The organism is Citrobacter sp. Igbk 17, assembly GCF_028069775.1.
GTDB lineage: Bacteria > Pseudomonadota > Gammaproteobacteria > Enterobacterales > Enterobacteriaceae > Citrobacter.
Genome location: NZ_JANEWI010000005.1, coordinates 113954 through 171624, shown reverse-complemented (window position 1 = coordinate 171624; position 57671 = coordinate 113954). Strand labels below are relative to the sequence as shown.

Annotated in this window: 49 protein-coding genes and 1 pseudogene (1 of these 50 cut by a window edge); 23 read left to right on the top strand and 27 right to left on the bottom strand. The window is 52.3% G+C overall.

Annotated elements, in window-relative coordinates; translation table 11 throughout:
- Window positions 1-54 precede the first annotated feature (54 nt).
- The 8 genes from prmA to acuI form a co-directional block, all read right to left on the bottom strand.
- Window positions 55-936, bottom strand: coding sequence for a 50S ribosomal protein L11 methyltransferase (gene prmA / locus NNO08_RS05185; protein WP_271449003.1), 882 nt, complete (start codon window positions 934-936; stop codon window positions 55-57).
- Window positions 937-947: 11 nt separating this feature from the next.
- The gene (gene panF / locus NNO08_RS05180) at window positions 948-2399 is read right to left on the bottom strand and encodes a sodium/pantothenate symporter (protein WP_271441676.1); all 1452 of its coding nucleotides are present in this window, start codon (window positions 2397-2399) and stop codon (window positions 948-950) included.
- Window positions 2389-2631, bottom strand: coding sequence for a YhdT family protein (locus NNO08_RS05175; protein WP_016154721.1), 243 nt, complete (start codon window positions 2629-2631; stop codon window positions 2389-2391). The genes panF and NNO08_RS05175 overlap by 11 nt, the downstream gene beginning before the upstream one ends.
- A 107-nt stretch (window positions 2632-2738) precedes the next feature.
- The gene (accC, locus tag NNO08_RS05170; RefSeq protein WP_003828838.1) at window positions 2739-4088 is read right to left on the bottom strand and encodes an acetyl-CoA carboxylase biotin carboxylase subunit; all 1350 of its coding nucleotides are present in this window, start codon (window positions 4086-4088) and stop codon (window positions 2739-2741) included.
- Between the two features lie 10 nt (window positions 4089-4098).
- Window positions 4099-4569, bottom strand: a complete 471-nt coding sequence (gene accB, locus NNO08_RS05165; RefSeq protein WP_005121378.1) for an acetyl-CoA carboxylase biotin carboxyl carrier protein — start codon at window positions 4567-4569, stop codon at window positions 4099-4101.
- Between the two features lie 392 nt (window positions 4570-4961).
- On the bottom strand, window positions 4962-5561 hold the full coding sequence (gene msrQ, locus NNO08_RS05160; RefSeq protein ID WP_271456295.1) for a protein-methionine-sulfoxide reductase heme-binding subunit MsrQ: 600 nt from the start codon (window positions 5559-5561) through the stop codon (window positions 4962-4964).
- Complete coding sequence (msrP, locus tag NNO08_RS05155) at window positions 5562-6566, bottom strand: protein-methionine-sulfoxide reductase catalytic subunit MsrP (protein WP_271456294.1); 1005 nt, start codon at window positions 6564-6566, stop codon at window positions 5562-5564.
- A gap of 119 nt (window positions 6567-6685) precedes the next feature.
- Window positions 6686-7660, bottom strand: a complete 975-nt coding sequence (gene acuI / locus NNO08_RS05150) for an acrylyl-CoA reductase (NADPH) (RefSeq protein ID WP_271456293.1) — start codon at window positions 7658-7660, stop codon at window positions 6686-6688.
- Between the two features lie 225 nt (window positions 7661-7885).
- Here acuI and csrD point away from each other — a divergent pair, with 225 nt between their 5' ends.
- The 8 genes from csrD (at window position 7886) to tldD (ending at window position 20331) form a co-directional block, all read left to right on the top strand.
- Window positions 7886-9826, top strand: a complete 1941-nt coding sequence (csrD, locus tag NNO08_RS05145) for an RNase E specificity factor CsrD (RefSeq protein ID WP_271456292.1) — start codon at window positions 7886-7888, stop codon at window positions 9824-9826.
- A 306-nt stretch (window positions 9827-10132) separates the two neighbouring features.
- Window positions 10133-11176 (top strand): rod shape-determining protein MreB, encoded by a 1044-nt coding sequence (mreB, locus tag NNO08_RS05140; RefSeq protein WP_000913396.1) that lies wholly within the window; start codon window positions 10133-10135, stop codon window positions 11174-11176.
- A gap of 63 nt (window positions 11177-11239) precedes the next feature.
- On the top strand, window positions 11240-12262 hold the full coding sequence (mreC, locus tag NNO08_RS05135) for a rod shape-determining protein MreC (RefSeq protein WP_271455251.1): 1023 nt from the start codon (window positions 11240-11242) through the stop codon (window positions 12260-12262).
- Window positions 12263-12751 (top strand): rod shape-determining protein MreD, encoded by a 489-nt coding sequence (mreD, locus tag NNO08_RS05130; RefSeq protein WP_137382460.1) that lies wholly within the window; start codon window positions 12263-12265, stop codon window positions 12749-12751.
- A gap of 7 nt (window positions 12752-12758) precedes the next feature.
- Entirely contained in the window at window positions 12759-13352 is a 594-nt protein-coding gene (locus NNO08_RS05125) for a Maf family protein (RefSeq protein WP_137382459.1), read from the top strand.
- Complete coding sequence (gene rng, locus NNO08_RS05120) at window positions 13342-14811, top strand: ribonuclease G (RefSeq protein ID WP_003828822.1); 1470 nt, start codon at window positions 13342-13344, stop codon at window positions 14809-14811. Before NNO08_RS05125 ends, rng begins: the two co-directional genes overlap by 11 nt.
- 111 nt (window positions 14812-14922) lie before the next feature.
- Complete coding sequence (yhdP, locus tag NNO08_RS05115) at window positions 14923-18723, top strand: AsmA2 domain-containing protein YhdP (protein ID WP_271456291.1); 3801 nt, start codon at window positions 14923-14925, stop codon at window positions 18721-18723.
- Window positions 18724-18885: 162 nt separating this feature from the next.
- Entirely contained in the window at window positions 18886-20331 is a 1446-nt protein-coding gene (gene tldD, locus NNO08_RS05110) for a metalloprotease TldD (protein WP_271456290.1), read from the top strand.
- 85 nt (window positions 20332-20416) lie between these two features.
- On the opposite strand, the gene aaeR is transcribed toward tldD, so the two are convergent.
- Window positions 20417-21346: an HTH-type transcriptional activator AaeR gene (gene aaeR, locus NNO08_RS05105; RefSeq protein WP_137360149.1), complete on the bottom strand. Its 930-nt coding sequence runs from the start codon at window positions 21344-21346 to the stop codon at window positions 20417-20419.
- A 184-nt stretch (window positions 21347-21530) separates the two neighbouring features.
- On the opposite strand from aaeR, the gene aaeX reads away from it, so the two are divergent.
- Genes aaeX through aaeB form a run of 3 tightly spaced genes read left to right on the top strand, consistent with a single transcriptional unit; the run spans window position 21531 to window position 24650 of the window.
- Complete coding sequence (gene aaeX / locus NNO08_RS05100; protein WP_000051841.1) at window positions 21531-21734, top strand: p-hydroxybenzoic acid efflux pump operon protein AaeX; 204 nt, start codon at window positions 21531-21533, stop codon at window positions 21732-21734.
- A 7-nt stretch (window positions 21735-21741) separates the two neighbouring features.
- Window positions 21742-22674, top strand: a complete 933-nt coding sequence (gene aaeA, locus NNO08_RS05095; RefSeq protein ID WP_271449011.1) for a p-hydroxybenzoic acid efflux pump subunit AaeA — start codon at window positions 21742-21744, stop codon at window positions 22672-22674.
- A gap of 5 nt (window positions 22675-22679) precedes the next feature.
- Window positions 22680-24650, top strand: a complete 1971-nt coding sequence (gene aaeB / locus NNO08_RS05090; protein ID WP_271456289.1) for a p-hydroxybenzoic acid efflux pump subunit AaeB — start codon at window positions 22680-22682, stop codon at window positions 24648-24650.
- A gap of 40 nt (window positions 24651-24690) precedes the next feature.
- On the opposite strand, the gene NNO08_RS05085 is transcribed toward aaeB, so the two are convergent.
- The 3 genes from NNO08_RS05085 to xapA are packed head-to-tail and all read right to left on the bottom strand — an operon-like array spanning window position 24691 to window position 27741.
- Window positions 24691-25593, bottom strand: a complete 903-nt coding sequence (locus NNO08_RS05085) for a LysR family transcriptional regulator (protein WP_271441667.1) — start codon at window positions 25591-25593, stop codon at window positions 24691-24693.
- A gap of 58 nt (window positions 25594-25651) precedes the next feature.
- Window positions 25652-26857 carry an MFS transporter TsgA gene (gene tsgA, locus NNO08_RS05080; RefSeq protein WP_271441666.1) on the bottom strand — a complete coding sequence of 402 codons (1206 nt, stop codon included), beginning with the start codon at window positions 26855-26857 and terminating at the stop codon, window positions 25652-25654.
- 50 nt (window positions 26858-26907) lie between these two features.
- The gene (xapA, locus tag NNO08_RS05075) at window positions 26908-27741 is read right to left on the bottom strand and encodes a xanthosine phosphorylase (RefSeq protein ID WP_271456288.1); all 834 of its coding nucleotides are present in this window, start codon (window positions 27739-27741) and stop codon (window positions 26908-26910) included.
- Window positions 27742-28160: 419 nt separating this feature from the next.
- Between xapA and NNO08_RS05070 the strand changes: the two genes are divergently transcribed.
- On the top strand, window positions 28161-28445 hold the full coding sequence (locus NNO08_RS05070; protein WP_271456287.1) for a barstar family protein: 285 nt from the start codon (window positions 28161-28163) through the stop codon (window positions 28443-28445).
- A gap of 49 nt (window positions 28446-28494) precedes the next feature.
- On the opposite strand, the gene yhcN is transcribed toward NNO08_RS05070, so the two are convergent.
- Window positions 28495-28761 carry a peroxide/acid stress response protein YhcN gene (gene yhcN / locus NNO08_RS05065; protein WP_005121357.1) on the bottom strand — a complete coding sequence of 89 codons (267 nt, stop codon included), beginning with the start codon at window positions 28759-28761 and terminating at the stop codon, window positions 28495-28497.
- A 378-nt stretch (window positions 28762-29139) separates the two neighbouring features.
- Complete coding sequence (gene argR, locus NNO08_RS05060) at window positions 29140-29610, bottom strand: transcriptional regulator ArgR (RefSeq protein WP_003025162.1); 471 nt, start codon at window positions 29608-29610, stop codon at window positions 29140-29142.
- A 436-nt stretch (window positions 29611-30046) separates the two neighbouring features.
- Between argR and mdh the strand changes: the two genes are divergently transcribed.
- Complete coding sequence (gene mdh, locus NNO08_RS05055; protein ID WP_040234161.1) at window positions 30047-30982, top strand: malate dehydrogenase; 936 nt, start codon at window positions 30047-30049, stop codon at window positions 30980-30982.
- Window positions 30983-31133: 151 nt separating this feature from the next.
- Here the strand turns inward: mdh and degS are convergent, their stop codons facing one another.
- The 3 genes from degS to zapG all read right to left on the bottom strand — a co-directional run bounded on the left by degS (window position 31134) and on the right by zapG (window position 34225).
- Entirely contained in the window at window positions 31134-32201 is a 1068-nt protein-coding gene (degS, locus tag NNO08_RS05050) for an outer membrane-stress sensor serine endopeptidase DegS (RefSeq protein ID WP_005121354.1), read from the bottom strand.
- A gap of 89 nt (window positions 32202-32290) precedes the next feature.
- Window positions 32291-33658: a serine endoprotease DegQ gene (degQ, locus tag NNO08_RS05045; RefSeq protein ID WP_271449014.1), complete on the bottom strand. Its 1368-nt coding sequence runs from the start codon at window positions 33656-33658 to the stop codon at window positions 32291-32293.
- Between the two features lie 168 nt (window positions 33659-33826).
- Window positions 33827-34225 carry a Z-ring associated protein ZapG gene (gene zapG / locus NNO08_RS05040; protein ID WP_005121352.1) on the bottom strand — a complete coding sequence of 133 codons (399 nt, stop codon included), beginning with the start codon at window positions 34223-34225 and terminating at the stop codon, window positions 33827-33829.
- Window positions 34226-34417: 192 nt separating this feature from the next.
- On the opposite strand from zapG, the gene zapE reads away from it, so the two are divergent.
- From zapE to sspB, 5 genes are all read left to right on the top strand, one after another.
- The gene (zapE, locus tag NNO08_RS05035; RefSeq protein ID WP_271456286.1) at window positions 34418-35545 is read left to right on the top strand and encodes a cell division protein ZapE; all 1128 of its coding nucleotides are present in this window, start codon (window positions 34418-34420) and stop codon (window positions 35543-35545) included.
- Between the two features lie 218 nt (window positions 35546-35763).
- A complete protein-coding gene (gene rplM, locus NNO08_RS05030) occupies window positions 35764-36192 on the top strand; it encodes a 50S ribosomal protein L13 (protein WP_003025141.1) in 429 nt (142 codons plus the stop codon).
- 15 nt (window positions 36193-36207) lie between these two features.
- On the top strand, window positions 36208-36600 hold the full coding sequence (rpsI, locus tag NNO08_RS05025; RefSeq protein WP_003025138.1) for a 30S ribosomal protein S9: 393 nt from the start codon (window positions 36208-36210) through the stop codon (window positions 36598-36600).
- Between the two features lie 315 nt (window positions 36601-36915).
- Window positions 36916-37554: a stringent starvation protein SspA gene (sspA, locus tag NNO08_RS05020; protein ID WP_048213444.1), complete on the top strand. Its 639-nt coding sequence runs from the start codon at window positions 36916-36918 to the stop codon at window positions 37552-37554.
- Window positions 37555-37559: 5 nt separating this feature from the next.
- The gene (gene sspB, locus NNO08_RS05015) at window positions 37560-38063 is read left to right on the top strand and encodes a ClpXP protease specificity-enhancing factor (RefSeq protein WP_271441663.1); all 504 of its coding nucleotides are present in this window, start codon (window positions 37560-37562) and stop codon (window positions 38061-38063) included.
- 44 nt (window positions 38064-38107) lie between these two features.
- Here sspB and dcuC read toward each other — a convergent pair whose 3' ends face one another.
- A complete protein-coding gene (gene dcuC / locus NNO08_RS05010; RefSeq protein ID WP_271456285.1) occupies window positions 38108-39475 on the bottom strand; it encodes an anaerobic C4-dicarboxylate transporter DcuC in 1368 nt (455 codons plus the stop codon).
- 281 nt (window positions 39476-39756) lie between these two features.
- On the opposite strand from dcuC, the pseudogene NNO08_RS05005 reads away from it, so the two are divergent.
- A pseudogene (locus tag NNO08_RS05005) lies at window positions 39757-39831 on the top strand (hypothetical protein); the annotation flags it as partial.
- 79 nt (window positions 39832-39910) lie between these two features.
- Here NNO08_RS05005 and NNO08_RS05000 read toward each other — a convergent pair.
- The 4 genes from NNO08_RS05000 to gltB form a co-directional block, all read right to left on the bottom strand.
- Window positions 39911-41191: a cytosine deaminase gene (locus NNO08_RS05000; protein WP_271456284.1), complete on the bottom strand. Its 1281-nt coding sequence runs from the start codon at window positions 41189-41191 to the stop codon at window positions 39911-39913.
- Window positions 41181-42431 (bottom strand): cytosine permease, encoded by a 1251-nt coding sequence (codB, locus tag NNO08_RS04995; RefSeq protein ID WP_271456283.1) that lies wholly within the window; start codon window positions 42429-42431, stop codon window positions 41181-41183. The genes NNO08_RS05000 and codB overlap by 11 nt, the downstream gene beginning before the upstream one ends.
- 247 nt (window positions 42432-42678) lie before the next feature.
- Window positions 42679-44097 (bottom strand): glutamate synthase small subunit, encoded by a 1419-nt coding sequence (locus tag NNO08_RS04990; RefSeq protein ID WP_271454091.1) that lies wholly within the window; start codon window positions 44095-44097, stop codon window positions 42679-42681.
- Between the two features lie 12 nt (window positions 44098-44109).
- The gene (gene gltB, locus NNO08_RS04985; protein ID WP_271456297.1) at window positions 44110-48570 is read right to left on the bottom strand and encodes a glutamate synthase large subunit; all 4461 of its coding nucleotides are present in this window, start codon (window positions 48568-48570) and stop codon (window positions 44110-44112) included.
- A 686-nt stretch (window positions 48571-49256) separates the two neighbouring features.
- On the opposite strand from gltB, the gene NNO08_RS04980 reads away from it, so the two are divergent.
- From NNO08_RS04980 to mtgA, 4 genes are all read left to right on the top strand, one after another.
- Complete coding sequence (locus NNO08_RS04980; RefSeq protein ID WP_271454116.1) at window positions 49257-50186, top strand: TIGR01212 family radical SAM protein; 930 nt, start codon at window positions 49257-49259, stop codon at window positions 50184-50186.
- Window positions 50187-50386: 200 nt separating this feature from the next.
- Window positions 50387-52723 carry an aerobic respiration two-component sensor histidine kinase ArcB gene (gene arcB, locus NNO08_RS04975; protein ID WP_271456282.1) on the top strand — a complete coding sequence of 779 codons (2337 nt, stop codon included), beginning with the start codon at window positions 50387-50389 and terminating at the stop codon, window positions 52721-52723.
- Between the two features lie 229 nt (window positions 52724-52952).
- On the top strand, window positions 52953-53606 hold the full coding sequence (elbB, locus tag NNO08_RS04970; protein WP_271449020.1) for an isoprenoid biosynthesis glyoxalase ElbB: 654 nt from the start codon (window positions 52953-52955) through the stop codon (window positions 53604-53606).
- Window positions 53603-54322, top strand: coding sequence for a monofunctional biosynthetic peptidoglycan transglycosylase (gene mtgA, locus NNO08_RS04965; RefSeq protein WP_271456281.1), 720 nt, complete (start codon window positions 53603-53605; stop codon window positions 54320-54322). The genes elbB and mtgA overlap by 4 nt, the downstream gene beginning before the upstream one ends.
- Window positions 54323-54420: 98 nt before the next feature.
- Here the strand turns inward: mtgA and npr are convergent, their stop codons facing one another.
- The 5 genes from npr to rpoN all read right to left on the bottom strand — a co-directional run.
- On the bottom strand, window positions 54421-54693 hold the full coding sequence (npr, locus tag NNO08_RS04960; protein ID WP_003828770.1) for a PTS phosphocarrier protein NPr: 273 nt from the start codon (window positions 54691-54693) through the stop codon (window positions 54421-54423).
- Window positions 54690-55544 (bottom strand): RNase adapter RapZ, encoded by an 855-nt coding sequence (rapZ, locus tag NNO08_RS04955; protein WP_048213428.1) that lies wholly within the window; start codon window positions 55542-55544, stop codon window positions 54690-54692. Before rapZ ends, npr begins: the two co-directional genes overlap by 4 nt.
- A gap of 45 nt (window positions 55545-55589) precedes the next feature.
- Entirely contained in the window at window positions 55590-56081 is a 492-nt protein-coding gene (gene ptsN / locus NNO08_RS04950) for a PTS IIA-like nitrogen regulatory protein PtsN (protein ID WP_048213427.1), read from the bottom strand.
- An 83-nt stretch (window positions 56082-56164) separates the two neighbouring features.
- The gene (gene hpf, locus NNO08_RS04945; RefSeq protein ID WP_005121327.1) at window positions 56165-56452 is read right to left on the bottom strand and encodes a ribosome hibernation promoting factor; all 288 of its coding nucleotides are present in this window, start codon (window positions 56450-56452) and stop codon (window positions 56165-56167) included.
- Window positions 56453-56474: 22 nt separating this feature from the next.
- On the bottom strand, window positions 56475-57671 hold the 3' portion of the coding sequence (rpoN, locus tag NNO08_RS04940; RefSeq protein ID WP_271440747.1) for an RNA polymerase factor sigma-54. It continues 237 nt past the right edge of the window; only the last 1197 of its 1434 coding nucleotides appear in the window; the start codon falls outside the window, past its right edge; its stop codon occupies window positions 56475-56477.

Sequence of the window (57671 nt, the reverse complement as noted above, 5' to 3'; positions counted from 1 at the left end):
GGGGAGGTACAAAAAAAGGGAAAACGTGGCCTACAGAGAGGCCACGGGAAAGGACTATTTTTTCTTGCCGGTAATACGACACCACTCTTCTTTTTCGATGACGGGATCGAGCGTAAAGAGATCGGCATAGGCTTCGCAGACACTGTCAGCCTGGCTGGCCAGTATCCCGGAAAGCCCCAGCAAACCGCCTTCAACGGGCAGGACGCTGATTAACGGCGCCAGTTCACGCAATGGGCCTGCCAGGATGTTGGCGACCACGACGTCGGCCTTCATCGCTTCTGGCTGGTCTTTCGGCAGGTATAACTCCAGGCGGTCAGATACGCCATTACGCTGGGCGTTATCGCGGCTTGCCTGAATGGCCTGCGGATCGATATCGACGCCAATCGCTTTTGCTGCTCCGAGTTTCAGTGCTGCAATTGCCAGGATGCCGGAGCCGCAGCCAAAGTCGATCACTGTTTTACCGTTGAGGTCGAGACCATCGAGCCACTGCAGGCACAAAGAGGTCGTTGGATGAGTGCCTGTGCCAAACGCCAGACCAGGGTCCAGCATCACATTGACGGCGTTCTCATCCGGAACATCGCGCCAGCTCGGGCAAATCCACAGACGTTCACCAAAGCGCATAGGGTGGAAATTGTCCATCCATTCGCGTTCCCAGTCTTTATCTTCAAGCTGTTCGATTTTATGCACGAAGCCTTCGCCCAGCAGCGGGTGCTGTTCCAGAATAGCAACCACTTCTTTCATGTCGGTTTCGGCATCGAACAGACCAATTACATCGGTATCGCCCCACAGGCGAGTTTCGCCCGGCAGGGGCTCGAACACAGGTGTATCATGCGTATCCTGGAAAGTGATGGAAACAGCGCCTGCTTCCATCAGTGCATCGCTTAACTCTTCTGCGTTAGCACCCGTTGTGTTCAGTTTCAGTTGGATCCATGGCATGGCAAAACTCTTTATTTATCAGTAGTCAATATGGCGGCTTGCGGGGCGGTAGAACCGAAACGGTTTCCGACCAGGAAAGCCAGCAAACTTATCAGCAACGAGGGCACAATCGGATGGAAGCCCAGGTACTGAACGTTAAAAGTAGCGAGTACGGCATACAACACGCCGCCGACAATCATGGCGCTCAATGCGCCTGCGGCGTTCGCCCGCTCCCAGTACAGGCCCAGCACCAGTGGCCACAGGAAGACCGCTTCTAACCCGCCAAACGCCAGCAGGTTGAGCCAGATAATCATCTCTGGTGGTTTCCAGGCGGCCAGCAGCAGTAATGCACCCAGCAGCAAGGTAATCACAGCGGACATGCGCTTCAGACGCGTTTCATTTTTCAGCTGTTCCGGGCGAATGTTCAGATAAAGATCTTTAATGATCGTAGCGGAACTTTGCAGCAATTGGGCATTGATCGTTGACATGATCGCGGCCATCGGCGCGGCCAGGAAGATCCCGGCGGCAAACGGCGGTAACACTTTTACCATCAGCGTCGGGATCACCAGATCCGGTACCGTCAGGTCAGGGATCACCGCACGTCCCAACGCACCCGCCAGATGCATGCCAAACATCAGGATTGCCACCACGATAGTGCCGATGATAATCCCACGGTGTACCGCTTTACTGTCTTTATAGGAGATGCAGCGTACCGCCGTATGCGGCAGTCCAATCACGCCAAAGCACACCAGCACCCAGAACGATGTCATAAATGTGGGTGACAAAATGTCATCAGCGCCTTGTGGTGATACCAGTTTAGGATCGATGGTTTGCAGGGTTTCAACCGCATGGCTAAGGCCACCGGCAGCATGGACGACGCCTACCAGCAGGACTATCGTGCCAATCAGCATCACCATGCCCTGCATCGTGTCATTCAGTACGCTGGCGCGGAATCCGCCAAACGCCGTGTAGAGCGCAATACTGACGCCAAAGATCAGCAGGCCAGTTTCGTACGGAATGCCCGCGGCCGTTTCCAGCAAACGTGCGCCGCCGATGAACTGTACCGTCATCGCCCCAACGAAGGCGACCAGCAGGCTAAGGCTCGCCAGCCAGACCAGTAACCGGCTTTGATAGCGGGCAAACAGCATATCGTTGAGGGTTACGGCATTATAGCGTCGCGCCAGAATAGCGAATTTCTTACCGAGAATACCCAGCGAAAGCCAAACGGCAGGTAGCTGGATCATCGCCAGCAACACCCAGCCCAGCCCGTATTTGTATGCCGCACCGGGACCACCAATAAAGGAGCTTGCGCTAATGTAGGTTGCGGTTAGCGTCATGGCCAATACGACCCCGCCCATCGAGCGGCTGCCGAGGAAATATTCATTCAGGAAAGTGCCGGTCGTACGTTTTCTCATGGCGTAAACAGAGAGACCGAACACCACCAGAAGATAGGCAACCAGCGGCAAAATCACTTCAAGCTGCATCGTCATCCTCCAGCGGAATGTCGCGATAGATAAACTTCACCATCGCCCAGCACAGTACTATGAAAACCAGCGGCGTAAGCAGGCAGGCCATTTCGAACCAGTGCGGTAAGCCGGTAAAACCCAGCGTTGAATCTGGTAAGTAAGCGGCCACTAACCATGTAGCAAGATATAAAAGGGTCAGCCACAGCGCCCAGCGCGCCTCTTTATGGGCCTGAACAAAACGAGCGTCCATTTTTTGTCCCTTGTGGATAAAGAAAGCGGGGATTGTACCCTATGGCACGTATGGGAGGGGAGAAAAACAAAAGGCCGGAATTTCCGGCCTTTTCGGTTAACGCGTGCTTACTTTTCCTGAAGTCCGAGTTTTTTCTCCAGGTAGTGGATGTTGGTTCCACCGTGCTGGAAGTGCTCGTCATTCATGATGCGGATCTGCAGATCAACGTTGGTTTTGATACCGTCGATGATCAGTTCCTGCAATGCGTTTTTCATACGGGCAATTGCCACGTCGCGGTTTTCACCGTAGCAAATCAGCTTACCGATCATTGAGTCATAGTACGGAGGTACAGTGTAGCCTGCGTAAATATGAGATTCCCAGCGTACACCAAAGCCACCCGGTGCGTGGAAACGCGTGATTTTGCCCGGGCTTGGCAGGAAGGTGTTCGGGTCTTCGGCGTTGATACGGCATTCTACCGCATGGCCTTTAACCACAACTTCGTCCTGCTTGATGGACAGCGGTTGGCCAGCAGCGATACGCAACTGTTCTTTGATCAGGTCAACGCCAGTGATCATCTCAGTGACCGGGTGTTCAACCTGAATACGGGTGTTCATTTCAATGAAGTAGAACTCACCGTTTTCGAACAGGAACTCGAAAGTACCTGCCCCGCGATAGCCGATATCAACACACGCTTTGGCACAACGCTCGCCGATGTAGCGACGCAGTTCCGGGGTGATACCCGGCGCAGGTGCTTCTTCGACGACTTTCTGGTGACGGCGCTGCATGGAGCAGTCACGTTCAGCCAGATAAATCGCGTTACCCTGACCGTCAGCCAGCACCTGAATTTCGATGTGGCGTGGGTTTTCCAGGTATTTCTCCATGTAGACCATGTCGTTGTTGAAAGCTGCTTTCGCTTCCGCTTTGGTCATGGAGATGGATTGCGCCAATTCAGCATCGCTGCGCACGACGCGCATACCGCGTCCGCCGCCGCCGCCGGAGGCTTTGATGATTACCGGATAGCCGATGCGTTTGGCATGAGCGCGGTTAGCGTCCATGTCGTCGCCCAGCGGGCCGTCAGAACCTGGAACGGTCGGTACGCCAGCTTTCTTCATCGCAGTAATCGCGGACACTTTGTCACCCATCAGACGGATGGTGTCAGCTTTCGGGCCGATGAAGATAAAACCAGAACGTTCGACCTGTTCAGCGAAGTTGGCGTTCTCTGAGAGGAAGCCATAGCCCGGGTGGATTGCCACTGCGCCGGTGATTTCAGCAGCACTAATGATTGCCGGGATGTTCAGATAGCTTTTAACGGACGGAGCCGGGCCAATACAGACCGTCTCATCCGCCAGCAATACGTGTTTTAAATCGCGATCCGCGCTTGAGTGCACAGCGACAGTCTTGATGCCCAGTTCTTTACAGGCACGAAGAATACGCAAGGCAATCTCGCCGCGGTTAGCGATGACAATTTTATCCAACATGTTCGCCTCGTTATTCGATGACGACCAGCGGCTCGTCAAATTCTACCGGTTGACCACTTTCTACCAGAATCGCTTTCACTACGCCGGATTTGTCGGCTTCGATCTGGTTCATCATTTTCATGGCTTCAACGATGCACAGGGTATCGCCCGCATTGACTTTCTGGCCGATTTCGATGAACGCTTTCGCGTCTGGGCTCGGGGTGCGGTAGAACGTACCAACCATTGGGGAGCGTACGATGTGACCACTGATTTCCGCTGCTGCCGGCGCTTCCATACTTGGAGTGGCAGTCTGTGCAACAGCGTTAGACAGAGCTGGCTGCTGCATCACTGGTGCAGCATAAGCCTGTTGCATCATTGGAAAACTTGCAGCTGGCGCTGCACGGCTGATGCGTACAGACTCTTCGCCTTCAGAAATTTCCAGTTCGGAGATGCCTGATTCTTCAACCAGCTCGATCAGTTTTTTAATCTTACGAATATCCATGAGTGGGTTCCGTACTCTTTGTTTAGTGAGATTGTGACAGGCGTTTTACCGCCGTCTGTATAGCATTTTTATAACAGTGAGTGACAAGATGCCACGCATCTCAGGCGTTGCACTGCGTGCTGCGGCCATTATATGAGATTGCCAGACTTGTTAGTCATTGTGCGGCTATCTTCTGCCATTTTCGGGTAAAAGACAAAATATACCTTCAATATGCGATTGTCACCCTTTCTGCGCTGTAAAAACGCTACCGGGGAGAGCAAAGGCGCACATTATAACTATTTCGTAGCAATTGGCAGCTAAATACTGGTCTTATCAGGGAAGATAATCAACCGCTGGCATGTAAAGAATATGGGTTCGTCCGTGTTTTGCAACGTACTGCACATAACGTGAAACTACCGCCACCACTGGCGAAACTTCTTGTAGCGGCTGGCTAACAGCGCCGCTGCAAGTGCAGCATAAATAATCGGTTGCGGGGAGATAATTTTTACCGACCACAAATAATGTATGGGTGCCAGGATCGCCACAAGATAGACGAAGTTGTGCAGATACTGCCAATATTTACCCAGTTTTCGCTGGGCTGCCTGTGTAGAGGTTAAGGCGAGGGAGAATAATATGACCCAGCTGACAATGCCCAGCATCAAATAAGGTCGAGTCGTCAGTTCCCGCCCCAGCAATGCCAGGTTATTAATGCCTAATTCCAGTAGCGCATAGCTGGTTAAATGTAACGTTGCCCAAGCGAAACACCATAGCCCTAACAGGCGGCGAGTGCGTATCAATAATGGCTGTTTAGCGTAGCGCGCCAACGGTGCGACCAGCAAGGTAGCCAGTAAGAATTTCAGCGCTGTCCGACCGGTAAAGTGCTGAATGTCTTTGACCGGATCGGCGCTCAGTCCCCCATGATTTACCGCCCAAAATAGCCAGAGAAACGGTAAAAGTCCGGCAAGATGCAGGCAAACTTTCAGCCAGGTAATCTGTTTTGCAGTCAGGCGCACTTAAAAATTCTCCCGCAGATCGAGACCTCGGTACAGAGCAGCAACGTCCTTTGCATAGCCATTAAACAGCAGTGTGGGCTGGCGCTGTACATCCAGTATACCGCCCGCGCCGATGAAGCGTTCAGTCGCTTGTGACCAGCGGGGATGATCGACATGAGGATTCACATTGGCATAAAAACCATATTCATCGGACGCAGCCATATTCCAGGTGGTTGGCGGGCGTTCACGCGTCAGTTTAATACTGACGATCGACTTAATGCCTTTAAACCCGTATTTCCATGGCACCGTTAAGCGTATAGGGGCACCATTTTGTGGCGGAAGTGCCTTGCCATACACGCCCACGGTAAGCAGCGTGAGCGGATGCATGGCCTCATCCAGACGTAGCCCTTCAACATAAGGATATTTTAACCCACCGCCAATAAAGCGATCTTTCTGTCCCGGCATCTCTTCGGGGGCGTAGCGTGTTTCGAACGCGACATATTTTGCATTGCTGGTGGGTTCAACCAGCGCTAACAGTTTATGTAAAGGAAAACCAATCCACGGTACGACCATCGACCAGGCTTCAACGCAGCGCATTCGATATATACGTTCTTCCAGTGGGAAGCGGGTGGTTAAGTCATCATGATCGAGCGTCAACGGTTTAGCGACTTCACCGCTGATTTTCAGCGTCCAGGGATCGGTTTTCAAACTGCCGGCATTGGCTGCAGGATCGGCTTTGTCGAGGCCGAACTCGTAGAAGTTGTTATAGCCAGAAACCTTATCTTCTGGTGTTAAAGGAAGCGTATTTTGCCAGACTGCCGGCTTGCTGAAATCAAGGGGTTTACCGGCAGGTGCGGGCGGACGGTCATTGCCTTTAAACCAGCTCAGAAGATCGGCCTCGGCAGAAAAGGGCAAAGACAATGCGGCGGCGCTGATACCCAGCGCTTTCAACACCTGGCGGCGCTGCATAAAAAAAGCCGACTCGGCTGTTACATCGGCTTCAGTGAATGGACGTATTTTCTTCATAGCGGACTCCCGACATACGCGCAAAGGCTCATACTGGCGCGCAGTTACTATGGCAGGGAGTCCGTCAATGTGCAGAGAAATTTAGTTAATTAAATGTAAATTTGTATCTGCGAATTGTTTTATTTCACCTTCACCAGCGTGCGGCCCTGCACCTGGTTATTGATGATGGCATCGGCGAACTTCGGTGCATCGGCAAGCGTGATTTCTGTCGCTGCCTGGGCATAGAACGACTCTGGCAGGTCGTTAACCAGACGTTGCCAGGCCTGTGCACGACGAGCCGGAGGCGTCATCACGGAATCGACGCCCTGTAAGCGCACGTTGCGCAGAATAAACGGCATTACCGTGGTGGGTAGCGCAAAACCGCCAGCCAGTCCACAGGCGGCAACACAACCGCCATAGTTCATCTGCGCCAGTACTTTTGCCAGCACTTTGTCGCCAACGGTATCAATGGCACCTGCCCACAGTTGCTTTTCCAGCGGACGAGATTCAGCAAACTCATCACGACCCAGAATGCGGTTGGCACCCAGGCTTTTCAGGTAATCGTGGGTGCTTTCGCGGCCCGATACTGCCGCAACCTGGTAACCCAGTTTGTGCAGCAGCGCAACGGCAGTACTGCCTACGCCACCGCTGGCACCGGTGACGACGATTTCGCCGTCTTGCGGGCGGATACCAGCATCTTCAAGCGCCATGACGCACAGCATCGCGGTAAAACCGGCGGTGCCAATGACCATGGCTTTGCGACCGTCCAGTCCTTTTGGCAGCGCAACCAGCCAATCGCCTTTAACACGCGCGCGTTCGGCCAGCCCACCCCAATGATTCTCACCCACGCCCCATCCGGTCAGTAAGACTTCCTGGCCTGCATGAAAACGAGGATCTTCACTTGCGCGTACGGTACCGGCGAAATCGATACCAGGAATCATCGGAAAATTGCGGATAATTTTACCCTTGCCGGTGATGGCGAGGGCATCTTTATAGTTCAGGCTCGACCAGTGAACATCCACCGTCACATCGCCTTCAGGTAGCTGATTTTCGTCGAGGGGTTGAACGGATGCGAGGGTTTTTCCGTCCTGCTGTTCTAAGATCAAAGCCTGCATAACCTGTCCTCAATTCATATAGTGGATTGGAAAATTATCTGTGAAGACTATACTCGCTAATTAAAACATGATGCCGATTCTGCGCAATAAATTGCCAGATATACCTGATTTGGTAGTATGCCCACATTGTTTGTGTAAATTGACGGATTTCGCGTTCAGTTTTGCATTTTCGTGTCGCTTTTTCACTTTCACACCTGATTCATCACTGTCGGAGTTAACACAAGGATGCGATTAACGACGAAATTTTCAGCCTTTGTCACGCTGCTTACCGGGTTAACGATTTTCGTGACGCTGATAGGTTGCTCGCTGAGTTTCTATAACGCTATTCAATATAAGTTCACCACCCGCGTCCATGCCGTCGCGACGGCGATCGATACCCATCTGGTCACCCGGGATGTCGTGTCCTTAACGCCGCAAATTGATGAATTGATGATTTCGGTTGATATCGTCCGTATTGAATTGCTTCAGGGTGACAGCGTTGTTTATAGCCATTCCCGAACCAGTAGCTACCGCCCTGCGGGGACGAATAACCTTTATCGCGATCTCACCGTGCCATTGGTCAAGCATCCGGGGATGTCGCTGCATATGGTTTACCAGGATCCGATGGGCAACTATTTCCATTCGTTGATGACCACGGCGCCACTCACGCTATCGATAGGCTTTATTATCCTGATGCTGTTTTTGTCGGTGCGTTGGCTTCAACGTCAGCTTTCCGGGCAAGAACTACTGGAGATTCGTTCAACGCGGATCCTCAACGGTGAACGCGGGCCAAACGTTCGGGGAACGGTCTATGAGTGGCCAGCGCGTACCAGTAGTGCGCTCGACATGCTACTGACCGAAATTCAAAATGCTCGTGAGCAACGCAGCAGGCTGGATACGCTAATTCGCTCCTATGTTGCCCAGGATACAAAAACGGGGCTGAGCAACCGCTTGTTCTTTGATAACCAACTGGCGACGCTGTTGGAAGATCAGGAAAAAGTCGGCTCGCATGGTGTGGTGATGATGGTTCGTCTGCCGGACTTTACGCTGCTACGCGAGAGCTGGGGCATTACCCAGGCGGAAGAACAAATCTCAACGCTTATCAATTTGTTGTCTACCTTTATGATGCGCTATCCGGGCGCACTGTTAGCGCGTTACCACCGAAGCGATTTTGCCATCCTGCTGCCACACCGCACGTTAAAAGAAGCGGAAAGCATTGCCGGGCAACTCTTGAAAGCGGTAGATGCACTTCCGGCTAACAAAATGATCGATCGTGCCGATATGGTTCATATTGGCATTTGTGTCTGTCGCAGCGGTCAATCGACTGAACAAGTTATGGATCACGCCGAAGCAGCCACCCGGAATTCAGTATTACAAGGCGGGAACAGTTGGTCGGTGTATGACGACTCTCTGCCGGAAAAAGGCCGGGGCAATGTGCGCTGGCGAACGCTGATTGAGCAGATGCTCAGTCGGGGCGGGCCGCGAATTTATCAAAAACCTGCCGTAACGCGTGAAGGGCGGGTGCACCATCGCGAACTTATGTGCCGTATTTTCGATGGCAGCGAAGAAGTCATCTCGGCGGAATATATGCCGATGGTGCTGCAATTCGGTCTGGCGGAAGAGTATGACCGTCTGCAGTTAAGCCGTCTCATCCTGCTGTTGGGTTACTGGCCGCAGGAAAATCTGGCGATGCAGACGACGGTTGAATCGCTTATTCGTCCACGTTTTCAGCGTTGGCTGCGAGATACGCTGATGCAGTGCGAAAAATCGCTACGTAAACGCATAATTATTGAACTTGCTGAGGCGGATGTTTGTCAACACATCAGCCGGTTACAACCGGTTATCCGATTAATGGATGCGCTTGGCGTACGTATCGCCGTTACGCAGGCCGGTTTAACGTTGGTGAGTACCAGCTGGATCAAAGAGCTAAATGTCGAATTGTTGAAGCTTCATCCCAGTCTGGTGAGAAACATCGATAAGCGAACGGAAAATCAGTTGCTGGTTCAGAGCCTGGTAGAGACGTGTACCGGAACGCCAACACAGGTTTATGCCACAGGAGTTCGTTCGCGCAGCGAGTGGCATACCCTGACAGAACGTGGAGTCGCGGGTGGGCAGGGTGATTTTTTTGCCGCATCACAGCCACTTGACACAAACGTGAAAAAATATTCGCAAAGATACTCGGTTTAACCTGCCGTTTAATTTGTTTTCACGTAGAATAACGCGCGCTGTGCCTTCTGGGGGTGTGCTTGTCTGCTCGCCAGGTTGTAACAGCAAACATGCAGGTGAATGACCTTTGACAGGTTGCAAACAAAAGCGAGGACTGCTGCTGAGTTTTTCAGCCCTGATGGACTCAGGCCGGTTTTGTAACAAAGGAAACGAACTGCACTAATTTTCACCGTAGCAGATGATTTTTGCGCCTTGTCGCTGCTGCGTGTGGTTGGTAAAGTAAGCGGATTTTGTTTTCCGCCCCAGCTTTCAGGATTATCCCTTAGTATGTTGAAAAAATTTCGTGGCATGTTTTCCAATGACCTGTCCATTGACCTGGGTACCGCGAATACCCTTATTTATGTAAAAGGACAAGGCATCGTATTGAATGAGCCTTCCGTTGTGGCCATTCGTCAGGATCGTGCCGGTTCGCCGAAAAGCGTGGCTGCAGTAGGTCATGATGCGAAGCAGATGCTGGGTCGTACGCCGGGCAATATCGCTGCAATTCGCCCAATGAAAGACGGCGTTATCGCTGACTTCTTCGTGACTGAAAAAATGCTCCAGCACTTTATCAAACAAGTGCACAGCAACAGCTTCATGCGCCCAAGCCCGCGCGTACTGGTGTGTGTACCGGTTGGAGCAACTCAGGTTGAACGCCGTGCCATCCGTGAATCCGCTCAGGGTGCAGGTGCACGCGAAGTGTTCCTGATCGAAGAGCCGATGGCGGCAGCGATCGGTGCGGGCCTGCCAGTTTCTGAAGCAACCGGCTCAATGGTTGTCGATATCGGTGGTGGTACCACTGAAGTCGCCGTTATCTCTCTGAACGGCGTAGTTTACTCCTCCTCTGTGCGTATTGGTGGTGACCGCTTCGACGAAGCCATCATTAATTATGTTCGCCGTAACTACGGCTCTCTGATCGGTGAAGCTACCGCGGAACGTATTAAGCACGAAATCGGTTCTGCTTATCCTGGCGACGAAGTACGCGAGATCGAAGTTCGCGGTCGTAATCTGGCAGAAGGTGTTCCACGTGGCTTTACCCTGAACTCTAACGAGATCCTGGAAGCGCTGCAGGAACCCCTGACCGGTATCGTAAGCGCGGTGATGGTTGCACTGGAACAGTGTCCGCCAGAACTGGCGTCTGACATCTCAGAACGCGGTATGGTCCTGACCGGCGGCGGTGCGCTGCTGCGTAACCTTGACCGTCTGTTAATGGAAGAGACCGGTATTCCAGTTGTTGTTGCCGAAGATCCGCTGACCTGTGTGGCTCGCGGTGGCGGTAAAGCACTGGAAATGATCGATATGCACGGCGGCGACTTGTTCAGCGAAGAGTAATCGGATGCAGGAAGGGTAGCCATGGGTTGCTCTTCCGCTCTGATGCGAGAATACGCATAGACTATGAAGCCAATTTTTAGCCGTGGCCCGTCGCTACAGATTCGCCTTATTCTGGCGGTGCTGGTGGCGCTCGGCGTTATTATTGCCGACAGCCGCCTGGGTACGTTTAGCCAAATCCGAACGTACATGGATACCGCCGTCAGTCCTTTCTACTTTATCTCTAATGGTCCCCGTGAATTACTCGACGGCGTGTCGCAAACGCTGGCTTCTCGTGACCAACTCGAGCTTGAAAACCGGGCGTTGCGTCAGGAACTGCTGCTGAAAAACAGTGAACTGCTGATGCTGGGGCAATATAAACAGGAGAACGCGCGTTTGCGTGAGCTGCTGGGATCGCCGCTGCGCCAGGACGAACAAAAAATGGTGACGCAGGTCATCTCAACGGTTAACGATCCTTACAGCGATCAGGTTGTGATCGACAAAGGGAGTGTTAACGGCGTTTATGAAGGTCAGCCGGTCATCAGCGATAAAGGTGTCGTGGGCCAGGTCGTTGCGGTGGCAAAACTGACCAGCCGCGTACTGCTGATTTGTGACGCGACGCATGCACTGCCAATCCAGGTATTGCGTAACGATATCCGTGTGATTGCTGCCGGTAACGGCTGCACGGACGATCTTCAGCTCGAACACCTGCCGGCTAATACTGACATTCGCGTTGGCGATGTGCTGGTTACCTCCGGTCTGGGTGGGCGTTTCCCTGAAGGCTATCCAGTCGGTGTCGTTTCCTCTGTGAAGTTGGATACCCAGCGCGCATACACCGTGATTCAGGCGCGTCCGACGGCGGGTTTACAGCGTTTGCGTTATCTTCTGCTGCTATGGGGAGCCGATCGCAATGGCGCTAACCCGATGACGCCGGAAGAAGTGCACCGTGTTGCTAATGAACGTCTGATGCAAATGATGCCGCAAGTCCTGCCTGCACCGGATGCCATGGGGCCTCCTGCGCCAGTTCCTGCTCCGGCGACAGGCGTAACGCCGGTTCCTGCAACAACCATGCCGTCACAACCTGCTCCGCGTAAGCCGGGAGGGCAGTAAGTGGCAAGTATCCGTCACCAGGGGCGTTGGGTCATTTGGCTCTCGTTCCTAATTGCATTTCTGCTGCAAGTCATGCCCTGGCCGGACGAGATCCTCGTTTTCCGGCCAAACTGGGTGCTGCTCATTCTGCTGTACTGGATCCTGGCGCTGCCGCATCGCGTAAATGTGGGAACAGGATTTGTCGTGGGTGCCATACTGGATCTCATTAGTGGCTCTACGCTTGGTGTGCGGGCATTGTCGATGAGTATCATTGCTTATCTGGTCGCACTGAAATTCCAGCTCTTCCGTAACCTCGCGCTCTGGCAGCAGGCGCTGGTGGTCATGTTGTTATCACTGGTCGTGGATATTATTGTTTTCTGGGCCGAGTTTTTAGTGATCAACGTCTCTTTCAGACCTGAAGTGTTCTGGAGTAGTGTAGTAAATGGTGTGCTTTGGCCATGGCTATTCTTACTAATGCGTAAAGTTCGCCAGCAGTTTGCGGTGCAATAAGGTTGATATGAATACTCTGTATCTTGCTTCAGGTTCCCCACGTCGTCAGGAACTGTTGGCTCAGCTTGGCGTAACATTCGAACGACTGGTTCCTGGAATTGAGGAGCAGCGGCACCCGCAGGAAAGCGCCCAGCAGTATGTTGTTCGCCTGGCGCGTGAAAAAGCGCAAGCGGGCGTAGCACTGGCTGAGCGCGATTTACCTGTGCTGGGGGCGGATACCATTGTTATCCTTAATGGCGAAGTGCTGGAAAAACCACATGATGCCGACCATGCAGCAGCGATGCTGCACAAACTGTCAGGCAAAACGCATCAGGTCATGACGGCTGTCGCATTAGCCGATCGCCAGCACAGCCTGGACTGTCTGGTGGTGACGGAAGTGACATTCAGAGCACTAACAGATGAGGACATCGCCGGTTATGTTGCCAGCGGTGAGCCTATGGATAAAGCAGGTGCATACGGTATTCAAGGGTTGGGTGGCTGTTTTGTCAGGAAGATAAATGGCAGCTATCACGCCGTAGTCGGCTTACCGCTGGTAGAAACGTATGAGTTGCTGAGCAATTTTAACGCACTGCGTGAGAAAAGGGATAAACATGACGGCTGAATTGTTGGTAAACGTAACGCCATCGGAAACGCGGGTGGCGTACATTGATGGCGGTATTCTGCAGGAAATTCATATTGAACGTGAGGCGCGACGCGGAATCGTAGGCAATATCTACAAAGGTCGTGTAAGTCGTGTACTTCCGGGTATGCAGGCGGCTTTTGTAGATATTGGGCTGGATAAAGCCGCATTTCTCCACGCATCAGACATCATGCCGCATACCGAATGCGTAGCGGGTGAAGAACAAAAACAGTTCACTGTGCGCGATATCTCCGAACTGGTGCGTCAGGGGCAAGACCTGATGGTACAGGTGGTGAAAGATCCTCTGGGCACGAAAGGTGCACGCCTGACGACAGACATCACGCTTCCTTCCCGTTATCTTGTCTTTATGCCTGGCGCCTCGCACGTGGGGGTTTCCCAGCGAATCGAGAGCGAAACCGAGCGCGAACGCCTGAAAAAGGTGGTGGCGGATTACTGCGATGAGCAGGGCGGATTCATCATTCGCACGGCGGCTGAAGGCGTATGTGAAGAAGATCTGGCCTCTGATGCCGCTTACCTTAAGCGCGTCTGGACGAAGGTCATGGAGCGTAAGAAGCGCCCTCAAACGCGCTACCAGATGTATGGTGAATTGGCGCTGGCACAGCGCGTTCTGCGTGATTTTGCCGATGCTCAGTTAGACCGAATTCGCGTCGATTCCCGTCTGACTTATGAAGCATTGTTGGAATTTACTGCGGAATATATCCCGGAGATGACCAGCAAGCTGGAACACTATAGTGGACGCCAACCGATTTTCGATCTCTTCGACGTTGAGAATGAAATCCAACGTGCGCTGGAGCGCAAGGTTGAGCTGAAATCCGGTGGTTATTTGATTATCGATCAAACTGAAGCCATGACCACCGTAGATATCAACACGGGTGCATTTGTTGGGCATCGTAATCTCGATGACACTATCTTTAATACTAATATTGAAGCAACGCAGGCCATCGCACGTCAGCTGCGTCTGCGTAATCTGGGCGGCATAATCATTATCGATTTTATCGACATGAATAATGAAGATCACCGCCGCCGGGTGCTGCATTCTCTGGAACAGGCGCTGAGTAAGGATCGCGTAAAAACCAGCATTAACGGTTTTTCACAGTTGGGCCTGGTAGAGATGACACGTAAGCGCACGCGTGAGAGCGTGGAGCATGTGCTGTGTAACGAGTGCCCAACCTGCCACGGACGTGGCACGGTGAAAACGGTCGAAACCGTCTGCTATGAAATCATGCGTGAAATCGTCCGCGTGCACCATGCTTACGACTCCGATCGTTTCCTGGTGTACGCATCCCCGGCAGTGGCTGAAACCCTGAAAGGGGAAGAGTCGCATGCGCTGGCGGAAGTGGAAATCTTTGTCGGCAAACAGGTCAAAGTACAAGTTGAACCGCTCTATAACCAGGAGCAGTTTGACGTGGTAATGATGTAAATCGTGTAGTGGCACCCGCGCATGTAAGCCGGATAAGGCACAAGCGCCGCTATCCGGTAATATTCACTCAAGGGGTGTGAGTCACATTTTTTGGCAGACAAGGAGAGGCGCGTGAGGCGATTGCCGGGGATTCTACTGCTCACTGGAGCCGCATTCGTTGTCATCGCAGCGCTGCTGGTCAGCGGGCTGCGCCTTGCTCTACCGCATCTCGATAGCTGGCGTCCGACCATTCTGGGTAAGATCGAATCTGCCACCGGTATGCCCGTTTCCGCCAGCCAGCTTTCTGCTAACTGGCAAAATTTTGGCCCTACGCTCGAAGCGCGCGATATTCATGCCCAACTGAAAGACGGTGGCGAATTCTCGGTAAAGCGTGTCACGCTGGCGCTGGATGTCTGGCAAAGTTTGCTGCACATGCGCTGGCAGTTTCGCGATCTCACCTTCTGGCAACTGCAGTTGCGCACCAATACACCGATCCAACGTGGCGATAGCGGCGATGGAATTGAAACCAGCCATATCAGCGATCTGTTCCTGCGCCAGTTTGATCATTTTGATCTTCGCGACAGCCAGGTCAGTTTTTTGACCCTGTCAGGCCAGCGTGCAGAACTGGCGATCCCTCAGTTAACCTGGTTGAACGGTAAAAACCGGCATCGTGCTGAAGGCCAGGTCAGCCTCTCCAGCCTGACCGGCCAGCACGGTGTTATGCAGGTGCGTATGGATCTGCGTGATGATGACGGACTGCTGAATAATGGTCGAGTCTGGCTGCAGGCTGACGACATCGACGTTAAGCCGTGGTTGGGGAAATGGATGCAGGACAATGTTGCGCTGCAAACCGCGCGCTTTAGTCTGGAAGGCTGGATGACGCTCAGCAAAGGCGAAATCTCTGGTGGCGATGTCTGGTTGAAAAAGGGCGGCGCAAGCTGGAAGGGGGAGAACAACATCCACACGTTGTCCGTCGATAACCTGACTGCGCATGTCAGCCGTGAGCACTCCGGTTGGCTGTTCGCTATCCCGGATACGCGCATCACGATGGATGACAAACCCTGGCCGAGTGGCGCATTAACGCTGGCCTGGTTCCCTGAGCAGGAAGTGGGGGGCGCTAATAACAAGCGCAGCGACGAATTACGTATCCGCGCCAGTAACCTGGAGTTAGCCGGGTTAGAGGGGCTACGCCCGATGGCCGCTAAGTTATCTCCGGCATTGGGCGATATCTGGCGGGCCACGCAACCGAGCGGCAAGATAAATGTGCTGGCGTTGGATATCCCGTTACAGGCGACCGAAAAAACCCGTTTCCAGTCCTCGTGGACCGATCTGGCCTGGAAACAGTGGAAGTTGCTGCCGGGGGCAGAACATTTCTCCGGGACATTGTCTGGCAGCGTGGAAAATGGCGCATTAACGGCCTCCATGAAGCAGGCAAAAATGCCGTATGAAACCGTCTTTCGTGCCCCGCTGGAGATAGAAGATGGCGTGGCAACGCTCAGTTGGCTGAAGAATGAAAATGGCTTTCAGCTAGACGGGCGCAATATTGACGTTAAAGCGAAAGCGGTACATGCGCGTGGCGGTTTTCGTTATCTGCAACCAACAGGTGATGAGCCGTGGCTGGGGATTCTGGCGGGGATTAGCACTCACGATGGCTCCCAGGCCTGGCGCTATTTCCCGGAAAACCTGATGGGGAAAGAGCTGGTTGATTACCTCAGTGGGGCAATTCAGGGCGGTGAGGCGGATAACGCCACGCTGGTTTATGGTGGTAACCCACATCTGTTCCCGTATCTGCATAACGAAGGTCAGTTCCAGGTGCTGGTGCCGCTGCGTCATGCAAAATTTGCCTTCCAGCCGGACTGGCCCGCACTGACTGACCTCAATATTGAACTGAACTTCATTAACGATGGCCTGTGGATGAAGACGGATAGCGTCAATCTGGGGGGGGTAAAAGCCACAAATCTGACGGCAAATATCCCTGACTACGCAAAAGAAAAACTGCTGATTGATGCCGACATCAACGGGCCGGGCAAAGCGGTTGGGCCTTATTTCGACGAAACACCGCTGAAAGAGTCGCTTGGTGCCACACTGGAACAGCTGCAAATTGACGGCGATGTGAGTGCTCGCTTACATCTTGATATCCCGTTAGATGGTTCTCTGGTTGCGGCCAAAGGCGATGTGAATCTGCGAAATAACAGTCTGTTTATCAAGCCGCTCGACAGCACGCTGAAGAATTTGAATGGTAAATTCAGCTTTATCAACGGCGATCTCAAGAGTGAGCCGATGACGGCGAACTGGTTTAATCAGCCTCTGAATGTCGACTTTTCCACTACCGAGGGTGCAAAAGCTTACCAGGTTGCTGTGAATCTGAATGGCGACTGGCAGCCAACTCGTATGGGGATACTCCCCGCACAGGTGAATGATGCCTTAAGCGGCAGTATGGCGTGGAACGGTAAGGTTGGCATTGACCTGCCATATCATGCCGGAGCGACCTACAACATTGAGCTGAAAGGTGACCTGAAAAATGTAAGTAGTCACTTACCTGCTCCGTTAAACAAGGTAGCCGGCGAGTCGCTGCCGGTTAATGTTAAGGCTGAGGGCAACCTGCGCAGCTTCGATCTGACCGGTAACGCCGGAAGCAAGAACCACTTTAACAGCCGCTGGTTGCTGAATCAGAAACTGACGCTTGATCGCGCTATCTGGACTTCGGAAAGCCGTACCGTGCCAGCGCTTCCTGACCAGCAGGGTATTGAACTTAATCTTCCGCCCATGGACGGTGCGCAATGGCTGGCATTGTTCCAGAAAGGCGCGGCGGATAACGTCGGAAGTAATGCGAACTTCCCGCAGCGTATTGCGGTGCGCACGCCTTCTTTATCATTGGGCGGCCAGCAGTGGAATAACCTGAGCATAGTGTCTGAACCTGGGCTTAATGGTACCAGCGTACGGGCGCAGGGGCGTGAAATTAACGCCACATTGGCTATGCGCAATAATGCTCCGTGGCTTGCCAATATCAAGTACCTGTATTTCAACCCGAGCGCTGCAACGTCATCGCCCAATACAACGCCAGCCTCGCCGTTCTCTGCCATCAATAACATCAGCTTCCGTGGCTGGCCGGATGCGCAGATACGTTGCGAAGAGTGCTGGATGTGGGGGCAAAAATATGGGCGCATTGATGCCGATGTCGCGATAAAAGGTGACACATTAACGTTGAGCAACGGTCTACTGGATACCGGGTTTGCCCGACTGACCGCCGATGGCGAATGGGTCAATGTGCCGGGCAAGGAGCGTACGTCGCTGAAAGGAAAGCTGAATGGCAACAAGATTGATGCAGCCGCGGGTTTCTTTGGCGTATCTACCCCGATTCGTAACTCTTCCTTTAACGTCGAGTACGATCTGCACTGGCGTAATCCGCCCTGGGATCCGGATGAAGCTTCACTGAATGGCATTTTGCGCACCCGTTTAGGCAAAGGTGAATTGACTGAACTTAGCACCGGACATGCGGGACAACTGCTACGTCTGCTGAGCTTTGATGCGCTCTTGCGTAAACTGCGTTTTGATTTTAGCGATACGTTCAGTGAAGGTTTTTACTTTGACTCTATCCGCAGTACGGCGTGGATCAAAGACGGTGTGATGCACACTGATGATACGCTGGTGGATGGCCTGGAAGCGGATATCGCCATGAAAGGTTCGGTGAATCTGGTACGTCGCGAACTGGATATGGAAGCCGTTGTCGCACCTGAAATTTCTGCCACCGTCGGGGTGGCCGCGGCGTTTGCCGTCAACCCGATTGTCGGCGCGGCGGTATTTGCCGCCAGTAAAGTTCTGGGGCCGCTGTGGAGCAAAGTTTCAATTCTGCGCTATCGCATTACCGGTCCGGTCGATAAGCCACAGATTAACGAAGTTCTGCGCCAGCCGCGCAAAGAAAGCCAGCAATGATTTGACGGGGACGAGTAATTGCCCCAATCTCAACAGAGAACTTCTACCGCAGTCCGTAGGCCGGATAAGGCGTTTACGCCGCCATCCGGGCATTGAAGCGCCTGATGGCGACGCTGGCGCGTCTTATCAGGCCTACAACAGTAACTAATGAGTAGCAAAACGATGAGTCTGAACCTGGTAAGTGAACAATTGCTAGCGGCGAATGGCCTGAAACATCAGGATCTGTTCGCCATCCTGGGCCAACTGGCCGAACGCCGTCTTGATTACGGCGATCTGTATTTTCAGTCGAGCTACCACGAATCCTGGGTTTTAGAAGACCGCATCATTAAAGATGGTTCTTACAATATTGATCAGGGCGTTGGCGTGCGTGCCATCAGCGGCGAAAAAACAGGGTTTGCCTACGCGGACCAAATAAGCCTGCTGGCGCTGGAGCAAAGTGCTCATGCCGCGCGTACTATCGTGCGTGACAGCGGTGATGGCAAAGTAAAAACGCTGGGTGCGGTAGAGCATCAGGCACTCTACACCTCGGTTGATCCATTACAGAGCATGAGCCGGGAAGAGAAACTAGATATTCTGCGTCGTGTTGACCGAGTTGCGCGTGCCGCTGATAAGCGTGTGCAGGAAGTGACGGCGAGCCTGACCGGTGTGTATGAGCTGATTCTGGTTGCGGCGACGGATGGAACACTGGCGGCAGATGTTCGTCCTCTGGTACGACTGTCCGTCAGCGTGCAGGTAGAAGAAGACGGTAAACGCGAGCGTGGTGCCAGCGGTGGCGGCGGTCGCTTCGGTTATGACTACTTCCTCGCCTCCCTTGATGGCGAAGTTCGTGCTGACGCATGGGCGAAAGAAGCCGTACGTATGGCGCTGGTCAATCTCTCTGCAGTAGCCGCGCCAGCGGGCACATTGCCGGTGGTACTTGGCGCTGGCTGGCCTGGCGTTCTGCTGCATGAAGCGGTCGGTCATGGTCTGGAAGGTGACTTTAACCGCCGTGGCACTTCGGTATTCAGCGGTCATATGGGTGAGCTGGTGGCGTCAGAATTGTGCACCGTCGTTGATGATGGCACGATGGCAGATCGTCGTGGTTCAGTAGCCATTGATGACGAAGGAACGCCGGGTCAGTACAACGTGCTGATTGAAAACGGTATTCTGAAAGGCTACATGCAGGACAAACTGAATGCGCGCCTGATGGGCGTGGCGCCAACGGGTAACGGTCGCCGTGAATCTTATGCGCACCTGCCGATGCCGCGTATGACCAACACCTATATGCTGCCGGGGAAATCCACGCCGCAGGAGATCATCGAGTCTGTCGAATACGGTATTTATGCGCCTAACTTTGGCGGCGGCCAGGTGGATATCACTTCCGGGAAATTCGTGTTCTCTACCTCCGAAGCGTATCTGATTGAAAACGGTAAAGTGACCAAACCGGTGAAAGGCGCGACGCTGATTGGCTCCGGTATTGAAGCGATGCAGCAGATTTCGATGGTGGGCAACGACCTGAAACTGGATAACGGAGTGGGTGTTTGCGGTAAAGAAGGACAGAGTCTGCCGGTTGGCGTGGGCCAGCCGACGCTGAAGGTGGATAACCTGACCGTAGGTGGCACCGCGTAACATCATGATGTAAGCCCGATAAGCACCCGTGCTATCGGGCATCTTGCCGGATGCGGCGTCAACGCCTTATCCGGCAAGGACTTTTTTACTTCTCTTTTCCCCGGCCGTACATTCCCTGAAACAGTTGCGCCACATCGACAAAATAATCGGTCAGATAGTTAATCACCACCTGCACTTTGAGCGGCAGCTTATCCTTTTCGGTATATAACGCATACACCGGACGTGGATCTGACTGGTAGCGGGGGAGCAGGATCTCCACTTCGCCGCGGTTGATCTCGTTGATCACCCACATCAGCGGTACATAAGCAATGCCCGCGCCTGCCGCCAGCCAGCGCACCAGTGTCATCGGATCGTTGGTCACAAAACGTCCCTCTGGGATCAGACGGGTAGAAATCCCCTCCGGGGCAATTAATTCGAACTCATTATCCGGACGAACGCTGTATTCCAACCACGAATGATTGCTGAGATCGGCGGGTTTCTCCGGGGCACCAAACTGGGCGAGATAACTTTTTGCCGCGCAGACCACCATCGGCATAGCCCCCAGACGACGCGAAAAAAGGCTGGAGTCCTGCAGGGCGCCCACGCGGATAACCACGTCCAGACCGTCGGCAATCAGGTCGGGTGCTGGTATTCCCGTCACCAGATTTACCGTCAGTCCAGGATACTCTTTGAGCATTTTTGCGGTCAATCCGGCGAGGACATTTTGTGCCATGGTTGAAGAACAACCAATGCGTAGCGTGCCGATGGGCGTGTTGTTAAAAGCATACAGTTGCTCGTGAACATCCTGCGCTTCGTGCAGCATTCGGCGGCAACCCTGATAATAAATTTTACCCGCCTCGGTAAGCCCAATGCTGCGTGTGCTGCGGTTTAGCAGCTTAACCTGCAACTCATCTTCCAGTTTGGATACCGTCTGGCTTATCGATGAAACGCTCATTTGCAACTGTCTTGCGGCGGCGGTGAAAGAGCCCAGTTCGACAACTTTGGCGAACACCGACATTCGTTTTAATCGTTCCATTGTTCACTCTGGCTTAAAAGTGATTTAGATCACATAATATAGATAACAGCATAACAGTTACGCTAATATATTATTATTCAAATAACAGCTATGTCGCTCTCGCCTGGCTCATCCTTGCCCTTCTCTGCGGTGACATACGCTAAATAATCGATCACCTGCACTCTCTTAAGCTACCAAGGTCAACATGAGTCTGTTTCCCGTTATCGTGGTGTTTGGTCTGTCCTTCCCACCGATTTTTTTCGAATTGCTTTTGTCACTGGCGATTTTCTGGCTGGTGCGCCGGGTGTTAGTTCCGACTGGCATCTATGATTTTGTCTGGCATCCGGCTCTGTTTAACACCGCGCTGTATTGCTGCCTTTTCTATTTAATATCGCGCCTGTTCGTTTGAGGTTGAAGTGAAAACACTAACAAAAAAACTCTCCCGTACGGCTATAACTCTCGTACTGGTCATTCTGGCCTTTATCGCTATTTTCCGCGCATGGGTCTATTACACCGAGTCACCGTGGACGCGTGATGCACGTTTTAGCGCTGATGTCGTCGCCATTGCACCGGATGTCGCGGGTCTTATCACCAATGTTAACGTCCATGATAACCAACTGGTGAAAAAGGATCAGGTCCTGTTCACTATCGATCAGCCACGTTATAAAAAAGCCCTCGAACAGGCGGAAGCGGACGTTGCTTATTATCAGGTTCTGGCACAGGAAAAACGCCAGGAAGCCGGTCGTCGTAACCGACTGGGCGTGCAGGCAATGTCTCGTGAAGAGATTGACCAATCAAACAACGTACTGCAAACCGTATTACACCAGTTGGCGAAAGCTCAGGCGACTCGCGATCTGGCAACATTAGATCTCGAACGTACCGTGATTCGCGCGCCGGCAGATGGCTGGGTGACTAACCTGAACGTCTATAGCGGCGAATTTATTACGCGTGGATCGACAGCGGTAGCACTGGTAAAACAGCACTCATTCTATGTACTGGCTTATATGGAAGAGACTAAGCTGGAAGGTGTACGTCCTGGGTATCGCGCTGAGATCACCCCGCTTGGCAGTAATAATGTGTTGAAAGGCACCGTCGATAGCGTGGCGGCAGGCGTGACAAATGCCAGCAGCACACGGGATGCGAAAGGTATGGCAACCATCGATTCTAATCTTGAATGGGTTCGTCTGGCGCAGCGCGTGCCGGTGCGTATTCGTCTTGACGATCAACAGGGAATGATGTGGCCGGCCGGTACTACGGCTACCGTCGTTATTACCGGTAAGCAGGATCGCGATGCCAGCCAGGAGTCGTTCTTCCGTAAAATGGCGCACCGTCTGCGCGAGTTTGGTTAATTGTGATGGGTATTTTCTCCATTGCCAATCAGCATATCCGCTTTGCGGTAAAGCTGGCATGCGCCATTGTACTGGCGTTATTTGTTGGCTTTCATTTCCAGCTTGAGACCCCTCGTTGGGCAGTCCTGACCGCAGCCATTGTGGCGGCAGGCCCAGCCTTTGCCGCCGGTGGAGAACCTTATTCAGGCGCTATCCGCTACCGCGGTATGCTGCGTATTGTTGGGACATTTATTGGCTGTATTGCCGCGCTGATCATTATCATCAGTATGATCCGTGCGCCGCTATTGATGATCCTGGTGTGCTGTATCTGGGCCGGTTTTTGTACCTGGATCTCTTCACTGGTAAAGATCGAAAACTCCTATGCCTGGGGGCTTTCGGGTTACACGGCGCTGATTATCGTCATTACCATTCAGGCGGAGCCTCTGCTGACGCCACAATTTGCGCTCGAACGCTGCAGCGAGATTGTGATGGGGATTGTCTGCGCTATCATCGCCGACCTACTCTTTTCGCCCCGTTCAGTGAAACAGGAGATAGATGTCGAGTTGGACAGCCTTCTGGTGGCGCAATATCAGCTTATGCAGCTGTGTATAAAGCATGGTGATAGCGAAGAGGTGGACAAGGCCTGGGGCACTTTAGTTCGTCGTACGGCGGCGCTGGAAGGTATGCGCAGCAACCTGAACATGGAATCCTCACGCTGGGTGCGCGCCAATCGTAGGCTCAAAGCGTTGAACACACTGTCACTGACGCTTATTACTCAGTCCTGCGAAACCTATCTTATCCAGAATACGCGACCAGAACTGATTACAGATACTTTCCGCGAGTTGTTTGATACACCGGTTGAAACGGTGCAGGACGTACATAAACAACTGAAGCGGATGCGCCGTGTGATTGTCTGGACCGGTGAGCGTGATACGCCAGTGACGATATACAGCTGGGCCGGCGCGGCGACGCGCTACCTGCTGTTGAAACGCGGCGTGGTCAGCAATACCAAAATCAGTGCAATAGAAGAAGAGATCCTGCAGGGCGAGCCGGTGGTGAAAGTGGAATCCGCTGAACGTCACCATGCAATGGTCAACTTCTGGCGTACTACGCTGTCCTGTGTGCTGGGAACCTTATTCTGGTTGTGGACCGGCTGGACATCAGGTAGTGGTGCGATGGTAATGATTGCGGTCGTCACCTCGTTGGCCATGCGTTTGCCTAACCCCCGCATGGTGGCCATCGACTTTATCTATGGCACGCTGGCAGCATTACCGTTGGGGGCGCTCTATTTTTTGGTAATTATCCCCAATACCCAGCAAAGCATGTTATTGCTGTGTCTGAGTCTGGCGGTGCTGGGATTCTTTCTGGGTATCGAGGTGCAAAAGCGGCGTTTGGGCTCAATGGGGGCGCTGGCGAGCACCATTAACATCATCGTTCTTGATAACCCGATGACGTTCCACTTTAGTCAGTTCCTCGACAGTGCACTGGGGCAGATTGTCGGCTGTGTATTGGCATTTATCGTGATTCTGCTGGTGCGCGATAACTCGCGTGACAGAACAGGTCGTGTGTTGCTTAACCAGTTTGTGTCGGCAGCGGTCTCCGCAATGACCACCAATGTTGTGCGTCGAAAAGAAAATCACCTTCCGGCATTGTATCAGCAGCTGTTTTTACTGATGAACAAATTCCCCGGCGATCTGGCAAAGTTCCGCCTGGCGCTGACGATGATTATTGCTCACCAGCGTTTACGTGATGCACCTGTACCAGTAAACGACGATTTATCGGCGTTTCATCGGCAACTTCGCCGTACTGCCGATCATGTTATTTCTGCAGTGAATGATGATAAACGCCGACGCTACTTTAGTCAGTTGCTGGAGGAGCTTGATATCTACCAGGAAAAATTAACGCTCTGGGAAGCCCCGCCTCAGGTAACGGAGCCAGTGAAACGACTCACGGGAATGTTGCACAAATACCAGCATGCACTGACCAGCAATTCATAAATCATCTAACCGGAAGAGGATATTTCTTCCGGTTTCAGTTTTACCGCCCCTGTAATGTCATGATAAACGCGTTCATTAATGTGGAAAGCGGTTCGTCGTACCAGTAGGCATAAAGATCGGCTGGAATAGGGTCATTCAACGGTAAGAAACGAACGCCTGGCCAGTGGATCAATCCGCAGGTTTCTGGCAGCAAAGAGAGGCCCATTCCTGCGCTAACCAGCGCCAGCGCGGTTTGCGGTTCGTTAACCTGGTGGGTAATCAGAGGATAAAATCCTACCTCAACACAGCGGTCATGTACCTGACGGGCGAAATTGCTTTGATTAAATGAAAGCGAAATGATGGGGCGTTCAGCGAGCATCGCCAGTGAGACGCTTTGGTGTTGGCAGAGAGGATCGTGTTCAGGTACGGCGAGAGCAACCGCTTCGCGGGAAATCAATTGGCTACGAATATTCGTCTCGGATTGGGGCAGTACGTTCCGGCTAATCGCGATATCAATCGTCCGGGCATGCAAGGCTTCAATTTGCTGATGTTGGGAAAGCTCCTGCAAGCTCCAGTTTACGTACGGCTGTTGCTTTTTAAAGCCCTTTAGACGCGTAAGCAGCGTCCCCCACAGTGCGCTACCGACTATCCCAATGTTGAAATGTTGATGTTCGCTACGGCCAATCTGTCGCACATAATTGAGGGATTGATCGGTGGTACTCAGGATACGATCGACTTCCGTTTTCAATACCTGCCCGGCTCGCGTGAGAACCACTTTACGGCTGGTACGTTCAAATAGTGTCGTTTCAAGGATCTCTTCCAGTTCTTTAATCTGCATACTCAACGGTGGTTGAGAGATGTTTAACCGGGCCGCGGCCCGGCCAAAGTGCAGCTCGTCAGCGAGAACCTGAAAATAACGCAATGTTCGAAGACGAATTCGGCTATTGGCCTGGAGATCAATCATGCTGGTTACGCGTAAGAGAGGGAGAGAAACGGCATCATGCCGTCCTCCCCAAAGCTTGTCAAACCGCAGCGGATGTCGAGCGGGCGAGACGCTCGGCCTGGCTGCAGGCAACAGCGATAACCAGCGTCAGCAGTAACACACAATAGGCGACAGTTGACGTATTCACCGCCCCCTGCAGACCAAGGTGGCTGTTTACCATGGAGGATACGCTGGCAAACAGTAGCGTGCCCACTGTGCCGCACGTCAACAAGGCGGAGATCAAGGTTGGTGAACTGCGGCTCACCTGCAGTGAGCCATAGCTCATCAGGCCGGAGAATAAACCGGAGTTAAAGAAACCAAACACGCCGCACGCTACCAGAATCAGCGTGGTATTGTTGCTGTTGGCAATCAGCGCAATGGAGACCAGACCAATGCTTGCGCAGATCAGCAGGAAAGTGCGCAGCTTCATCCACTTCACGGTGAACTGATTCAGGAACAGGCCAATGGCTTTCGTCACCCAATACACAGTAGTGAACAGCGCGGCATCCTGCGCCTGAAGTGTAAAACGCGATTGCAGGTAGCCCGGTGTCCACATGGTAAAAATGGGTTCAGCCAGCAGGAAAGCAAAGAGAGTAAAACAGATTAAATAGACGGAGATCCCCCAGGGTTCTGACTCTTCCGTTTTCTCGTGTCGCTGCGGCTGCGCAACCTCTGTCGATGGGAAGCGACAACGCAGGGTAAGTGCCAACATCAGCGCGCCCAGACCGCCCATAATCCCATACATCGCAATCCAACTGGCACCCAGTTTAAACATCCAGGCTAACAGTAAAGAAAGGGTTGCTCCGGCAAAGCTGAAAAAGAAATCGGTAAAAATCAGGCTGGAAGAGCGGCTCTTTTCATCGGGATTAATACGGACCACCAGATAACTGCCGATGGTCATAAACACGCCCCCGCAGGCACCAATGCCGGCCACTGCAACGCTAAACAGTGTTAAGGTTGGTTGGATAAAAAGCACGGCGCTGATAATCACGGTGAGCGTTGCAGCAATAACTAATGGTTTTTTCAGCCCCCATTTTTTCATCAGAATGCCGCCAAGCATAATAGGCACAAACATGCCGATGTTCATCAAGGTAAAGACCTGCCCGATAAAGCTGGGGTCTTTATGAAAAGCGGCACACAGTGGCCCAAGCACAATCCCCAGTGTCGACACCAGTGCGCCAACAAAGTAATAGCTCAGGTACGAAACGGCATTGAGATTTGCGCGAGAAAACTGATTGTCTGGCATAACTTTTCTCCAGACGGAGCAGGGCGACCCGTCCGTCTACGGAACCACGATCAGGCGTACTGTTTGAGGAACTGGCTGATCAAACGAATAAAATCTTCGGTCACCATGGCTGCGCATTTCAGCGTTTGTTCATGGGAAAGCTCAACATCACTGAGGCCTTCAGCCATATTCGTGATGGCTGAAACGGCCAGTACTTTCAGGCCACAATGGCGTGCAGCTATCACTTCCGGTACCACCGACATACCGACCACATCGCCGCCCATACGTTGCATCATGCGAATCTCCGCAGCCGTCTCAAAATTAGGGCCAGGATAAGAGACGAAAACCCCTTCATGAAGCGTGATACCCAACTGCTCTGCGGCACCGTGAAGCTGCTGGCGCAGCTCGCGATCGTATGCGTTAGCGAGGCTAAAGAAGCGAGGACCAAAGCGTTCATCGTTCGGCCCGACAAGTGGGGTAGATGGCATGGTGTTGATGTGATCGTTGAGGGCAACCAGACTACCTGCAGGAATATCTACGTTCAGTGAACCCGCGGCGTTGGTACAGAATAAAAATTCGCAGCCCAACAGTTTAAAGGTACGCACGGCATGGGTCATGATGCCCATTCCCAGCCCTTCATAAAAATGCCCACGTCCCTTCATGCAGATGAGGTCGATGCCATAAAGCGTCCCCATCACCACTTCCCCGGCATGGCCGATTACGGTGCTGACCGGAAACCCAGGTAATTGTTGATATGAAAGCGTGGTTTTATTTTCCATGCGATCGGCAAGCGCCCCCAGACCTGACCCAAGTATCAGAGCGATACGTGGATGAAAATTGGGTTTTGCTGCACGCAGAGTTTCAGCCGCTTCATACGGGGTATCGTTGACAACAGACATGGACATATCGACTCCAGAGACTATTCAGTTGCAGGCATTTTGTGGAGGCTTCAATTACAAATCCAATATGATAAGTGCGGTTATTAATATGATTTTCATATTGAAAATATCATATCGATATCGGACCTATTATTTTTCAGAACGTTATGGCCAACGTGTTTCATACTGTTTCTGAAACGCAGTCATAGTCTTGCACAAAAATGTGACGTACCTCTCTTTATCTAAACAGTGAACAATTCATTCCTGGCGTATTGCGCACACTGAGGCAGCGCTATACTTAAGACGAGCATTTAGCTGGGGTGATAAACGATGCCTGGACCGCAGGAACATAAAATTTTGCTGGCGGGATACACGGGAAACAGGTTGAGGAAGACCCTGCATATCGGTGGTCTGTAGAGTAACTGGCGTCGGGATGGTGGCTATAGATGAATATCTATACGTTTGATTTTGACGAAATTGAAAATCAGAGTGATTTCTACCGTGAGTTTGCGCGTACATTCGGTCTGGCCCGGGAAAAGGTGGTTGATTTAGATTCTTTGTGGGAGGTTGTGGTTGGGGAAATCTTGCCGTTACCTCTGGAAATCGAATTTGTCCATTTACCGGATAAGTTACGCAGACGATATGGCGCGCTGATTTTACTGTTCGATGAAGCAGAAGAAGAGCTCGAAGGGCAATTACGCTTTAACGTTAGCCACTCAAAACAGGCATAAAAAAGCCCCCGGCAGGCGGGGGCAAGTCGTCGGACTAGACGACGAGGGTTTATTTGTACAATTCTGCGGTTGCATGCCAGTGAGCACCTTCACGGAGTTCAGTGACACGATAGCTGCTGGCGCCCGCTTTTTCTGCTTTAGCGGCGATTGCCTGACGCATATCCATTGGTGAGCTACCGATCTGAGACACAGAGATAGTACCCATGGATTGCAGATTCTGTGCTTCTTGCGAGTTCACCTGATTAACAGCGGCGCTTGCACCGAAAGAGAGAACTGAGAGAAGACTTAAAGTTGCAACAGTGGTTTTGATTTTCATGATATTTACCTCGTCGAATTCTTTTATTAGGGGTCTTTGTTTCGTGACCCTCATCACAAAATCAAGTATACACTAATCACGTGATAAATTAATACCACGCTAATTGTTTCCATGGTAATTGGGTGTTAAGAAAAGTATTTTTTATAACTATATGGAATTAAAAATACAGATTAGAGCTTCTTCTTGAAAATAAAATTAATAAATTCATACTGATACAATATTTTGCAAATTGTGCGTTTTTGATGAGTATCATTCACCGCGTGAATGTGTTTTGGCGGTGAAACGCACTATTTGTTAAATGTTCGGTAGTGGAAAACTGAGGAGGGGAACAGAAAAGAGAGATTTTTCCCCCGCCACAGGGCGTGACGGGGAAGGGAATTACAGTTCTTGTTCAAACAGTTCCAGAATGGCTTCGTACAGGTCTTTTACCGTAAAACCTTTGGCCGGTGTGGTGAAGATGGTATCGTCACCCGCAATCGTGCCAAGAATACCTTCTGCTTTACCCAGTGAATCCAGCAGGCGAGCAATCAGCTGCGCAGCCCCTGGGCTGGTATGAATAACGACAACGGCATCGTTGTAGTCGATATCCAGCACCAGATTTTTCAACGGGCTTGATGTTGTCGGGACGCCCAGCTCTGCAGGCAGGCAGTACACCATTTCCATTTTCGCATTGCGGGTACGCACGGCACCAAACTTGGTCAGCATGCGTGAAACCTTGGACTGGTTGATATTATCAAAGCCCTGATCCTGCAACGCGAGGACGATTTCGCCCTGAGAGCTGAATTTTTCTTCTTTAAGTAGCGCTTTAAACGCCTTAACTAATTCTTCTTGTTTAGCCGAGCTTCGCATAAGTCACCCGTAATATGGCGGTAGAAACAACATTATTGTGCATACAGATGAATTTTTATGCAAACGGTCTGCCTCGTTCAAGGCTGAAATAATGTTATGAAAGAGCGGGATTTTATCAAATTTCGTTATCAAGAAACATGCCTGTGTCACGGCTCGCAAATAAGATTGAAAGTAAATTAAATGTTATCAAATTGATGTTGTTTTGAGAGGGCTGTAGGGTATATTGTCAGCACCTGTTGGAAAGTTGCTCTACTGTGCGAGTGGTTTTGAATTACGTAACTTAGGTTTTATTTTACGTAAGTTAAATGCATAAAAGCCAAATTTGCGTGACTACGCATTCTTGAAGCGTGGTTATTGAATTCATTGGATTTGTGAATTAAGGTCGCCGCCGCGGAGCAATAGACATTTTGCTTATCAATATAATAAGGAGTTTAGGATGAAAGTTGCAGTCCTCGGCGCTGCTGGTGGTATCGGTCAGGCGCTAGCATTACTGTTAAAAACCCAACTGCCTTCAGGTTCAGAACTCTCCCTGTACGACATCGCTCCAGTAACTCCTGGTGTGGCCGTTGATTTGAGCCATATCCCTACTGCTGTGAAAATCAAAGGCTTCAGCGGTGAAGATGCGACCCCTGCACTGGAAGGTGCTGACGTGGTGCTGATTTCTGCGGGTGTTGCGCGTAAACCAGGTATGGACCGTTCTGACCTGTTTAACGTGAATGCTGGCATCGTGAAGAATCTGGTGCAGCAGGTTGCTACAACCTGTCCGAAAGCGTGTATCGGTATCATCACTAACCCAGTGAACACGACCGTTGCTATTGCTGCTGAAGTGCTGAAAAAAGCAGGCGTATACGATAAGAACAAACTGTTTGGCGTAACGACGCTGGACATCATCCGCTCCAACACCTTTGTGGCGGAACTGAAAGGCAAGCAGCCTGGCGATGTTGAAGTCCCGGTTATCGGTGGACACTCAGGTGTGACCATTCTGCCGCTGCTGTCACAAATTCCTGGCGTAAGCTTCACAGAACAAGAAGCGGCTGACCTGACTAAACGTATCCAGAACGCGGGTACTGAAGTTGTGGAAGCAAAAGCCGGTGGCGGGTCTGCAACCCTGTCTATGGGTCAGGCTGCAGCACGTTTCGGTCTGTCACTGGTTCGTGCGCTGAGCGGCGAAAAGGGTGTCGTGGAATGCGCTTACGTTGAAGGCGATGGTCAGTACGCTCGCTTCTTCTCTCAGCCGCTGCTGCTGGGCAAAAATGGCGTAGAAGAACGTCAGTCCATCGGGAAACTGAGCGCGTTCGAACAAAGCTCGCTGGAAGGCATGCTGGACACGCTGAAGAAAGATATCACCCTGGGCGAAGAGTTCGTTAAGTAAAACGCCAGGGGAGGCCAGCGTGTATTTGTTGGCCTGATAAGCGTAGTGCCATCAGGCATTACATGCTAACTCCCTATGATATCGCCTAATAGAAACCGGAGCATATATTGTGCTCCGGTTTTTTTATGGCAAGTGAGAGGTAGACGTAGCGTTAATTGGTGGCAGGGTATTCCTGAATCGTTACCTGCAGCGTCAATTGCTTATCATCGCGCATCACAACCACTGAGATAACCGAACCGGGGCGAATCTCTGCGACCTGATCCATGGTCTCCAGTGCTGATACTGCCGGTTTATTATTTACCGAAATGATGAGGTCGTTGACCTGAATTCCGGCCTGGGCCGCCGGACCATCCGGGGCCACTTCGTTCACGACAATCCCCTGAATTTGATCCATGCCGCTACCTTGTGCGTGCAGCGGTGCAATTTCACGCCCGCTGATGCCGATGTAGCCACGAATAACGCGCCCGTCGCGAATCAGCTTATCCATGATTTTCGTCGCCAGTTGAAACGGAATTGCAAAGCCAATCCCTTCCGGCGTTTCGCCATCATTGCTCTTATCAAACGACAGTGTGTTAATCCCCATCAACTCGCCCAGCGAGTTAACCAGCGCGCCGCCGGAGTTACCGTGGTTAATGGAGGCATCTGTTTGCAGGAAGTTTTGCCGGCCCGTTGGGTTCAGGCCAATACGCCCCGTGGCGCTGATGATCCCCTGAGTGATTGTTTGCCCAAGGTTGTACGGGTTACCGATGGCAAGCACGACATCGCCAATATGCGGTACACGTTTGTTATTAATCGGGATCGTTGGTAGTCCGCCCGCTGCGTTGATTTTCAACACTGCAAGGTCGGTTAAGGTATCAGAGCCAACAAGCAGCGCTTCAAAGACACGTCCATCCTGCAACGCGACGATGATTTGGTCGGCGTCATTAATGACATGCTTGTTGGTGATGATATAGCCGCGCTGATCCATGATAACGCCTGAACCGAGCGTGCGGATCTCAAGCTGGTTATGCGTCGTGCTGTTCATACTGCGGTTGTACACGTTGACCACGGCAGGCGCAGCACGGCGAACTGCCGGGTTATAACTGGCAGGAGTTTCATCTGTGCTGTCGAACTGTGGTGCGGTAAGCGTATTAATTTTTCGCAGAGAGGGCATCGCGGCCAGCAGAATGGCGCCGACGATTAAACCAATCGCGACCGAACGTAAAAGCTTCACAAACATGATGGCGGCGTCATTAAAAAAGGGAACGGCAGCAGCATATCACGAGTTTACCGGACATCACACGGGGGGCTGATGTCCGGTTGTCCTGGTTAACGCAAAAGCAGGTAAATACTCTCGTTACCACGAACGACCTGCAAAGCAATGATTGACGGTTTCGTTTCCAGCACTTTGCGCATTTCGGCAATCGAGTTCACCCGATCGCGGTTAACGGCGATGATGACGTCATCTTTATGCAGGCCGGCCTGTGCGGCTGGGCTACTTTTCTCAACGTTATCAATTCTAATGCCTTTGGTTCCGTCTTTTAGCTGCCCGTCGCTGAGCGTGGCACCTTGTAATGCCGGTGCAATCATTTCCGCACTGGCGGAAGATGATGTACTGGTATCCAGCGTCACTTCAACTTCCAGTGGTTTACCGTTACGCAGCAGGCCCAGTTTGACTTTGGTCCCCGGTTCGGTTGTCGCAATACGCGAACGCAGTTCGGCGAAACTACTGAGCGGTTTGCCGTTTAGACTGGTAATCACGTCACCGGATTTCACGCCCGCTTTGGCGGAACCAGAGTTAGGCAGAACTTCGCTGACAAACGCGCCACGTTGTACATCCAGTTTGAATGCTTTAGCGATATCAGCGGTCATTTCAGTACCTTTAATACCTAACAGACCACGTTTGATTTCGCCAAACTGCATTAATTGCTGCGCCAGCGTACGCGCCATGTTACTGGGGATAGCAAAACCTATCCCAATGCTGCCGCCGCCAGGTGCCAGAATGGCGGTATTGATACCAATCAGCTCACCATTCAGGTTGAGCAACGCACCGCCGGAGTTGCCGCGGTTAATTGACGCATCGGTCTGAATAAAGTTTTCCAGACCTTCCAGGTTCAGACCACTACGACCCAATGCGGAGACGATCCCTGAGGTTGCCGTTTGTCCCAACCCAAACGGGTTGCCGACGGCGACAGCAAAGTCACCCACGCGCAGTTTATCGGAGTCGGCGATAGCGATTTGTGTCAGGTTGCTGGGATGCTGTATTTGCAGCAGGGCGATATCGCTCTGATCGTCGCTACCGATGAGTTTGGCATCGAACTCGCGCCCATCGTTCAGCTGAACGCTAATTTTTTGCGCCTGATTAATAACGTGGTTGTTGGTCAGAACATAGCCTTTGGCTGCGTCAATGATGACGCCTGAACCCAGTCCTTCGAATGGCTGCGAGGGCTGATCGGGCAGCTCATCGCCAAAAAACTTTTTGAATTCTTCCGGGACTTTTTGCCCTTGAACGGCGGTGCCCTCGACTCTCACGCTAACCACGGCAGGTAACACTTTTTCCAGCATGGGGGCGAGGCTGGGGAGCGCTGCCTGACCGGGTACCTGGCCGGGAATCGACGCAATGGCCTGGAATGGCGCCGAGAGAGTTAACCCGACACTTAACGCTAATGCACTCAACAGCTGGGTTTGTTTTTTCATGGATCCTGCTCTCGTACCTTGAGTAAACGGAAGATGATTCAAAACAGTTTGATGTTATTGAATTTTCGGTTTGGTCACAATGAGGCTAACGACTAAATAATAGCTGGGACGGGAAGAGAAGCGGAGGGCGCAATTGCTGCGCCCCATAAATTTCTTAACGATGTGCAGTTAGTCGCGCTTTGCGCCACTACGCAGCAGGCCGGAAGCCCCTTCGGAATAGTCACGCGGCATCTGAACCGGTGCCTGATCGTTACCCGCTTCAGACTCAGCCAGACGATTGCGGAATGGGTTGTTTTCCGCTGACATGCCCGGCAGCAGGCTGCTGGAGCTTTTCGCCATATGCTGATAGATCTGACGATAATCGTCAGCCATGTTATCCAGTAGCTCAGCGCTGCGGGCAAAATGACTCACCAGCTCTTCGCGGTACTCTTCCAGTTCAGCTTTGTTCTTTTCCAGTTCGTACTGTAATGCCTGCTGTTGGCGTAATTTACGATTACCAAAACGCATGGCTACAGCACCAATAATGATACCGACGACTAACCCAATTAGCGCATATTCCCAGGTCATGAACATCTCCCGTTGTCTTTTGTTTCCGTAGGGTGTTGGCTTTAGGCTCCATGCCTGCGCCTGATTATGCCACTATAACCGCTAATCCCGTAGAAGTGGAATCCCGTGTTTATATCACGTAATGTAGAACGGCCTTTTTTTCGTCAACCGTGAGCGACGGCACATCGATTCTCAAGGAATAACAATAACATCATGCAAAGCCTTTCCCCGACATCGCGATACCTGCAGGCCCTTAACGACGGCAGTCATCAACCCGACAACGTACAAAAAGAAGCGGTGAATCGACTGGAAACGATTTACCAGGAGCTCACCACGATTGCACCTCCAGCGGCGCAGGAGAGTGGACTGATGGCCCGCTTTGGTAAATTGCTGGGTAAACGAGAGTCGAAGGAAAACACGCCGGTGCGCGGTCTGTATATGTGGGGGGGCGTAGGCCGCGGAAAAACCTGGCTGATGGATTTGTTCTACCATAGCCTGCCTGGCGCACGTAAACAGCGTTTGCACTTTCACCGCTTCATGCTGCGCGTGCATGAAGAACTGACGGCTCTGCAAGGCCAGAGCGACCCGTTGGAAGTGATTGCTGACCGCTTCAAAGCCGAAACCGATGTGCTGTGCTTTGATGAATTTTTTGTCTCGGATATTACTGACGCCATGCTGCTCGGTGGCTTAATGAAGGCGCTATTTGCTCGCGGCATTACGCTGGTGGCAACGTCCAATATTCCGCCTGATGAACTGTATCGTAACGGTTTGCAACGTGCGCGCTTCCTTCCCGCGATCGAAGCCATTAAACAGTATTGCGATATCATGAACGTGGATGCCGGCGTTGACTACCGGTTGCGTACGTTAACCCAGGCACACTTATGGCTGTCCCCGCTTAATGATGAAACGCAGCGGCAGATGGATAAGCTCTGGCTGGCCTTAGCGGGAGCGAAAGGTGATCATGCGCCGACGCTGGAGATTAACCACCGCCCGATGCAGACGCTGGCCGTTGAGAACCAAACGCTGGCGGTCTCGTTCACTACGCTGTGCGTCGATGCCCGCAGCCAGCACGATTACATCGCCTTGTCGCGCCTGTTCCACACGGTGCTGCTGTCTGATGTACCGGTAATGACGACGCTGATGGAAAGTGAAGCACGACGCTTTATCGCGCTGGTTGATGAGTTCTACGAACGCCACGTTAAGCTGGTGGTCAGCGCCGCAGCGCCTTTATATGAAATCTACCAGGGCGAGCGCCTGAAGTTTGAATTCCAGCGTTGTTTATCGCGTTTGCAGGAGATGCAAAGCGAGGAGTATCTGAAGCGGGAACATTTAGCCGGTTAAACCTGCCGCAAATCACATAAAGGGGTCGATCTTTGACCCTGACTTCTCTATAATCTTGCGACCCCACGTTACGAGAGAGTTTTTTTCCCAAAACTTTCTATGCGCCGGCATAGGCTATTCGAAGGGGTAGGTTTGCTGGACAATGTCGTGTGAACCTCAACTGACAAAACGTTTGGGTGTTCACCAACGTGTAACTTATTTATTTGGGTAAGCTTTTAATGAAAACTTTTACAGCTAAACCAGAAACCGTAAAACGCGACTGGTATGTTGTTGACGCGACCGGTAAAACTCTGGGCCGTCTGGCTTCCGAACTGGCTCTGCGCCTGCGCGGTAAGCACAAAGCGGAATACACTCCGCACGTAGATACTGGTGATTACATCATCGTTCTGAACGCTGACAAAGTTGCTGTAACCGGCAACAAGCGTACTGACAAAGTGTACTATCACCACACCGGCCACATCGGTGGTATCAAACAAGCGACCTTTGAAGAGATGATTGCTCGCCGTCCTGAGCGTGTGCTTGAAATCGCGGTTAAAGGCATGCTGCCAAAAGGCCCGCTGGGTCGTGCTATGTTCCGTAAACTGAAAGTTTACGCTGGCAACGAGCACAACCACGCGGCACAGCAACCGCAAGTTCTTGACATCTAATCGGGATTATAGGCAATGGCTGAAAATCAATACTACGGCACTGGTCGCCGCAAAAGTTCCGCAGCTCGCGTTTTCATCAAACCGGGCAGTGGTAAAATCGTAATCAACCAACGTTCTCTGGAACAGTACTTCGGTCGTGAAACTGCCCGCATGGTAGTTCGTCAGCCGCTGGAACTGGTCGACATGGTTGAGAAACTGGATCTGTACATCACTGTTAAAGGTGGTGGTATCTCTGGTCAGGCTGGTGCGATCCGTCACGGTATCACCCGCGCTCTGATGGAGTACGACGAATCCCTGCGTGGCGAACTGCGTAAAGCTGGCTTCGTTACTCGTGATGCTCGTCAGGTTGAACGTAAGAAAGTCGGTCTGCGTAAAGCACGTCGTCGTCCGCAGTTCTCCAAACGTTAATTGCTTTCTGCTTCGGCAGATTACAATTTGCGAAAAAACCCGCCTCGGCGGGTTTTTTTATGATTTTCATCCGCCCAAAATCACGGTAATTCGCTGATTGCCACCTCTTTTTCCCCATTTCCAGAATCGACTCACCACAAAGGTCACAAAATCTGGTAAACTATCATCCAATTTTCTGCCCAAATATCCGGTATTGTTCATTTTTTGTTTGTATTTTGAACAGTAATGACTTTTCCGAATCTGGGTGACATCACTTCTGGCTGGCCACTAAGTGGCTGGTAGCAGTAAAAATTCTGAATATACCTGGAGGTTTTCATGGCTGTCGCTGCCAACAAACGTTCGGTAATGACGCTGTTTTCTGGTCCTACTGACATCTATAGCCATCAGGTCCGCATCGTGCTGGCTGAAAAAGGTGTTAGTTTCGAGATTGAGCACGTGGAAAAGGACAATCCACCGCAGGATCTGATCGACCTCAACCCGAATCAGAGCGTCCCGACACTGGTGGATCGTGAGCTGACCCTGTGGGAATCTCGCATCATTATGGAATACCTGGATGAGCGTTTCCCGCATCCTCCGCTGATGCCGGTTTACCCGGTTGCGCGTGGTGAGAGCCGCCTGTACATGCAGCGTATTGAAAAAGACTGGTACACGCTGATGAATGTCATCGTGAATGGTTCCGCATCTGAAGCCGATGTTGCACGTAAGCGTCTGCGTGAAGAGCTGCTGGCAATTGCCCCTGTCTTTGGTCAAAAACCCTATTTCCTGAGCGATGAGTTCAGCCTGGTAGATTGCTACCTGGCACCGCTGCTGTGGCGTTTACCGCAGTTGGGTATTGAATTCAACGGCGCAGGTTCGAAAGAACTGAAAGGGTATATGACTCGCGTCTTTGAACGTGACTCTTTCCTGGCTTCTCTGACTGAGCCTGAACGTGAAATGCGTCTGGGCCGGGGTTAACCTGTATGGATTTGCCACAGCTAACGCCACGCCGTCCGTATCTGCTGCGCGCGTTCTATGAGTGGTTGCTAGACAACCAGCTCACGCCGCACCTGGTGGTGGATGTGACGCTCCAGGACGTGCAGGTTCCGATGGAATATGCACGTGATGGGCAAATTGTTTTGAATATTGCACCGCGTGCAGTTGGGAACCTGGAACTGGCTAACGATGAAGTGCGTTTCAACGCGCGCTTTGGTGGTGTGCCGCGTCAGGTTTCTGTGCCGCTGGCTGCGGTTCTGGCTATTTATGCGCGCGAAAATGGCGCGGGTACGATGTTCGAACCGGAAGCCGCTTACGACGAAGATGTCGCCAGCTTGAACGATGACGATAACGACGCGTCGGGTTTTGAGAATGAAACGGTCATGTCCGTTATTGATGGCGATAAGCCAGACAATGCCGACGACAACGACCCGGATGACACTCCACCGCCTCCTCGCGGTGGGCGTCCGGCGCTACGCGTAGTGAAATAATCAAACAGGCCCTTGCGGGCCTGTTTTGCATTCTGCGTCTGATATCAATAAAACAGCGCGATAGTGGCAATCATATTGACCACAAATCCTATCGCCATTGGGATGGCTGTCCGTTTTACGACCTCAAAAGGCGACACGCCAGCAATACCGGATGTCACGACAATCACTGCAGTAATCGGTGAAACCGCACGAGCCAGCGTGGTGGCGAAGTGCATCGGCATAATCATTACGACCGCAGGAATATGCAGCCCCGCAGCAATGTCCGGGATCAGACTGGCGAATGACATAAACGGTGCATTCCCGGATCCCATTACAATTGCGCAGGCGGCGATGACCACGGCCATAATGATCATCACACCGATACCGCCAAGCCCGGAGTGTTCAGCACCTTTAATCACCGCATCGACGGTGCCAATAGTGGTTAAGCCCTTGGCAAAGATCTCACCGGCCACCACCAGTGTGACGACGTTGGCAAACTGCGTTCCCATGCCGTCAAAAAACGCCTGCACATCATCCATAGTCTCACGCAGATTGTGCTTATGAAGAAACTCCACAAACATGGTCAGCGTCAAGCTCATTAACATCACCACAACCAGATTCAACTCTGTCTGCATTAATCCCATATGCGCCAGCAACAGCGAGCCCAACATCAGGAGCAGCGGCATCACTGGTAAAATGGCGTAATAGAGTGGCGGCACATTTTCCAGTGTTTTTTGTTCATTGAAGCCTGTGCTGTCTGGTTGTGTTTTTTGATCAAACCGGCGTTGAACGAAAAAGTGTGCGATGGCGACGGCGATGATGACGCAGGACGCGACAGGAAGTTGGTAGTGGAAGAAATAAGTGGCTATCTTCATCCCCGCAACCTGTGCGGCAAAAATTGAATTGGTTTCCAGAATGCCCCATTCAATCGACATCGAGGTGGCAATGACCGCTACCGCGGATAAACGGCTCACGCCCAGGCTGACCAGCGTTGGGAAGAGTGTAACCATCAGCAGCATGCCCAATCCGGAAGCACTGGTGATGAATTGTGCCATGATTTGACCAATGACATACGTCGCGGCAAGTACAATATAGGGTGAGCGGATGTGCTTGAGTGGGCGGCTCAACAGGCTGACCATTGCCCGGCTGGCACCCATCCTATCCATATAGCGGGCATAACCGCCTACTGCCATGATGGACAGCCCAAGACCTGCCGCCCGGTTGGAAAGCATGCGCAGAATTTCATTATAAATATCGACCAGCAGATAACCGCTGCTTTTGTCGCTGGCGACCAGTGCGCCGTACCCCAACCAGACGCCGCAGATCATCAGGAAGATCCCGGCTGCAGCCAGTACTACCTGTGGTTTGTAGTTTTTGAGGATCAGGTAACCCATCGTTAATAAAACGATGACAGAGATAATAATGCCGAACATTTTTTCACTCCATGCCAGAGAAGAAGATAAATCCGGTAATAACGCTGTTTTAAATGCGGATGTTATATTTTTTCTGGCATGTGTTTTGGAGTGGATATCGTATTTTTATAATCGAAGGTTGGTTATTTTTCGTTTTAAAATAGTGGCTTATGATTTATTTTAAAGATCATATTCGCAGATTTCATAAAGTTAGTTTTAGCCCTTGGTAATAAAAAACTGTCCGCTCAATCATTCATATTTAAATATATGTATTTTATATATCCTCTGTATGAGCATATCCATTACGCAGCCGCCCGCTGGCGCGTAAAAAACTGTCGAAAATGGTTGAGGGAGAACTTGAACAGATGTGTTGCAGATTAGCAGCCTGACAGAAAATATTTCGCCATACGTTTTTGCCGCAGGCTGTGAGTCTGCGGCCATGTCCGAAAAGAAAATCTAGCGCTTAAACGTTACCGCTTCTGGCTGCGCCAGGTGGAGTGTTGTCTGGCTTGGTACCGTCTCGGCAATAACCCGCCCATGACGGATGGAATAACGTGCAGGTGTCTGGCGACGAACCGCATCAAACCCATTTTCAGCAGGTAAAATCACCAGGTTAGCGGAGTTCCCAATACTCAAACCGTAGTCCTGTAAGTGCAGGGTTTTCGCGCTGTGGGTGGTGATGAGATTTAGCCCATCGTTGATTTGTCCGTACCCCATCAACTGACACACGTGTAATCCCATATGCAGAACTTGCAGCATATTCGCGGTTCCCAACGGGTACCACGGGTCAAAAACGTCATCATGCCCAAAGCAAACATTGATGTCCGCTTCCAGCATCTCTTTGACGCGGGTGATGCCACGGCGCTTAGGATAGGTGTCAAATCGTCCCTGCAGGTGAATATTCACCAGCGGATTTGCAACGAAGTTAATACCTGACATTTTCAACAGACGGAAAAGGCGGGAAGCATATGCGCCGTTATAGGAATGCATCGCCGTGGTGTGGCTGGCTGTCACGCGCGCTCCCATACCATCACGATGCGCCAGCGCCGCGACGGTTTCAACAAAGCGCGATTGCTCATCATCAATCTCGTCACAGTGCACATCGATAAGTCGGTCATACTTCTGCGCCAGGGCGAAAGTTTTGTGCAGCGACTCAACGCCATATTCACGCGTGAATTCAAAGTGAGGAATTGCGCCAATGACGTCGGCACCCAAACGCACGGCTTCTTCTAGCAGCGCTTCGCCGTTAGGATAAGAAAGAATACCTTCCTGTGGGAACGCCACAATCTGCAGCTCCACCCACGGTGCCACTTCCTGCTTCACCTCCAGCATGGCTTTCAGCGCCGTCAGCGTAGGATCGGAAACGTCTACGTGAGTTCGGACATACTGGATGCCGTTGGCCATCTGCCACTTGAGGGTCTGCATGGCGCGGGTTTTCACGTCTTCGTGGGTGAGTATCGCCTTGCGTTCGGCCCAGCGCTCAATACCTTCAAACAGCGTACCCGACTGGTTCCAGCTGGGCTCCCCTGCAGTTTGCGTTGTGTCCAGGTGGATGTGTGGTTCAACGAAAGGGGGAATGGCCAGCCCGCCTTCAGCATCAAGCACCTCGCCCTGTGGCGCAGATGCTGTTTCCTGGGGATCAATACGGCTAAAACGCCCGTTTTCAATCGTGATTTGCCACAATCCTTCACGCCCCTGCAGACGGGTTTGAGTTAGGGTGATGGTGTTATTCTGCATGACTGACCTCCGGGGATTTTGCAAGGCTACGATTGAAAAGGGGATTCAGCAGGATATAGCTGAATACGCCGCCAAGTACGGCGTTGACCGGCACAATACCAGGGATGTAGTGTCCGGCGGCGATTCCCAGCGCGACGGACAGAATAGCTATCCAGTTGACGGGAATAAACTGTGCTGTGTTGAAGTTGGTGTACCGGCGGTGGTTTAACAGATAATCGGCAATAATCACTCCGCCAATAGGAGGGATCGCCGCCGACAGGAATGTCAGCCAGCCAACAAAGTTATTGTAAAGCCATAATGCGCACAGTGTTCCAATAATGCCGTTGGCCACGGACAACGTGCGGCTGGAAAGGCCGGTAATGTTAGCAAAGCCCAGACCGGAGGCGTACAGCGCGTTGTCATTGGTTGTCCAGATATTCAGGCCGAGTACGACAATTGCGGGTAGCAGCAGCCCTTGCGCGATCATCACATCTGAGATATCTGCCTGTCCTACCGCGGCGGCTCCGGCGGCGCCGAAGATAAACATCAACGAGTTGCCAAGGAAAAAAGCCACCATGGCAATCAACACTGCGCCTTTGGCATTTCGCCCGAAGCGGACGAAGTCGGCGGTTAAGGTGCCTGCGCTGACAAACGATCCGACGACCAACGCCAGTGCCGTGGAAAAATTCAGCGGTGTCTGCGGCACAATTGCTTTTAAATGATCCAACCCCCCTACATCGCTCACTGCCAGCCAGACAGAGTAGCTGCCAAGAATGACGATAGCGGGAACGGCGATGATGGACAAAATGGTGAGTGCCGAGATACCAAAGAAGATGGTCATGGTCATCAGCAGACCGGAAACTGCAATCAGGATATTGACGTCAATACCCGTCGCTTTACCCACCGGGATGGCGAACATTGCCACGCCGACGCCAAACCAGCCTACCTGTGTGCCACCTAATAGCATTGAGGGAAGCCATGAACCTTTTATGCCAAATGAGTAACGTGCGAGGAGGTGGGTGGAGAGACCTGTTTTTGCGCCAATATAACCGAGAAATGCAGTGTAAATACCGAGGAGGAGATTACCGAAGAGAACTGCCAGGAAAAAATCATTATAGGAAAGACCGGTACCGAGTGTGCCTCCGGTCCACATACTGGCTGAAAAGAATGTTAACCCCAACATCACAAACGTCAGTGGTATCACGCTTTTCCGCGCTGCCAGAGGGACGGGGCCCTGGCTATAATTGTTGTCCTGCGACACAACGCCTCCTTGAATTTTGCCCAAAAAATCCGCCGCATCATATACACTTCTCAATGTAAAGCAAACGTTTTCGTCTGATTTTTTGTTGATTATTATTCGTGGTGTTTATGTATTTCGAGTGTTAAGGCTATCTGCACTGTTTACAAAATGTGTTGTCAGGCTGGCTTAATCGGCAGGTTTGGCGGTATTGCGGCAGGGATTTGGCATCTCATCCACCAGGGCAGATGAGATGCCTGAAGAGGCTGACTTACACTTCCAGGTAATTCAGGATCCCGTCAGCCGCTTTACGACCTTCGGCAATGGCTGTGACAACCAGATCCGAACCGCGCACGATGTCGCCACCGGCAAAGATTTTCGGGTTGCTGGTCTGGAAGGCGTTGTCGCTGCGTTCCGGAGCAATAATACGCCCCTGCGAATCCAACTCGACGCTATGTTTTGCCAGCCATTCCATGCTGTGTGGGCGGAAACCAAACGCCAGTACGACGGCATCAGCCGGCACTATATGCTCGGAACCGGCGACGATCTCCGCGCGACGGCGACCTTTCGCATCCGGCTCGCCCATCTCAGTGCGCGCCATTTTCACACCACACACTTTGCCGTTAGCATTCACCTCAACACCTAAAGGCTGGACGTTGAACTGGAATTCGACGCCTTCTTCACGCGCATTTTTAACTTCGCGTTTCGAACCCGGCATATTCTCTTCATCGCGGCGGTAGGCGCAGATAACGTGTGACGCACCCTGACGAACGGAGGTTCGCACGCAGTCCATCGCGGTGTCACCACCACCCAGTACGACAACGCGTTTACCTTCCATGCTGATGTATGGCTCGTCGCTGCTTTCGCCAAAGCCCATCAACTGTTTGGTATTGGCGATCAGGAACGGCAGGGCATCAAAGACGCCATCAGCATCTTCGTTTTCCAGCCCACCACGCATTGACTGATAGGTGCCGACGCCCAGGAACACGGCGTCATAATCCTTCAGTAACGCTTCGAGCTGCACGTCACGGCCCACTTCGACGTTGAGTTTGAACTCGATGCCCATGCCGGTGAAAATTTCACGACGGCGGGTCATCACCTCTTTTTCCAGTTTGAAAGCCGGGATGCCGAAGGTCAGCAGACCCCCAATTTCCGGGTGGCGATCAAACACAACGGCCTTCACGCCGTTACGGGTTAGCACATCCGCACAGGCCAGACCTGCCGGACCCGCACCAATAATGGCGACACGTTTGTCTGTCTGACGAACGCCGGTCATATCCGGACGCCAACCCATTTCGAAGGCTTTATCGTTGATATAGCGCTCGATATTGCCGATGGTCACTGCGCCGAATTCGTCATTCAGCGTACATGAACCTTCGCACAGCCTGTCCTGCGGACAGACACGGCCGCAAACTTCCGGCAGCGTGTTGGTCTGGTGAGACAGCTCTGCTGCTTCAAAGATACGCCCTTCGTTAGCCAGCTTCAGCCAGTTCGGGATGTAGTTATGTACCGGGCATTTCCACTCACAGTACGGGTTACCGCAGGACAGGCAGCGGTCTGCCTGTGCCTTAGCCTGACCTTCTGAAAATGGCTCGTAAATTTCGATAAACTCGATCTTACGGATCTTCAGCGGTTTCTTTGGCGGATCAACGCGCTGCAGGTCGATAAATTGGTATACGTTCTGACTCATTGCTGCTACCCCTTACTGCGCCTGCACACGCAGCTCAGCTGCGCTACGACTACGGTGACCCAACAGTGCTTTCACATCACTGGACTTTGGTTTTACCAGCGCGAATTTCGCTGAGAACGCTGGCCAGTTCGCCAGGATCTCTTCGCCGTGCGAAGAGCCGGTATGCTGTACGTGTTCGGTAATTAAACCGCGCAGATGCTCTTCGTGGATAGCCAAAGAGTCCACGTTCAATACTTCCACCAGTTCAGGGTTCACGCGTTTGCGGAATTCGCCGTCTTCGTCCAGCACGTAGGCAAAGCCGCCTGTCATACCTGCACCGAAGTTAACGCCAGTTTTCCCAAGAATACAGACGATGCCGCCGGTCATATATTCACAGCCGTTATCGCCAATGCCTTCTACCACGGTAATGGCACCCGAGTTACGCACCGCAAAGCGCTCACCCGCGCGACCTGCGGCGAACAGACGACCACCGGTGGCACCATACAGGCAGGTGTTACCGATGATGCTCGCTTTATGACTCGGAAAGGCAGAACCGACCGGAGGACGTACCGCCAGCAAACCGCCCGCCATGCCTTTGCCGACATAGTCGTTGGCATCGCCGGTCAGATACAGTTCTACGCCACCCGCGTTCCATACGCCGAAGCTCTGGCCTGCGGTACCGCTGAAGTGCGCTTTGATCGGGTCAGACGCCAGGCCCTGATCGCCGTGTGTCTGGGCAATATAACCTGATAACGACGCGCCAACTGAACGGTCGGTGTTGCGAATATCAAACCAGAAGGTTTTGCTCTGGCGCTCATCGACAAATGGTTTTGCCTGTTGCAGTAACTGCGCGTTCAGCACACCGTTATCAAACGGCGGGTTGTTCTCGGTGCAGAACAGCGCTTTTCCGGGATGTGGTTCGGCGGTTTCCAGCAAGCGAGACAGTTCCAGCTTCTGCTGTTTGGCGGTAAATCCTTCCAGCTCTTTCAGCAGGTCGGTGCGGCCAATCAGATCCACCAGACGTTTCACGCCCAGTTGTGCCATCAGCTCGCGAACTTCACGGGCAATAAATTCAAAGTAGTTGGTCACTTTGAACGGCAGGCCGTGATAGTGATTCTTACGCAGTTTGTCGTCCTGCGTTGCCACACCGGTTGCGCAGTTGTTCAGGTGGCAAATACGCAGGTATTTACAGCCCAGCGCCACCATTGGGCCGGTGCCGAAGCCAAAACTTTCTGCGCCGAGGATGGCCGCTTTGATGATGTCGACACCGGTTTTCAGACCGCCATCGACCTGCAGACGAATCTTGTGACGCAGGCCATTAGCGACCAGTGCCTGTTGAGTTTCCACCAGGCCCAGCTCCCACGGACAACCCGCGTATTTCACCGATGACAGCGGGCTTGCGCCGGTGCCGCCATCGTAGCCCGCGATGGTGATCAGATCCGCGTAGGCTTTCGCCACGCCAGTGGCAATAGTGCCGACGCCGGGTTCGGAAACCAGCTTCACGGAAATCATTGCTTTCGGATTGACCTGTTTCAGGTCGAAAATCAGCTGCGCTAAGTCCTCGATAGAGTAAATATCGTGGTGCGGCGGCGGGGAGATCAGCGTCACGCCAGGTACGGAATAGCGAAGCTTCGCTATGTACGGCGTCACTTTGTCACCTGGCAACTGACCCCCTTCACCCGGTTTCGCACCCTGAGCGACTTTAATCTGGATAACATCGGCGTTGACCAGGTATGCCGGGGTCACACCAAAGCGACCGGATGCGACCTGCTTAATGCGTGACACTTTATTCGTGCCATAGCGCGCCGGATCTTCACCACCTTCGCCAGAGTTGGAGTTACCGCCGATGCTGTTCATGGCTTCAGCCAGCGCTTCGTGTGCTTCCGGGCTTAATGCGCCGATAGACATGGCCGCGGTATCAAAGCGTTTAAACAGCTCGGTTGCGGGTTCTACCTCGTCAATGCTTACGGCTTCATCACCAGGTGTGATCGCCAGCAGATCGCGCAGCGTGGCTGCCGGGCGCTCATTCACCAGCTTGGCATATTCCTGATAGTCGCTATATTCGCCACTTTGTACCGCCTGTTGCAGCGTGCGTACCACGTCCGGGTTGTAGGCGTGATACTCACCGCCATGAACGTACTTCAGCAGCCCGCCTTGGCTAATGGGTTTGCGTGCCAGCCAGGCATGTTTGGAGAGGTTTAGCAGATCCTGCTGGAAGTCAGTAAAACCTGCACCACTGATGCGGCTAACCACGCCCTGGAAACACAGCGCAACGACATCGTCGTGGAGGCCAACGGCTTCGAACAGCTTGGAGCAACGGTAAGAGGCGATGGTCGAAATGCCCATTTTGGACATGATTTTGTACAGACCTTTGTTGATGCCGTTACGGTAGTTCTGCATCACGGTCCGGTAATCTTTGGCGATCGCCTGGGTATCGATCAGACGTCCCAACGTTTCATAGGCGAGATACGGATAAATAGCCGTCGCGCCAAAGCCCAGCAGCACAGCAAAATGGTGGGGATCGCGGGCGCTTGCGGTTTCGACGATGATGTTGGCATCGCAACGCAGGTTTTGTTCTACCAGACGGGTTTGTACCGCCCCGACAGCCATGGGGGCAGGAACCGGTAAGCGGTTTTTCGCGATGTTACGGTCAGAGAGCACCAGCAGCACCGTACCGTTACGCACCATCTGTTCGGCTTTATCGCACAGGGTTTTGACTGTTTCTTCCAGCGTGGTTTCCGTCACGTCGAAGGTGATATCCAGCCGGTCGGCGCGATAGTGCTCTTCTTTCATGGTGGTGAGCTGGGTGAAATCGGAGTACAGCAGAATCGGCGATTTGAAGCTCAGGCGGTGTGCCTGGCCTTCTGCTTCGCAAAAGACGTTCATCTCACGACCGATGCTGGTGGCCAGCGACATCACGTGCGCTTCACGCAGCGGGTCAATCGGCGGGTTAGTCACCTGCGCGAACTGCTGACGGAAGTAGTCATAAATGATGCGCGGCTGGCTGGAGAGCACGGCAAACGGGGTGTCATCACCCATTGACCCAACGGCTTCCTGGCCGTTCTCTCCCAGGACCCGAATGACGGAGTCCAGCTCTTCGGCGCTGTAGTTAAACTGCTTCTGGTAGCTGGCGAGGGTATCATCGTCCAGTTCGCGGCTGCCGACCTGATCGTCTGGCAGATCTTCAAACGGCACCAGTCGGCGGACGTTCTTCTCCATCCACTCTTTATACGGGTGGCGGCTTTTCAGATCGTCATCAGTTTCGGCGGAATGCAGAATGCGTCCGCTGCGGGTATCGATAACCATCAGTTCGCCCGGGCCGACGCGACCTTTCTCGACCACTTCATCCGGCTGATAATCCCAGATCCCAACCTCAGAAGCGCAGGTGATGAGTTTGTCTTTGGTGATGACATAGCGCGCCGGGCGCAGGCCGTTACGGTCAAGGTTACAGGCGGCGAAGCGACCGTCTGACATAACAATACCTGCCGGACCGTCCCATGGTTCCATGTGCATGGAGTTAAAATCAAAGAACGCGCGCAGTTCCGGGTCCATATCCGGGTTGTTCTGCCAGGCCGGCGGTACCAGCAGGCGCATAGCACGGATGATGTCCATCCCGCCTGCCAGCAGCAGTTCCAGCATGTTATCCATTGAACTCGAATCGGAACCGGTTTCGTTGACGAACGGCGCGGCATCGTGCAGGTCAGGGATCAGCGGCGTCTGGAATTTATAGGTACGCGCACGCGCCCACTGGCGGTTGCCGGTGATGGTGTTGATTTCACCGTTGTGTGCCAGGTAGCGGAACGGTTGTGCCAGCGGCCAGCGCGGCACGGTGTTGGTGGAGAAGCGTTGGTGGAACAGGCAGATGGCCGACTCCAGGCGCAGGTCCGCGAGGTCCAGGTAAAAGCGCGGCAAATCTGCCGGCATACACAGACCTTTATAGATATTAACCAGATTAGACAAGCTGCAGACGTAGAAGTCTTTATCGTTCTGGAGGCGTTTTTCGATACGACGGCGTGCGATGAACAGGCGGCGCTCCATATCGCGTGGACGCCAGCCTGCAGGGGCGTTGACAAAAATTTGCTCAATACGAGGCAGGGAGGAAAGGGCGATTTCACCGAGAACTCCTTCGTTGGTTGGCACGTCGCGCCAGCCTACGATCGACAGAGTCTCCTGCTGTAATTCTTCTTCAACAATGCGACGAGATGCCGCTGCCAGTTCAGGGTCTTTATTTAAAAAGATCATGCCAACGGCGTAGTTTTTAGCTAAACGCCAGCCGCGCTCTTGCGCAACAATGCGGAAAAAGCGGTCAGGTTTTTGTAACAGCAAACCGCAACCATCGCCGGTTTTGCCATCGGCAAGAATTGCGCCACGGTGCTGCATACGGGCCAGCGCGTGTATGGCGGTACGCACTACCTTGTGGCTAGGTTCGCCTTCTATGTGGGCGATCAGGCCGAAACCACAGTTATCCTTCTCAAGGGATTTATCGTACAACATATTAGTGAACCTCCCCAGGCTCTGCGGGACACCTCTCCGATACCGTTTGCGCACGGGCACACCAAGAGCATGGCGACGGGGTTGGCGTTTCATACGCTCACCTCGCATTCGCCCTCTTTATCCTTTTCGCATAGGTCAAACAAGTTTGAGGACTTGCTTCAGAGGGAATCTCAATTACTGCATAAATATGATGAGCAGGCTGCTCATCCAGAAAGCTTCCAGCGGATTTCCAAGTTATCGGGAATCCACACACAGGTCAAATGGCAATCTTATTTATGCAAAAATGTGCTATAGGGCGATTAACTTTATGAAAGTATTGAAAATAAAGGTGTTTTTACATTGATTTAACCTGAGTGAGATCGCTGGTGAAGTGTGATCTGTCTCACTGTCAGAAAGGCCGGTTATCTCCCGTCCTCCCTTTGTTTATCTCAATGTTTGGTATTTTATGCTGGTTTGTAGACTTTCGGCGTCTTAAAGATACTGTTTTTATATGAGAGCCATCAGAAGATAAAAAAAATAGCGAGATATAAGGAAAAATAATGACTTTTTGATTGAATGAAATTTCGATTATTTTGAATGATTATTCAATGAATAAAGGCTCGCCAGGGCGATTGATCCAGGTCATCGCCGACTGGGGCAAAAAATGGCAGGCTTTGGCCTCTTTTCAAGGCGCGGTCTATCAGATTATGCAGTTACAGAAATTAGTCAATATGTTTGGTGGGGATCTTTCTCGCCGTTATGGGCAAAAGGTTCATAAACTCACGCTGCACGGCGGGTTTAGCTGCCCAAATCGCGATGGCACCATTGGACGTGGCGGATGTACCTTCTGTAATGTCGCCTCCTTTGCTGACGAAGCGCAGCAGCACCATTCTATCGCTGAACAGCTTGAGCATCAGGCGCAGTTAGTGAATCGCGCAAAGCGCTATCTGGCCTATTTTCAGGCTTATACCAGTACCTTTGCGGAAGTACAGGTGCTGCGTTCGATGTACCAACAGGCGGTTAGTCAGGCCAGCATCGTCGGGCTGTGTGTTGGCACGCGCCCTGACTGTGTGCCGGATGCTGTGCTCGATCTGCTATGCGAGTACAAGGATCAGGGCTACGAAGTGTGGCTGGAACTGGGTTTGCAAACGGCCCATGACAAGACGCTGCATCGCATTAATCGTGGGCATGATTTTGCCTGCTATCAGCGTACCACCCAACTGGCACGGGAGCGTGGACTGAAGGTGTGTTCACACCTTATTGTCGGTTTGCCGGGAGAAGGGCAAGCGGAATGCCTGCAAACGATGGAACGTGTGGTCGAGACAGGCGTCGACGGTATTAAGCTGCATCCGCTGCATATCGTGAAGGGCAGTACGATGGCGAAAGCCTGGGAGGCCGGACGGTTGCACGGCATCGAACTGGATGCGTACACGGTCACAGCAGGTGAGATGATTCGCCATACGCCACCCGAGGTGATTTATCACCGCATTTCCGCCAGCGCGCGCCGCCCAACGCTGTTGGCACCGCTATGGTGTGAAAACCGCTGGACCGGGATGGTCGAACTGGATAAGTACCTTAACGAGCACGGCGTGCAAGGCTCGGCGCTGGGTACGCCGTGGATTCAGCCGGGGAACTAACCTTCTGTAGGTCGTAGGCCGGATTAGCGAAGCGACATCCGGCAATCTGCGCCTGCTTGCCTGATGGTGCCTGGCTTATCAGGCCGCGATGAACCACTCCTCGGTCATTTCACCGATAACCCCCGCATTTCTTGCACAATCTTCAACGTCACGCTGAGAATTGAGTATTATTGTGCCAAGTTGTCGTGAAGGAACCCTCTATGAAGCAAATTCGTATGCTGGCGCAATACTATGTCGACCTAATGATGAAGTTAGGTCTGGTGCGCTTTTCGCTGCTGTTGGCGCTGGCTTTGGTTGTGTTGGCAATTGTGGTGCAGATGGCTGTCACTATGGTGCTGCATGGCCAGGTAGAAAGCATTGATGTCATCCGTTCTATCTTTTTTGGCCTGTTAATTACCCCGTGGGCCGTCTACTTCCTGTCGGTGGTGGTTGAACAACTGGAGGAGTCCCGGCAACGCCTTTCACGACTGGTACAGAAGCTGGAAGAGATGCGCGAGCGCGATCTCAAGCTCAACGTGCAGTTGAAGGATAATATCGCCCAACTCAATCAGGAGATTGTCGAACGTGAAAAGGCGGAAGCGGAGCGGCAGGAGACGTTTGAACAACTGAAGGTCGAAATCAAAGAGCGTGAAGAAGCGCAGATCCAGCTTGAGCAGCAATCTTCATTTTTACGTTCTTTCCTTGATGCTTCACCGGATCTGGTTTTTTATCGTAATGAAGATAAAGAGTTTTCTGGCTGTAACCGTGCTATGGAGCTGCTGACCGGTAAGAGCGAAAAGCAACTGGTGAATCTAAAGCCGGCTGATGTGTATTCGCCAGAAGCGGCTGAAAAAGTTATTGAAACCGACGAGAAGGTATTCCGCCATAACGTTTCGCTGACCTATGAGCAATGGCTCGACTATCCGGACGGGCGCAAAGCCTGCTTTGAGATACGTAAAGTGCCTTACTACGACCGCGTCGGGAAGCGACACGGTCTGATGGGCTTTGGTCGTGATATTACCGAGCGTAAGCGCTATCAGGACGCTCTTGAGCGCGCCAGCCGTGACAAGACCACCTTTATCTCTACGATCAGCCACGAGCTGCGTACGCCGCTTAACGGTATCGTCGGTTTAAGTCGGATCCTGTTGGATACGGATTTAACCGCGGAGCAGGAAAAATATCTCAAAACTATCCATGTTTCCGCCGTGACGTTGGGGAACATTTTCAACGATATTATCGATATGGATAAGATGGAGCGGCGCAAAGTCCAGCTCGATAACCAGCCAATCGATTTCACCAGCTTTATGGCGGATCTGGAAAACCTCTCCGGCTTGCAGGCGCAACAAAAAGGATTGCGCTTTGTTCTTGAGCCGACGCTACCGCTGCCACATAAGGTCATCACAGACGGAACGCGTCTGCGTCAAATTCTGTGGAATCTGATCAGCAATGCCGTGAAATTCACCCAGCAAGGGCAGGTGACCGTGCGGGCTCGCTATGACGAGGGAGACATACTGCATTTTGAGGTGGAGGATTCCGGGATCGGTATTCCGCAGGATGAGCAGGATAAAATCTTCGCCATGTACTATCAGGTGAAGGACAGCCATGGTGGTAAACCGGCAACGGGAACCGGGATTGGACTGGCCGTATCGAAGCGTCTGGCGAAAAACATGGGCGGTGATATTACGGTTTCCAGCCAGGCCGGAAAAGGCTCCATCTTTACGCTAACCGTGCATGCTCCTGCCGTGGCGGAAGAGATTGAAGATGCTTTTGAAGACGATGAAATGCCGTTACCCGCCCTGAATGTGCTGCTGGTGGAAGACATTGAACTGAACGTCATCGTAGCGCGTTCGGTGCTGGAAAAACTGGGCAATAGCGTGGATGTCGCGATGACCGGGCAAGCCGCGCTGGATATGTTCAAACCGGGTGAATATGACCTGGTGCTGCTGGATATTCAGCTACCGGATATGACAGGGCTCGATATCTCCCGCGAACTGACGCAAAAATATGCGCGCGAGGATCTCCCACCGCTGGTGGCTCTCACCGCCAACGTACTGAAAGATAAAAAAGAATATCTGGATGCAGGAATGGACGACGTGCTGAGTAAGCCGCTGTCAGTTCCGGCGTTAACCGCCATGATCAAAAAATACTGGGATACCCGAAACGAAGAGGAGAGCACTGTGACGTCTAAAGAAAGCAGTAAATCGCAAGCGCTGTTAGATATTCCCATGTTGGAACAATACCTCGAACTGGTCGGGCCGAAGTTGATCACCGACGGTCTGGCGGTGTTTGAGAAAATGATGCCGGGATATTTGAGCGTGCTGGAGTCTAATCTGACTGCCCGTGATAAAAAAGGCGTGGTTGAGGAAGGCCATAAAATTAAAGGTGCAGCTGGATCTGTCGGTCTGCGCCACCTGCAACAGTTGGGGCAGCAAATTCAATCACCTGACCTTCCTGCCTGGGAAGATAACGTGGCTGAATGGATTGAAGAGATGAAGCAGGAGTGGCAGCACGACGTGGCGGTATTAAGAGCCTGGGTTGCGAGCGTGGAAAAAAAATGACCCCGGCTTGACCGGGGTGCGCGAATACTGCGCCAACACCAGGGAAATCGTGGCTGCGCCGTAAATTATTATCATTGTTTACAAGGGCGCAGCCCTAATTTTCAGGCCGCACGCAGTTAAGATAGCAAATCTTAAATAATTTGTTACATGAATCAGTTAAATGTGTGAAGCGTGGCATTCTAATCAGAATTATTAATATGCTTCAGTCAGTTGCGAAAGGAGTATCACGATGAAAAAAGTTGGCGTAGTGCTCAGCGGATGTGGCGTGTATGACGGTACAGAAATCCACGAAGCCGTACTCACGCTGCTGGCTATTGCCCGCAATGGCGCTCAGGCTATCTGCTTTGCGCCAGATAAACAGCAGGCGGATGTGATTAATCATCTGACGGGCGAGCCGATGCCGGAAACGCGCAATGTCCTGATTGAAGCTGCGCGTATTACGCGTGGTGATATTCGCCCCCTGGCCCAGGCGGTTGCAACGGAGCTGGATGCGCTAATTGTGCCGGGCGGGTTTGGCGCAGCAAAAAATCTGAGCAATTTTGCCAGCCAGGGCAGTGAATGCCGGGTTGATAGCGACTTAGCCGCGCTGGCGAAGGCGCTGCATCAGGCTGGAAAACCCCTGGGATTCATGTGTATTGCTCCTGCTATGTTACCCAAGATTTTTGACTTCCCGCTGCGTCTGACCATTGGCACTGACATCGATACAGCGGAAGTGCTGGAAGAGATGGGTGCTGAACATGTGCCTTGCCCGGTCGATGACATTGTGGTTGATGAAGATAATAAAGTTGTCACCACGCCTGCTTACATGCTGGCGCAGGATATCGCCCAGGCGGCGAGTGGGATCGACAAACTGGTCTCACGTGTTTTGGTACTGGCTGAATGAGAAAAGGGGCTATCGCCTTTCTGCGACGTCTATTTCTGCGGGCAGTTATTGTCCTCGCCGTGTTCTGGGGCGGGGGTATAGCGCTCTTCAGCGTGATGCCCGTTCCTTTCTCGGCGGTCATGATTGAGCGGCAGCTTGGTGCCTGGATACAGGGTGATTTCGGCTATGTGGCGCATTCTGACTGGGCCAGTATGGATGAGATATCACCATGGATGGGGCTGGCGGTCATTGCCGCTGAGGACCAGAAATTTCCCGACCACTGGGGATTTGATGTCTCTGCGATAGAGAAAGCGTTGGCGCATAACGAACGTAATGAAAACCGTATTCGGGGTGCCTCGACGTTATCGCAACAAACGGCAAAAAACCTCTTTTTGTGGGATGGGCGTAGCTGGGTGCGCAAAGGGCTCGAGGCCGGGTTAACGCTGGGGATAGAAACAGTCTGGAGTAAGAAACGCATCCTGACGGTTTATTTGAATATTGCGGAGTTTGGCGATGGAGTATTCGGTGTAGAGGCTGCATCACAGCGCTATTTCCATAAACCCGCCAGCCGTCTTAGCCCGTCTGAAGCGGCATTGCTGGCGGCGGTTCTACCCAATCCGTTACGTTTTAAGGCGAGTGCGCCTTCCGGCTATGTGCGCAGTCGTCAGGCGTGGATCATGCGCCAAATGCGCCAGCTGGGCGGTGAGTCGTTTATGCGTGAAAATAAGCTGTATTAGCGGGGTTATCGCCGGATGCGGCGTAAACGCCTTATCCGGCCTACTGGAGTAGGTCATTGCCGTGTAGGCCTGATAAGCGTAGCGCATCAGGCACTTCACTAATCCTCGTCAAATCCCGAGTTAAACAGGGCAATTACCGCGGCCAGGGCCTCAACTTCCTGCGGACCCGTGGCTTCAACTTCTATCTGGCGTCCTTTGGCGGAATCCAGCATCAGCAGAGCGATAACGCTGTTTGCTTCGGCTTCCGTCCCTTCATCATTACGCAGCAGAACTTCTGCTTCAAAACCCTGCATTAGCTCAAACAGTTTCATTGCCGGCCGGGCATGCATGCCCAGCTTATTCGTGATTTCAACAGTTTGCTTCACGGTCATGATTTGCGTTTTTCCAACGTACGATGGCGTGACTGCACGTTTTTACCGCGCGAGCGGAAGTAGTCTGCCAGTTGCTCTGCAATATACACCGAACGGTGTTTCCCGCCGGTACAGCCGATGGCTACAGTGAGGTAGCTGCGGTTGTTGGTCTCCAGCATGGGTAACCATAGCTCAAGATAGCTGCGAGTCTGGTAGATAAAATTGTGTACTTCTGTGTGTCTGTCGAGGAAGGCCGCGACGGGCCTGTCCAGACCGGTCATCGGGCGTAGCTTTGGATCCCAGTGCGGGTTAGGCAGGAAGCGGACATCAAAGACGTAATCCGCATCAATAGGGATTCCGTGTTTAAAGCCAAAGGACTCAAATACCATCGTTAATTCACGTTCACGTTTGCCCAGCAGTCGGGTACGTAACATTTCCGCCAGCTCGTGCACAGACATTTCAGAGGTGTCTACGATCAGGTCAGCGCGCGAACGCAATGGCTCCAGTAAATCGCTTTCTTTATCGATAGCGCTTTCCAGGGACAAGTTCTTGCTGGACAGCGGGTGTAAACGGCGCGTATCGCTGTAGCGGCGAATCAGCGTGTTACGGTCGGCATCAAGGAACAGCAGTTGCGGTGAGAAGCCTTCAGGCAGGTTACTCATGGCCTGCTCAAAAATCTCCGGGGACTCGGGCATGTTGCGCACATCAATGCTGACAGCCGCAGATATCTGGCGATCGGCGAGGGTTCGAGCCAGTTCGGGCAACAACACGACGGGAAGGTTATCCACGCAGTAAAAACCCATATCTTCCAGCGCGCGCAGGGCGACAGACTTACCTGACCCTGAACGACCGCTGACGATCATCAGTACCATGTACTGTTTCTCCTCACAACGACAGAAAAGGATGCCATTGGGTTGTTATGCTTCATCCTGTCCACCTTCGGTGTCAGTGATGATTTGATACAACTCCTGGTCACTCTGCGCGGCGCGCAGGCGACGACAGATGGTTTTATCTGCCAGACGTTTTGCGACCAGTGACAACGTATGCAAATGCGTCTTGGTTTGGTCCGCCGGGACCAGCAGGGCGAAAAGCAGATCGACTGGCTGATTATCAATGGCATCGAACGCGATTGGCGTTTCAAGTTGAACAAATACACCAACCGCACGCAGGGTGTCTTCTTCCAGCTTTCCATGCGGAATGGCAATACCATTGCCAATACCGGTACTGCCCATTTTTTCACGCGTCAGAATGGCTTCAAATACCACCTGAGGAGGCAAGCTAAGTTGTTTTGCCGCCAGTTCACTGATGATTTCCAGTGCGCGTTTCTTGCTTTGGCAGTGAACGGCCGCGCGCGTACATTCCTGGTTAAGAACATTGCTCAGTTGTAGAGTCGTATCGTTATTTGTCATAATTTCACCTAAGCGCTAACTGTACAAATGGCCCGTTGTGCTGCACAACAGGCCGTCCTGCACCCGCTAACTGCCCGGACAAGTTAGTGCTGTTTCAGTTTATCTTTATGTTTTGTTAACTGCCGAGCCAGTTTATCAATTAAACCGTCAATGGCGGCGTACATATCCTGACCTTCCGCGCTGGCATGAATTTCGCCACCGTTCACATGCAGTGTTGCATCCGAGATGTGTGTGACCTTCTCCACTTTCAACACAATATAGACCTGATTAATCCGGTCGAAATATTGTTCAAGCTTGGCGAACTTTGTGGTGACAAAGTCGCGCAGGGCCTCAGTGATTTCGACGTTATTTCCAGTGATGTTGAGCTGCATAGTGTCTTCCTTATCGGTTGGGTCAAACCAGCTGTTTGCGCTGGTTAGACGGCGGAATGGATAAAGACTCTCGGTACTTCGCAACGGTGCGGCGCGCCACCATGATACCTTGTTCTGACAGCATAGAGGTTAACTTGCTGTCACTCAGCGGTTTCGCTGGGTTCTCGGCCGCAATTAATTTCTTCACCAGTGCGCGGATAGCTGTAGAAGAGGCTTCGCCTCCGCCTTCAGTGTTAACGTGACTGGAGAAGAAATACTTCAATTCAAAAATGCCGCGCGGACTGTGCAGATACTTTTGCGTGGTCACTCGGGAAATGGTCGATTCATGCATCTCGACGGCCTGGGCGATATCGGCCAGCACCATCGGTTTCATATACTCTTCGCCTTGTTCAAAGAAGGCTTGCTGTTGCTCAACGATACAGCGGCTAACGCGCAATAGCGTGTCATTGCGGCTTTCCAGACTTTTAATCAGCCATTTCGCATCCTGAAGGTTGCTACGAATGAACTGGCTGTCAGCATCATTGCGCGCGTTATTGCACAGGGCGGCGTAGTGTTGGTTGATCTGTAAACGCGGAATGCTGTCACTGTTGAGTTCGACTACCCAGCGATCGTTATGCTTACGCACCAGCACATCCGGGATGACGTACTCTGGTTCACCGGTCTGGATAGATTGTCCGGGTCTTGGGTCAAGCGACTGGATAAGATTGACGGCTTCTTTCAGCACATCTTCTTTCAGTCGGGTTACGCGCATCAGGGTGCGGAAGTCGTGGTTGGCGAGTAGATCAAGGTGATCGCTGATGATCAGACGTGCTTCTTCCAACCATGGAGTGGCTTTGTCAAACTGCGAAAGTTGGATCAGTAAGCAATCGCGGAGATCTTTTGCTGCCACACCCACGGGATCAAAACGCTGAACGCGTTTAAGCACGGCTTCGACTTCATCGATACCGACGTCGTCATCGCCCATGCTGTCGAGTATGTCGTCCAGCGTGACGGTGAGATAGCCCGTTTCGTCGACTGCATCCACAATTGACGTGGCAATAGCACGATCGGTATCTGAGAATGGCGTCAGTTCCACCTGCCACATCAGGTAATCTTGCAGCGATTGCGTGGTTTCACCCTGATACACAGGCAGTTCGTCGTCGATGTAATCCCCGCTGGTGCCAGACGGCGTACCTGCGGTGTAAATCTCATCCCAACTGGCATCCAGCGGTAGCTCTTC

Coding starts and splice junctions, on each gene's coding strand:
- zapG (WP_005121352.1), bottom strand. CDS start 34,225: ATGACCTGGGAATATGCGCTAATTGGGTTAGTCGTCGGTATCATTATT.
- NNO08_RS05070 (WP_271456287.1), top strand. CDS start 28,161: ATGAATATCTATACGTTTGATTTTGACGAAATTGAAAATCAGAGTGAT.
- elbB (WP_271449020.1), top strand. CDS start 52,953: ATGAAAAAAGTTGGCGTAGTGCTCAGCGGATGTGGCGTGTATGACGGT.
- sspA (WP_048213444.1), top strand. CDS start 36,916: ATGGCTGTCGCTGCCAACAAACGTTCGGTAATGACGCTGTTTTCTGGT.
- mdh (WP_040234161.1), top strand. CDS start 30,047: ATGAAAGTTGCAGTCCTCGGCGCTGCTGGTGGTATCGGTCAGGCGCTA.
- sspB (WP_271441663.1), top strand. CDS start 37,560: ATGGATTTGCCACAGCTAACGCCACGCCGTCCGTATCTGCTGCGCGCG.
- aaeX (WP_000051841.1), top strand. CDS start 21,531: ATGAGTCTGTTTCCCGTTATCGTGGTGTTTGGTCTGTCCTTCCCACCG.
- NNO08_RS04980 (WP_271454116.1), top strand. CDS start 49,257: ATGCAGTTACAGAAATTAGTCAATATGTTTGGTGGGGATCTTTCTCGC.
- aaeR (WP_137360149.1), bottom strand. CDS start 21,346: ATGGAACGATTAAAACGAATGTCGGTGTTCGCCAAAGTTGTCGAACTG.
- panF (WP_271441676.1), bottom strand. CDS start 2,399: ATGCAGCTTGAAGTGATTTTGCCGCTGGTTGCCTATCTTCTGGTGGTG.
- accC (WP_003828838.1), bottom strand. CDS start 4,088: ATGTTGGATAAAATTGTCATCGCTAACCGCGGCGAGATTGCCTTGCGT.
- tsgA (WP_271441666.1), bottom strand. CDS start 26,857: ATGCCAGACAATCAGTTTTCTCGCGCAAATCTCAATGCCGTTTCGTAC.
- accB (WP_005121378.1), bottom strand. CDS start 4,569: ATGGATATTCGTAAGATTAAAAAACTGATCGAGCTGGTTGAAGAATCA.
- acuI (WP_271456293.1), bottom strand. CDS start 7,660: ATGCAGGCTTTGATCTTAGAACAGCAGGACGGAAAAACCCTCGCATCC.
- msrP (WP_271456294.1), bottom strand. CDS start 6,566: ATGAAGAAAATACGTCCATTCACTGAAGCCGATGTAACAGCCGAGTCG.
- mreC (WP_271455251.1), top strand. CDS start 11,240: ATGAAGCCAATTTTTAGCCGTGGCCCGTCGCTACAGATTCGCCTTATT.
- argR (WP_003025162.1), bottom strand. CDS start 29,610: ATGCGAAGCTCGGCTAAACAAGAAGAATTAGTTAAGGCGTTTAAAGCG.
- aaeB (WP_271456289.1), top strand. CDS start 22,680: ATGGGTATTTTCTCCATTGCCAATCAGCATATCCGCTTTGCGGTAAAG.
- NNO08_RS05085 (WP_271441667.1), bottom strand. CDS start 25,593: ATGATTGATCTCCAGGCCAATAGCCGAATTCGTCTTCGAACATTGCGT.
- csrD (WP_271456292.1), top strand. CDS start 7,886: ATGCGATTAACGACGAAATTTTCAGCCTTTGTCACGCTGCTTACCGGG.
- rplM (WP_003025141.1), top strand. CDS start 35,764: ATGAAAACTTTTACAGCTAAACCAGAAACCGTAAAACGCGACTGGTAT.
- tldD (WP_271456290.1), top strand. CDS start 18,886: ATGAGTCTGAACCTGGTAAGTGAACAATTGCTAGCGGCGAATGGCCTG.
- gltB (WP_271456297.1), bottom strand. CDS start 48,570: ATGTTGTACGATAAATCCCTTGAGAAGGATAACTGTGGTTTCGGCCTG.
- NNO08_RS05175 (WP_016154721.1), bottom strand. CDS start 2,631: ATGGACGCTCGTTTTGTTCAGGCCCATAAAGAGGCGCGCTGGGCGCTG.
- NNO08_RS04990 (WP_271454091.1), bottom strand. CDS start 44,097: ATGAGTCAGAACGTATACCAATTTATCGACCTGCAGCGCGTTGATCCG.
- hpf (WP_005121327.1), bottom strand. CDS start 56,452: ATGCAGCTCAACATCACTGGAAATAACGTCGAAATCACTGAGGCCCTG.
- rng (WP_003828822.1), top strand. CDS start 13,342: ATGACGGCTGAATTGTTGGTAAACGTAACGCCATCGGAAACGCGGGTG.
- rpsI (WP_003025138.1), top strand. CDS start 36,208: ATGGCTGAAAATCAATACTACGGCACTGGTCGCCGCAAAAGTTCCGCA.
- prmA (WP_271449003.1), bottom strand. CDS start 936: ATGCCATGGATCCAACTGAAACTGAACACAACGGGTGCTAACGCAGAA.
- npr (WP_003828770.1), bottom strand. CDS start 54,693: ATGACCGTGAAGCAAACTGTTGAAATCACGAATAAGCTGGGCATGCAT.
- NNO08_RS05125 (WP_137382459.1), top strand. CDS start 12,759: ATGAATACTCTGTATCTTGCTTCAGGTTCCCCACGTCGTCAGGAACTG.
- arcB (WP_271456282.1), top strand. CDS start 50,387: ATGAAGCAAATTCGTATGCTGGCGCAATACTATGTCGACCTAATGATG.
- ptsN (WP_048213427.1), bottom strand. CDS start 56,081: ATGACAAATAACGATACGACTCTACAACTGAGCAATGTTCTTAACCAG.
- zapE (WP_271456286.1), top strand. CDS start 34,418: ATGCAAAGCCTTTCCCCGACATCGCGATACCTGCAGGCCCTTAACGAC.
- mtgA (WP_271456281.1), top strand. CDS start 53,603: ATGAGAAAAGGGGCTATCGCCTTTCTGCGACGTCTATTTCTGCGGGCA.
- degS (WP_005121354.1), bottom strand. CDS start 32,201: ATGTTTGTGAAGCTTTTACGTTCGGTCGCGATTGGTTTAATCGTCGGC.
- degQ (WP_271449014.1), bottom strand. CDS start 33,658: ATGAAAAAACAAACCCAGCTGTTGAGTGCATTAGCGTTAAGTGTCGGG.
- yhcN (WP_005121357.1), bottom strand. CDS start 28,761: ATGAAAATCAAAACCACTGTTGCAACTTTAAGTCTTCTCTCAGTTCTC.
- NNO08_RS05000 (WP_271456284.1), bottom strand. CDS start 41,191: ATGCAGAATAACACCATCACCCTAACTCAAACCCGTCTGCAGGGGCGT.
- xapA (WP_271456288.1), bottom strand. CDS start 27,741: ATGTCCATGTCTGTTGTCAACGATACCCCGTATGAAGCGGCTGAAACT.
- dcuC (WP_271456285.1), bottom strand. CDS start 39,475: ATGTTCGGCATTATTATCTCTGTCATCGTTTTATTAACGATGGGTTAC.
- rapZ (WP_048213428.1), bottom strand. CDS start 55,544: ATGGTACTGATGATCGTCAGCGGTCGTTCAGGGTCAGGTAAGTCTGTC.
- mreB (WP_000913396.1), top strand. CDS start 10,133: ATGTTGAAAAAATTTCGTGGCATGTTTTCCAATGACCTGTCCATTGAC.